Here is a 55,590-nt window from a genome sequence, read left to right as displayed (position 1 = left end):
GGGCAGATCGACCATGTCGGCCTTGTCCACCTCGATCAGGCGCAGGCCCTCGGCGGCATGCGCGTCCAGCCCGGCCTTCACCAGCGATGACTTGCCCGTGCCGCGCGCGCCGGTCAGCAGCACATGGTTGGCAGGCCGGCCAGCCACGAACTGCGCCAGGTTGCGCGAGAAGCGCTCCTTCTGCATGTCGACCTCTTTGAGATCGCTGTAGCTGATGCGCGAGACATGGCGGATCGGATCCAGCACGGCGCCGCCCCAGCCACTGCCGCGCTTGCGGTAGCGCCAGGCAATGGCGGCGGACCAATCCGGCTCCTGCAGCGCGTGCGGCAGCAGCCCTTCGAGGCGCGAGATCAATTGCTCGGCGCGGCCGAGCAGGTTCGTGATGTCAGCGGAAGACATGGCAACAGACTCTTCAATAGCAACAACGCGAAGGGAGGGTCAGGCCAGCAGCAGCCGCATCTCCGCGTCGAAGTGTTCGGTGGGCAGGCGCTTGAAACCCGTGCGCACGAAGCGCTGCAGGCGGCCCAGGATCAGCGCCAGCGCGGTGGAGGCCCCCGCCTGGGCATCGACCGTGGGTGTGGTCGAGCCGCGCGCATCGGCCAGGGCGCGGTAGCTCTGGCGCAGCAGGGATTCGAGGCGGTCCAGGCACTGGTTCATGCGGGTGCCCAGGCGTTCGTGTTCAAAGGCCAGCGCATCGCCTGCGATCACCCGGCTCATGCCCGGGTTCTTCTCGGCGAACTGCAGCACCAGCGCCAGCACGCGCGCGATCTGGCGGGCCGGGTCGGGCTCGCGCTCCAGGATCTGGTTGGCCAGCGTGAACAGGCTCTGCTCGATGAACTCGATCAGCGCCTCGAACATCTGGGCCTTGCTGGCGAAGTGGCGGTACAGGGCTGCCTCGCTCACCTCCAGTCGTGCGGCCAGGGCCGCGGTGGTGATGCGCTCGGCGCCAGGCTGCTCCAGCATGGCGGCCAGGGCCTGCAGGATCTGCACGCGCCGCTCGCCCGGCTTGGGGCGCTTGCGAGAGGGTGACGATGAGGCCGCTGCCGCTGTGCCGCTGCCGTCGACATCGGTGTCGGCGTCCAGGTCGTCAGCAGGCACGGCAGGATCGATCATGGCAGCGGTTGATGGTTGGTCCAGGCGTGCAGCGCCCTGAGGCGTCTGATTCTGGCACACACCCAGGCGGGCCGCCGGTGCAGGCGCCCCTCCATCTGGATGCCATGGGCGCGGCCGGGCACACGGGCCTTGGCGCGGGCGCCCAGGTAGTGCTGCATCCACACCGTGCGCAGGCCCAGGGCATGGGCCGTCTTGAGGTTGGCCAGCGTGTCCTCGACCAGCACGCAGCAGTGCGCGGGCAGCTTGAAGCGCGCCAGCACATGGCGCAGCGAGCGGGCATCGGGCTTGGGGCGCAACTGGCCGAACACGCGCATCTGCTCGATGGAGATCACACCCTCGAAGCAACTGGCCAGGTCCAGCGCCGTGAGCACGCGTTTGGCGTACTCGGCCGGCGCGTTGGTCAGCACGAACTTGCGGCCCGGCAGGCGATTCAGCGCCGCTCGATCAGCCGGTGGGATGTGTAGGTGCGCTTCCATGCCGGGCAGTTCGTGCGTCTGCGCAAGGAAGTGGGCAGCGCGGACACCGTGGTGGCGCTCAAGGCCCAGCAAGGTGGCACCGTAGCGCCGCCAGTACTGCACCCGCAGTTCCTCGGCTTCGGGCCGTGTCACCGCCAGGTGCTGCACGATGTAGTCGGTCATCGACACATTGATGCGACCGAACACGGCGCTGGACGCGTCGTGCAGGGTGTTGTCCAGGTCGAACAACCAGATGAGGCTGGAGCTCAATGCGACCGGATCATCGTGCCGTAGGCCTGCTCGGTCAGGATCTCGAGCAGCATGGCGTGCGGCACGCGGCCATCGACGATGTGCACCGCGTTGACACCGCTCTTGGCCGCATCAAGCGCACCCGCAATCTTGGGCAGCATGCCGCCGCTGATGGTGCCGTCCTCGATCAGCTCATCAATGCGGCGGGCCGTCAGGTCTGTCAGCAGGTTGCCTTCCTTGTCGAGCACGCCCTTGATGTTGGTCAGCAGCATGAGCTTCTCGGCCTTGAGCACCTCGGCCAGCTTGGAAGCAACCAGGTCGGCGTTGATGTTGTAGCTCTCGTTCTCGGTGCCGAAGCCGATGGGGCTGATCACCGGGATGAACTGGTCGTCCTGCAGAGCCTTGACCACACTGGGGTCGATGGCCTCGATCTCGCCGACCTGGCCGATGTCGTGGTGCTTGCTCGGGTCATCGCGGTCTGCGAGCTTGAGCTTGCGCGCACGGATCAGGCCGCCGTCACGGCCCGTCAGGCCCACGGCCTTGCCGCCGGCCACGTTGATCAGGCCCACGATGTCCTGCTGCACCTCGCCGGCCAGCACCCACTCGACCACGTCCATCGTCTCTTTGTCGGTGACGCGCATGCCCTGGATGAACTCGCCTTTCTTGCCGATCTTGCCCAGTGCGGCGTCGATCTGCGGGCCGCCGCCATGCACCACCACCGGGTTGAGCCCCACCAGCTTGAGCAGCACCACGTCTTCCGCGAAGTCGGCCTGCAGCTCCGGGTCCGTCATGGCATTGCCGCCGTACTTGATGACGATGGTCTTGCCGTGGAACTTGCGGATGTAGGGCAGGGCCTGCGCCAGGATCTCGGCCTTGTCGCGCGGGGCGATGTTGGCCAGGGAGTCTGACTGGGCGGCGGGAGGTTCAGCGGTCATGGCAGGGGCATCCAGAAAAAAGAGGTTCTGATGGGAACCCCTTATTTTAGGAGATGGCGCGGCGCCTGCGGGCGTTCAGCACCATCAGCCCGGCAAGGCCCAGGCCCATCGTGGCCCAGGTGGCAGGCTCGGGCACGGCCGAGACACCGATGGCCAACTCGCCAATGGGAAAGACCACGGATCCATCGGTCGGCAGGCTTCCGCCGCCCAGGGCAACGCTGACCAGGTTGCTGGCCTCGATGTTGACCACCAGCGAGGCGCTCAGATTCAGCAGACCAGGGCCGGATGTCGGCGCGCTGAGCTGGTCCAGCGCCACGCCGTCCAGCGTGCCCGTCAGGTTCTCCAGCGAGAACAAGCCAATATGGGAGAAGGTCTGGGGTTCGCTGTCCGGGAAGGCGAAGCTCAGATCGACGTAGATGAGCTTGTCGGCCACGCTCAGGGAAAAATTGGTCGCCGAAAACGCGTCGGTGCCGAAGACACTCAGCGTGACGCTGTTACCCCAGTTAACCGTGAGGCTGCCCGCCTGCGAACCCAGGGTCACGGCAGTCACCGGGGCAATGGCACCACCCTCACCCGAAAAGACGCCCGGGCCATCGAACACAAAATGGCCATCTAGGCTGGTGTGATCGAACAGGGCGACGAGATCGGATTGCAGCGAAATCGCCACGCTGGTGTTTTCCGCGACGGTCACGGTATCGGCCCACGCACCGGCAGACCCGGCCAATGCGCCAGACATGCACGCTGCCATGACAACGCGCTTCGAAAAGCTCGACAACCAGTTCATGCGCCCCTCTGATTGGTTAACAATAAATGCACTTCGTGAAATTGGGTGCGGTTGCATTCAAACACAGTTGGCTGCAAACAAGGCCCCCTCGCCTTGGGGGCGACCATGTGCCGCATGGGGCGCCAACAACACTGGCCTGTCAACCGTGAGTCGAGGGAATGCGTCTATAGGATGTGGGGAACCACGGCATGGCCATCCGGCTCTGACCCGCACCCCACTGAATGGAGCACATTGTGAAAACTCGCAGGTTTGCCGCCCCCTTGACCGCCCTTGTCCTGAGCTTGGGGCTGGGCATGGCCCATGCCCAATCGGTTGATGGCGAGGTCAAGAAGGTCGATGCTGACGCCGGCAAGGTCACGCTCAAGCACGGCGAGATCAAGAACCTGGACATGCCCGCCATGCAGATGGCCTACCGCGTGGCCAATCCGGGCTGGCTCAAGACCCTGCAAGTGGGCGACAAGGTGAAGTTCACTGCCGACAAGGTGGATGGGCAGTTCACCATCACCACGCTCGAAGTGAAGAAATAAACCGCGCGCGCCCTGGCAACAGGGCGCCGGCCAAAAGAAAAAGGGCTCTGGAAACTCCAGAGCCCTTTCAATTTGAATTAGCCCCCCCTGGACTGACTCAAAACGGCCGCGAAGCCGTTTAATTTCAATTCGCCTTTTGTGAAGCAATGTTGCGTTGCTTCGGGGTGGAGTTTAGAGGGGCGGGATTGGGTTGCGCTCAAACCAATGGTACGAAATGGTTACAAGATGAAATCCCATGTTCATGTGATGCACTAAACATGAATTGCCACGCCCGGAAACATGCCCAGCAAGGCGGCCGTCATCACCAGGTAACGACCGAACTTGCCGATGGCCATGTAGATCAGACAAGGCCGCAATGGCATGCCCAGCCAGCCGGCCAGTCCGCACAGCGGATCACCCACCAAAGGCAGCCAGGACAGCAGGCAGGCCTTGGGGCCGAAGCGCTCCAGCCATCCCAGCGCACGGGTTTCGATGTGGTGGTGCGCGATGCGGTCGGCGGCCTGGTGGGCCTTCTTGCCCATCCACCACGTCACGGCGCCGCCCAGGGTGTTGCCCAGCGTGGCCACCCCGATGGCCGGCCAGAACAGTTCGGGCTGCAGCTTGACCAACCCGAACACCGCCGGCTCGGAGCCCAGCGGCAGCAAGGTGGCCGACACGAAAGATACGACGAACACGGCCGGCAGGCCCACCTTGGGCAAGGCAGCCAGCGCCAACACACTTTCCAACCAGACGGGCATCATTGGCGGGTTGTCTCCTCGTCGCCGTTTTTCTTCGAACCTCCACACACTATAGGTTGACCGGCCATGGTCAAGACAACACTGCTCAAACTGTTTCATGGCACCAGGGATTTGCGCCTGGGCCCGGGCCTGATCACCGGCGCGGCGGATGACGACCCCAGCGGCATCGCCACCTATTCCCAGGCGGGCGCACAGTTCGGGCTGGGCATGCTGTGGTCGCTGGTGCTGACCTTCCCGCTGATGGCGGCCATCCAGATGGTGAGCGCGCGCATCGGACACATCACGGGGCGCGGGCTGGCGGCCAACATCCGGCTGAGCTTTCCGCGCTGGGTGACCTTGCTGATCGTGGGCATGCTGCTGGTGGCCAACACGCTGAACGTGGCGGCCGACATCGCGGCCATGGCGGAGGCGCTGCGCCTGCTGGTGGGCGGCTCCGCGCACGTGTACGCCGTCACCTTCGGGCTGCTGTGCCTGGTGCTTCAGGTGTTTTTGCCGTACGAAACCTATGTGCGCTGGCTGAAGTGGCTCACGCTGGCGCTGCTGTCCTATGTAGCGCTGGCCTTCACGGTGCATGTGGACTGGCTGGCCGTAGCGCGCAACATGGTCTGGCCCAGCCTGCCAGGCGGGCACGACACCTTGCTGATGGTGGTGGCCCTGTTCGGCACGACCATCAGCCCCTACCTGTTCTTCTGGCAGGCCGCGCAGGAGATGGAAGACCCGGCCTCGGGCAAGGCGCACCTGCTCACGCAGCAGGAGGTGACGGGCCACCTGCGCCGCATCCGCCTGGACACCATGGTGGGCATGGGCATGTCCAACCTGATCGCCTTCTTCATCGTGCTAAGCACGGCGGCCACGCTGCACGCGGCGGGCATCACCAACATCGAATCGTCGGCGCAGGCGGCCGAGGCGCTGCGGCCGCTGGCAGGCGATTTCGCCTTCCTGCTGTTCAGCCTGGGCATCATCGGCACGGGGCTGCTGGCGGTGCCGGTGTTGGCGGGGTCAGCGGCGTATGCGGTGTCCGAAGCCACCGGGCTGGGCGGTAGCCTGAGCTCGCGCCTGGACCAGGGCGACGGCAAGGCCTTCTACGGCATCGTGGCCATCGCCACGCTGGGCGGCGTGGCGCTGTGCTTCACCCCGACCGACCCGGTGAAGGAGTTGTTCTGGTCGGCCGTGCTCAACGGGGTGATCGCCGTGCCCATCATGGCGGTGATGATGCTGCTGGCCGGCAATCAGAAGGTGATGGGCGGCCATGTGGTGGGCCCGCGCCTGCGCTGGCTGGGCTGGCTGGCCACGGCGGTGATGGCGCTGGTGGTGGTCGCCATGCTGATCACGATTTGACCCAACGCGCCACGGCTGACCGCACCGGACGGGGAACTGATCAGACCGGACAAAGCCCATCGCGTCTTGTCCGGATTTTCGATGTCAAGCCCATGAATGGAGCCCCCCGGCCGGACAGCCCGCGGGCTACAATCTGCCTCCCTTTTAAGCAGCCCCGATCCGCTCACCCGGTCGGGGCTTTGGCGTCTTTCACCCCATGTTCATCGGCCGCATCGAATTGCCCAACCGTCTGTTCGTCGCGCCCATGGCGGGCGTGACCGACCGGCCGTTCCGCCAACTGTGCAAGCGGCTGGGTGCGGGCTACGCCGTGAGCGAGATGGTGACCTCGCGCAAGGATCTGTGGAACAGCCTCAAGACCTCGCGCCGCGCCAATCACGATGGTGAAACCGCGCCGATCTCCGTGCAGATCGCCGGCACCGACGCGGCCATGATGGCCGAGGCCGCCGCCTACAACATCGACCGCGGCGCGCAGATCATCGACATCAACATGGGCTGCCCGGCCAAGAAGGTCTGCAATAAGTGGGCGGGCTCGGCCCTGATGCAGGACGAACCGCTGGCGCTGCAGATCGTGCAGGCCGTGGTGGACGCCTGCGCGCCGCACAACGTGCCCGTGACGCTGAAGATGCGCACCGGCTGGAGCGCCGAGCACAAGAACGCCGAGCGCATCGCGCGCGCCGCCGAGCAGGCCGGCATCGCCATGCTGACCGTACACGGCCGCACGCGCGAGCAGGGCTACAAGGGCCACGCCGAGTACGACACCATCGCCGCCGTAAAGGCCGCGGTGAAGATCCCGGTGGTGGCCAATGGCGACATCACCAGCCCTGAGAAGGCGCGCGACGTGCTGGCCCTCACCGGCGCGGATGCCGTGATGATCGGCCGCGCCGCGCAGGGCCGTCCCTGGATCTTCGGCGACATCGCGCATTTCATGGCGACGGGCGAGCACCGCGCCGCGCCGCTCACCCTGCAAGTCAAGCAGTGGCTGCTGGAACACCTTGAAGACCACTACGGTCTGTATGGCGAATTCGCCGGCGTGCGCACCGCACGCAAGCACATTGGCTGGGCCGTGCGCGCCCTGCCAGGCGGGGAGGATTTCCGCGCACAGATGAACCTGCTGGACACCTGCGCTGATCAAGTGCGGGCCGTCGGCGATTTTTTCGACCAGTTGGCGGCCGATCACGACCGCCTGCCGGCGCCGCGAGACAACGGCGCCTGCCTGGACGACGAAGAAGAGCAGAACGCCCTTGCGGCGAGCTGTCACGAGCACTGATCCCACATGAGCAAGAAGAACATTCAAGACTGCATCAAGGACAACCTGGAGGGCTACTTCCTGGACCTGCGCGGCGCCGAGCCGCATGCCATCTACGACATGGTGCTGGCCGCCGTCGAGCGCCCCATGCTGGAGGTGGTGATGCAGCAGGCCGAAGGCAACCAGTCCAAGGCCGCCGACTGGCTCGGCATCAACCGCAATACGCTCCGGCGCAAGCTGCTGGACCACAAGCTCATCAAGTAATCCCGACGCTTTTCAATCTCCCAAGGAAGCCCTTTCCATGTCTCTGACCGCCCTGCTGTCCGTCTCTGACAAGACCGGCATCGTTGAATTTGCCCAGGCCCTGAACGCGCAAGGCGTGCGCCTGCTCTCCACCGGCGGCACCGCCAAGCTGCTGGCCGACAAGGGCCTGCCCGTGACCGAGGTGGCCGAGATCACCGGCTTCCCCGAGATGCTGGACGGCCGCGTGAAGACGCTGCACCCGCGCGTGCACGGCGGCATCCTGGCCCGCCGCGACCTGCCCGAGCACATGGCCGCACTGAAGGAACACGGCATCGGCACGATCGACCTGCTGGTGGTGAACCTGTACCCCTTTGCGCAGGCCACGGCCAAGGCCGACTGCACGCTGGAAAACGCCATCGAGAACATCGACATCGGCGGCCCCACCATGCTGCGCGCCGCTGCCAAGAACTGGCAGGACGTGGCCGTGATCATCGACCCGACCGACTACGAGCAGGTGCTGTCCGAGCTCAAGGCCGGCCAGATCACCCGCACGACCAAGTTCGGCCTGGCCAAGAAGGTGTTCGCGCACACCGCCGCCTACGACGGCATGATCACCAACTACCTGACGGCGCTGGAAGCCGGCAGCGAGCTCAAGACCGAAGCCGTGCCCGCCAAGGCCGAGTACCCCGCCGTCTACAACCTGCAGCTACACAAGGTGCAGGGCATGCGCTACGGCGAGAACCCGCACCAGAGCGCCGCCTTCTACCGTGAAGCCTCGCCCGTGGTCAGCCTTCTTTCCAACTGGACCCAGATCCAGGGCAAGGAGCTGTCCTTCAACAACATCGCCGATGCCGATGCCGCCTGGGAATGCGTCAAGGCCTTCGAGGTGCCCGCCTGCGTGATCATCAAGCACGCCAACCCCTGCGGCGTGGCCATCGGTGCTGGCCCGCTGGAGGCCTACACCAAGGCCCTCAAGACCGATCCCACCTCGGCCTTCGGCGGCATCATGGCCTTCAACCGCACGGTCGATGCCGACGTGATCGAGGCCATCAACGCCAACAAGCAGTTCGTGGAAGTGGTGATCGCGCCCAAGTTCACGGACGCAGCCCGCGCGGCCTACGCCGCCAAGCAGAACGTGCGCCTGCTGGAAGTGCCGCTGGACGACACGACCCGCACCCTGAGCAACGCGCTGGACTTCAAACGCGTGGGCGGCGGCCTGCTGCTGCAGTCGGCCGACAACATCGACCTGGTCGGTGACATCAAGGTCGTGTCCAAGGTGCAGCCCACCGCGCAGCAGCTCAAGGACCTGCTGTTCGCCTGGACCGTGGCGCGCTTCGTCAAGAGCAATGCCATCGTGTTCTGCAAGGACGGCATGACCATGGGCGTGGGCGCTGGCCAGATGAGCCGCCTCGATTCGGCCCGCATCGCCTCGATCAAGGCTGGCCACGCCAACCTGACGCTGCAGGGCACGGCCGTGGCGTCGGACGCCTTCTTCCCGTTCCGCGACGGTCTGGACGTGGTGGTCGATGCCGGCGCGACCAGCGTGATCCACCCGGGCGGCAGCGTGCGCGATGATGAAGTGATTGCCGCCGCCGACGAGCGTGGCATCGCGATGGTGTTCACCGGCACGCGCCATTTCCGCCACTGAGCCGCAACGCAGGCGATGCCAAGGCCTGCCAAACAGGGGGGATAGGCGCTGCCAGCCCCCCTCAAACGTGGGACAAACCTTGGCAAGCCCTTGCCCTACAAGGGGCTGTTCCACTAATCTGCGGACTGCGTCACGGAATGTTTCCGCGACGTAGGTCGTTCACACGAACACACAAGAAGTCGAACCGACGGATTTCCGTCCAGGGGTCTCTCATGAATCTGATCAAACCGCTCATCCTGTCCGCCGCTCTGACAGCCGCCAGCGTTGCCAACGCCGCCATCCTGGTGACGGAACCCGGCGCCGACGGCTTCAACATCGAAACCTTGATCCTCAACGGTTCGAGCTACGACATCACCAAGATCACCTTCGACTTCTCGGACACGGTGGCCGACGGCAGCTACATCGTCATTGATGGCAGCCCGAGCAGCATCACCGCCCCCGCTGGCGGCACCGCCACCTTCTTCGGCAGCGGCGCGGTGTTCGGCTTCACCTTCACCAGCTTCAACAGCTTCGAAGGCTTCAAGTTCAAGTGGGATCCGGACACGGCTGACAACAGCGGCTTCGGCGCCATCGCCCTGGATTTCATCGGCGCCAAAATCACGGCCGAAACCACCAACGGGATCTACTCCGGCGTGTTCGCCCAAGTGGGCAGCACACCCGACGTAGCCGCCTACCTGGTGCCCTCCCCCGTGCCGGAACCCAGCACCTACGCCATGGTCCTGGGCGGCCTGATGGTCACCGGCGCACTGGCCCGCCGCCGCAAGGCAGGCTGATCCTGCCGCGCTCGCCGCACCCGGTGCCGGGTAGCGGCAAGTGGCCTCCCTCCAACGGGTTGAGACATGCCGTCTCAGCCCGTTTTGTTTTGTGCGCAGGCCAATGCCACGGCACCAAGCCATGCCTAGCGGGTATGCTCAGCCCCACATGAGAATCCTCGGCATCGACCCCGGCCTGCAGACCACCGGTTTTGGCGTGATCGACACGGACGGCCCGCGCCTGCACTACGTGGCCAGCGGCACCATCAAGACACATGAAGCCGCGCTGGGCGACCTACCCGGCCGCCTCAAGCTGATCTTTGAGGGCGTGCGCGAGGTGGTTAGCACCTACGAGCCGCAGCAGGCCTCGGTGGAGATCGTGTTCGTCAACGTGAACCCGCAATCGACCCTGCTGCTGGGCCAGGCCCGCGGCGCAGCCATCGCCGGGCTGCTCAGCACGCCCGCCTCGCCCGCCGTCTCCGAGTACACCGCGCTGCAGATGAAGAAGGCCGTGGTGGGACACGGCCATGCGGCCAAGGCCCAGATCCGCCACATGGTGATGCGCCTGCTGGACCTGCCGCGCGAGCCACACAACGATGCCGCCGATGCCCTGGGCCTGGCCATCTGCCACGCCCACGCCGGCCACGCCATGGCCCAGATGGCCAAGGCCACCTCGCTGACCCGCCGCACCCACGCACAGATCAAGGGCGGGCGCGTGTACTGAGCAGTTTCGGACGCAGCGACAAGCGCATTCCGGACACAGCCCCCCTCGGATCAGGGCGGAACCCCCTACATTTAGGGGGGGCGTCAGGCATTCCTTACAGACACCTGTATTGGCATCACTTAGTCTTGGCCACCCTCATGAATGTCCTGGGGTTTCCCCGTGGAGGAGTAAACACATGAAATACGTCAAGACCTTGTTGGCTGTGGCCGCCCTGGCAGCGTCCGTCGGTGCCCACGCCACTGGTTCGATCCTGGTGTCCGAGCCTGGCGGCGATGGCTTCAACATCGAAACCGGCATCCTGAATGGCTCCAGCTTCACCATCCAGTCCCTGACCTTCGACTTCACGGGCATGCTGGGTGATGACGGCGAACAGTTGCTGATCGACGGCAACCCGCTGAGCATCTCGACGCCAGCCGGCACGACCGCCAGCTTCTTCGGCGCCAACAGCTCGGTGTTCGGCTTCAACTTCACCGGCTTCGACACCTTCAAGGTCGTGACCTTCAAGTGGGATCCCGACACGGTGATCAACAGCAGCTACGGCGCCACCGGCTTCGACTTCATCAACGCCACGGTCACCGCCGTGACCTCGGGCGGCACCTTCACGGGCAAGTTCGCCCAGGTGCTCGGCACGCAGGACGTGGTCGCCTCGCTGTCGCCGGTGCCCGAGCCCTCGACCTGGGCGATGTTCGCCGTCGGCCTGGGCCTGGCTGGTGCTGCCGCGGCACGCCGCCGCGCCTCCTCGCAAGGCTGAGCGGCGGCCCCGCACGAACGGAACGACTGGCTACTGGCCGTCCTTGATGAGGCGGCCAGAGGTGTTCTGCACCGGCCGGGCGTTCATCGGATAGAGCCTGCTGAACACGCCGATCTGCTCTCGGGAGAGAGCGATCGGCTGCTTCATCACCATCCACAGCACACCTTCCGTGCAGGGCGGCGCCGTGAGCGAGCCCATGTAGGTCAGGTACTGCTTCTGCTCAGGCAGCATGCGCGCCATGTCGATGGGCACCGATGAGGCCTGATCGATGTACTTTTCCAGCGGCAGGCTGTTCCACACCAGTTGAACCATGGGGTGGCCCTCACCCTGCTCGCTCTGGTCCATGAGCACGGCCACCACCGCCGTCCGCCCTTCGGCATCGCGGTGCACCAGGTGCGCCGACATCTCGAACTGCCGGCCATTGATGCGCTCTTCGCTGGGGCGATGGAACTCGATGCGCTGCAGATCGTAGCGGCGCCCGTTGATGGTGATGCTGTTGCCGCCCTCCAGCCTGGCCTGCACGGTGCGGCCGGTGTCCAGCACCTTGAAGGGCGTGGTGCGGTAATCGAACTGGATGGGGTCGAGCGTGACCTTGATGCCATCGCGGATGTCGATGGGGCTCTGGCGCTTGCCGGAGCCGCAGGTGGCGTATTCAGGGCGCAACTGGGCCCAGCGGTCCGGCCCCTGGACACCGTTGTAGGTCCAGGGCTGCTCCAGCGGGTCCACCGGCATCACAGGCGCGGCCGCCACAGAGGCAGCCGCAGCCACCACCGGGGCCACCTTCTTCTTGACCACCGCCTTGCGCGCAGCCGGGGTGTTGTTGTTGACGCGGACCACGGGCGCCGTTTCCTGCTTGGCGCGCACTTCGGCGATCTTCTGGTCGATCAGGTCACGCAACTCCGTCATGGACACGCCTGATGCCGCTTCGGCCGGAGCCTCGGGCTGGCGGGCACGCGCCGGTGAACTGGGGGCCAGGCCGCTGCGAGCGGTGTTCGGGCGCGTGGCCGCGGGCGCAGGCGACCCCACGGGCTTGCCATCGGCCCGCTCGACGATCTCCTTGGCCGGCGCAGGCGCCGATGCGCCCGTGTCGGCAGCCTGGGCATGCCAGGCGGCAGCCCCGAGCATCAGCCAGGGCAGAACGCGAAAGGCGGGTCGCAGGGGCAGGTTCATCGTCGTGTCTCGGGTAGCGGCAAGATGCCAGCGGCCCTGGTTTTTTCGACCAGCGGCGCCCGCACTTGAGCACGACGTGAAAAAGTGAAAGTGTGAAGTCGGCCGATAGGCCGGATTCTGTGCGGCTCCGTGTCTCGCGACGCTGAACCGTGACCGCCATTCCTCTGGGCCGCCTGTCACCAGAACGGCTCGATGCCACCTACCCGCACACGGCCCCCGGGCCAGGGGTAGAGCGACATGGCAAGCCATGCCGCTCCGTGTGTGCCTATTTGGTGTTGCTGCGCGTAGAGATTGCCCGTTTCACCCGAACTGAATCGGCTCGTCTCTGTTGCTCTGATCCTCACCTCGCGGTGGAGAGGTGTTACCTCCTACGCCGCCCTGCGCAGTCCGGACCTTCCTCCAGTGCCGCCTTTCAGCGATTGCACCAGCGGCGGTCTGGCCGACTTCACCCCGCCATTATCGCCGCTGCGGGCGCTGCAACACGATCCAGGACAGCAGCCCGATCGACATCAGCAGCAGCGAGGCCAGCGCCAGCAGCGCCGTGTCGTGCATGACCAGGGGTGAAATGATGCCCGCCACCAGCCCGTTGGCGGCGCTGGCCACGAAGGTCTGCAGCGAAGCGGCCATGCCGCGGCGATGGGGGAAGAGCTCCAGCACCATCAGCGTGACGATGGGCGTGACCAGCGCCCAGCCGAAGGCGAACAGCCCGATGGGCGGCAGCGCCCACCACGCCTCGACCGTGAACAGCAGGTTGGCCGTCAGGTTCAGCACCGAGGTCACCACCATCACGGCAAAACCCAGGCGCACCTGGCGTGCCGGCTCGATGCGCCCGGCCAGCCGCCCGCTGCAGAAGGCACCGCCCATGATGCCGGCGATGGTGCACAGGAAGAACCAGAAGAACTGGGTGGGCGCCAGCTGCAGTTGCTCGCCCAGGAAGGCAGGGGCCGACAGCACGTACAGGAACATGCCGTTGAAGGGCACGCCACTGGCCAGGGCGAGCAGCATGAAGCGCGGGTGAAAGCCCAGCTCCATATAGCCCTTGAGCAAATGGCGCGGCGCGAAGGACTGCCGGTGATCCACATGCAGCGTCTCGGGCAGCAACCACCAGTTGGCCAGCCACAGCACCACGCCCACGCCCGTGAGGAACCAGAACACCGCCTGCCAGCCGGCATGCACGAACAGGAAGCCCCCCACGATGGGCGCGATGGCCGGTGCCACGCCGAAGAACAGCGTCACCTGCGCCATCACGCGCTGGGCCTGGTCGGGCGGGAACATGTCGCGGATGACCGCGCGCGAGACCACGATGCCCGCCCCGGTGGACAGGCCCTGCAGCGCACGGAAGAAGACGAGCTGCCCGATGGAGGTGGCCATCGCGCAACCAATGGAGGCCAGCGTGAAGACCACCAGGCCCGTCAACACCACGGGGCGCCGGCCAAAGCTGTCGGACAGCGCGCCGTGGAACAGGCTCATGAAGGCAAAGGCGAACAGGTAGGCCGACAGCGTCTGCTGGATCTCGACCGGCGTGGCGTTCAGCGACTGCGCGATGCCCGCGAAGGCCGGCAGGTAGGTGTCGATGGCGAAGGGGCCGAGCATGCCGAGCGCGGCCAGCAGCACGGACAGCGTCCAGGGGGGAGCCCGCCACAGGCTCCGGGCGTCAGGGTTCATGGGATTCCTCAGCGGAACCTGACACGATAGCTGAAATGGCCTGGGCGTGAGGGGCAGGCTGTCCGATCTCCCAGGCCCGTGCTCAAGGACAGGCGGGCATCACAGGCCGGCCGCCTCCAGGCTGCGCACGAAAGCTTCGGGTTTCTGGACACCGATCACCCGACGGGCGCTCAGCTCGCGTCCGGCGGCGTCGAAAAACACGATGCCGGGCGGCCCGAACAGGCCGAAGCGTTCGAGCAAGGCGCGGTCATCCGGCGTGTTGGCCGTGACATCGGCCTGCAGCAGCACGGCGGCGCCGAGCTTGCCGCGCACGGCCGGGTCGGTGAAGGTGAAGCGCTCCATCTCGATGCAGGCCACGCACCAGTCGGCGTAGAAATCCAGCATCACGGGGCGGCCTTGCCGCGCGGCATCCGCCACGGCCTGCTCCAGCTGCGCCACGCTGCTCACGCGCTGGAAGGGCAGCACGCTCTGGTGGCTGGACACCACCGGCTGTCCGGTAACCGCCGCCACCAGCGCCGGCCAGGCCGGGCGCGCCACCCAGGCGGCCATGGCCAGCATCAGCACGCCGAACAGTACCTTGACGGCGTTCATCCAGCGGCCGGCACGCGGCAGCAGGCGGCCACCGGCCACGCCCACCACCAGCAGCGGCACGCTCATGCCCCAGGCCATGGCGTACAGGGCCGCGCCGCCCAGCCACAAGTCACGCGTCTGGCTGATGTAGAGCAGCGCACCGGCCAGTGGCGCCGACACGCAGGGGCTCACGATCAGCGCCGACACCGCGCCCATCACGAACACGCTGACGAAGCGCCCACCCGGCAGGCCGTGGGTGCGCCGGCCCAGCCAGCTCTGCACCGAGGCAGGCAGGCGCAGCTCGTACAGGCCGAACATGGACAGCGCCAGCACCACCATCAAGGCGGCGAAGGTCAGCACCACATACGGGTGCTGCAGGTAGGCGGCCAGGCCCTGGCCCAGCAGGCCGGCCGCCACACCCAGCAGGGTGTAGACCAAGGCCATGCCCTGCGAATAACTCAGCGCCAGCGCGAAGCCACGCGGCCGATCACCGCCGCCCTGCCCTGCCGCTCCCGCGCCACCGCTACCACCCGACGCGCCGCCATGCTGGCCGACGATGATCGACGAAAGGATGGGCACCATGGGCAGCACGCAAGGCGTGAGCGACAGCAGCACGCCGGCCAGCAGGAAGGCGGGCAGCACCATCAGCCAGCGGCCGCTGGACAAGGCCTGGCCCAGGGGCTCGGCGTTGGCGCCGCCCCCCCATGCCATCGGGCTGCCGCCAGCAGAGGTGCCCGGCGCCGTTGAAGCGCCCAAACCAGCATCACCGCTGCTGCCGAACAAGCCACTGCCCCGACGGGCTGGCGGGGCCTGCGGCGGCACATAGGTCACGGCCGTCACCTGCCCCTGGGCATCGCGGATGAGTTGCCAGTGGCGCGTCTGCGGCGGGTAACACAGCCCGGCATCGGCGCAGCCCTGGTAGACCACCGCGAGGGTCTGCGGCGGGGCGGCATCGGCACCTTGGGCCGGGGGCGGCAGCGCAGGCAGTGCCAGCGTCGCCGCCACATCGTGGTGATAGACCTCCATCACCTTGTCGAAGGTGGGATCGTGCTTGCGCTCACCCTCAGGCGTAGTCAGCGCCAGGGGCTCGGGAGGCGGGCCATCGATGCGCGCCTCAAGGCGCTCGCGGTACAGGTAGGTGCCCTGGGCCACCTTGAAGTCAATGGCCACCTGCCCGGGCTGCGTGACACGCGCCTGCACCTGGAAAGCCTGGTCGACCGGCATGAAGTCCTGCGCACGCGCGGCCCCCGAGGGCAGCAGCCCCATCAGCGCCAGCGGCAGGAAGACGAACAACGACCTCAGGATTGTTGATTTCATACAGCGATTTTGCGCCCGGCGCCCTTATCCTTGCATTGGACCGTGCCCGGCACGATCGTTCCCTTCCCTGCGCACCGCGACCACAGGAGCCCCCGCATGAAAGCACAGAACATCCTGGAGACCATCGGCCAGACGCCGCACATCCGCATCAACCGCCTGCTCCCGGGCGCCGACGTGTGGATCAAGGCCGAACGGGCCAACCCCGGCGGCTCCATCAAGGACCGCATCGCCCTGGCCATGGTGGAAGACGCCGAGCGCCAAGGCCTGCTCAAGGCCGGCGGCACCATTGTCGAGCCCACCTCGGGCAACACGGGCATCGGTTTGGCCATGGTGGCCGCCGTCAAGGGCTACAAGTTGATCCTGGTCATGCCCGAGAGCATGTCGATCGAGCGCCGCCGCCTGATGCTGGCCTATGGCGCCAGCTTCGACCTGACCCCGCGCGAGAAGGGCATGAAGGGCGCCATCGCCCGCGCCCAGGAGATCGTGGCCGAGACCGCCGGCGCCTGGATGCCGCAGCAGTTCGACAACCCGGCCAACATCGACGTGCACGAGCGCACCACCGCCCAGGAGATCCTGAACGATTTCCCCGAAGGGCTCGATGCGCTGATCACCGGCGTGGGCACGGGCGGACACATCACCGGCTGCGCGCGCGTGCTCAAGAAGGCGTGGCCGCAGCTCAAGGTGTTCGCGGTGGAGCCGGCCGCATCGCCTGTGATTTCCGGCGGCTCGCCGGCGCCCCACCCCATCCAGGGCATCGGCGCGGGCTTCGTGCCCGGCAACCTGGACACCGCCCTGCTGGACGGCACCATTCAGGTCGATGCCGAGGCCTCGCGCGAGATGGCGCGCCGCGCCGCGCGTGAAGAGGGCCTGCTGGTGGGGATCTCGTCCGGCGCCACGCTGCAGGCCATCGCCCAGAAACTGCCCGAACTGGGCCCCAAGGCCCGGGTGCTGGGCTTCTGCTACGACACGGGCGAGCGCTACCTGTCGGTCGACGGCTTCCTGCCGGCTTGAAGCCGAAGCGGTCGGCTGGGCCTCAATGCATCAGCCCACGAAGCGCCAGTTCAGGGTCTCGCCGCCACGCAGGGGTTTGATCTCGGTCTCGCCAAAGGGCAGGGCCTCGGGCACCGTCCAGGCTTCGCGGCGCAGCGTGACGCGCTCGGTGTTGCGGGGCAGGCCGTAATAGTCAGGGCCGTAGAAGCTGGCGAAGGCTTCGAGCTTGTCCAGCGCACCCACGGCTTCGAAGGCCTCGGCGTACAGCTCCAGCGCCAAGGGCGCCGTGTAGCAGCCGGCACAGCCGCTGGCGTGCTCCTTCAGGTGCGCCGCGTGCGGCGCACTGTCCGTGCCCAGGAAGAACTTGGCATTGCCGCTGGCGGCGGCCTGCACAAGGGCCACGCGGTGCTCCTCGCGCTTGAGGATGGGCAGGCAGTAGTAGTGCGGGCGCACGCCCCCCATGAAGATGGCGTTGCGGTTGTAGAGCAGGTGCTGCGGCGTGATCGTGGCGCCCACGAAGCGGTCGGCCTCCAGCACGTACTGCGCGGCGTCCTTCGTGGTGATGTGCTCGAACACGATCTTCAGCTCGGGGAAATCGCGGCGCAGCGGGATCAGTTTGTCGTCGATGAAAGCCTTCTCGCGGTCGAACACGTCCACGTCGCCGTCCGTCACCTCGCCGTGCACGCACAGCACCAGGCCTTCTCGCTGCATGGCATCGAGCGTCTTGTAGGTGAGCTTCAGGTCGGTCACGCCGGCATCGCTGTTGGTGGTGGCGCCCGCCGGGTAGAGCTTGAAAGCGACCACGCCGGCCTCGCGGGCGCGCGCCACCTCGTCGGCCGGGGTGTTGTTGGTGAGGTAAAGCACCATCAGGGGCTCGAAGGACACGCCCGCGGGCACGGCGGCCAGGATGCGCTCGCGGTAGGCCACGGCCTGCGCGGCCGTGGTCACGGGCGGGCGCAGGTTGGGCATGATGATGGCGCGCGCGAACTGGCGCGCGGTGGCGGGCACCACCGCATGCATGGCCGCGCCGTCGCGCACATGCAGGTGCCAGTCATCCGGGCGAGTCAGGGTCAGCTCAGTGCCGGCTTGGGGGGCGGTGGTCGCGTTCATGGGGTTCACGGGCGTGAAGAAAAACTCTGGGGGCATGGGGCGCTGCGGCGCCGGGCTCGATTGTCGCCGGAGTTGGCCACCCCACGATGGACAGGCCATCACCTGCTGCCCATAATGGCCCGCTCCAGCGCCTCGTGGCGCAGCTTCAGAGCCTCCCACCATGCATATCTCTTCCCAGGCCGTTCGCGGCGCTCTCGTGTTGTCGGTCGCCAGCCTGCTGGGCGCCTGCTCATACATGCCCCAGCTGTCGCCCAAACTGCAGGCACTGGGCGGTGGCGCACAACCCGAGTTCCAGGAAGTGATGGCACCGATCAAGGCGCGCTCGCACGTGCTGTTCGCCGTCACGCAGGACAACCAGCTGATCAGCTTCAACGCCAGTTCTCCGGGCGAGCTGATCAGCAAGATCCCGCTCAAAGGCCTGGCCAGCGGCGAGCGCCTGCACGGCATCGATTTCCGCGTGTTCCGCGGCGAGCTGTTCGGCCTGAGCACCCAGGGCCGCCTGGTGCGCATCCACCTGGCCAACGGCACGATCACCCCCGTCGGCACGCCCGTGGCCTTGCCCAAGGGCGAGAATTTCGGCATCGACTTCAACCCCACGGTGGACCGCGTGCGCGTGGTCAATGAGCAGGGCGCCAACCTGCGCCTGCACCCCGAGACCGGCGTCGTCATCGATTTCGACCCGTCCACCCCTGGCGTGCAGCACGACAAGGCCCTGGCCTACCAGCCTGGCGACCTGCTGGCCGGCAACACCCCCACCATCGTCGCCGCCGGCTACACCTACGACAAGACCGACGAGAAGATCACCACCGAGTACGCCATCGATGCGCGCCTGAACTACCTGGTGATCCAGGGCTCGACGGGCACGGCCAAGCCCTTCATCTCGCCCAACACGGGCCTGCTGCAGGCCGTGGGGCCGCTGCGCATCGACAGCTTCGACAAGGCCTCCTTCGACATCGCCGACATCGACAACGCCGCCTACCTGGTCACCACCCGCCAGGGCCGACGCGATTCACGCCTGTACGAGGTCAATCTCAACAGCGGCCAGGCCCGCCTGATCGGCGCGGTCGCCTCGGACCAGCCCATCGTCGGCATCGCCATCGAGCCCTGATCCCTAGCGCCCCCCCTAAGCCCCTAACCATAGGGCCCTAGCCTTGGGGAAGGCCTCCCTAGGCCTGGGGCCCACCTTGGGAGGCATGCCGCCTCCAGCCTCCCCAAGCCTAGGGGACAAGGCCTTGAGCGCCTTGTCCTGCATTCATAACCTCCGGTCCGCGTGTGCTTCCGAACGTTCGGCGTCACGCGATCTCACCCACCCGACCGGAGGCTCACATGCAACCCATCCGTCCTCAAGGACAGCCCTTCACGCCGCGTGCCCTGCACGCCGCCTGCATCCTCTCGCTGCTTGCGCTGAGCAGCGCCCACACGGGCGCCCAGGCGCAGACCGCCCCTGCCATCAGCATCGAGACCATCTCGAGCGATGCCGGCCAGACCGTGGTGCGCATCAGCGTGCCCAAGCCCGAGCTGCAAAGCGTCGAGACCCCCCACGGCGTGTTCCAGCGCTTCGTGCAGCGCGGCGGCGCCAACACCGCCATCGCCGACAGCCGCGAAGTAGGCTTTGCCGAACTGCCCATCACCGGCTTCTCGGCCCTGCTGCCGGTCGATGGCGATGGCGCCACGCTCAACATCCAGCCGGAAGGCCGCCCCACCGAAGTCCAGGCCCGCCTCTACCCTATTCAGCCGCCCGATGCCACGCCGCTCAATGCCAAGCTGGACAACACCGAGTTCACCTACGACCCGGACCGCTACGCCAAGGGCGTGAAGGGCCCCGGCCAGAGCCTGGGCGAGTTGCCCGTGTTCCGCGGCGATTCGAACGTGCAGGGCTATCGCCTGGCGCCCTATGGCTATGCGCCCGATCGCCAGATCATCACCTACTACCCCAGCTACCTGGTCACCATCAAGCACGCGGGCCGCTGCTTCGCCTATGACCGCCTGCAGCTCAAGGGCGTGGTGGGCAGCACGCGCAAGGTGGGCTTCGACCCCATTGACCAGCGCATCGAAGCCCTGCCCCTGCCGGCCACGCAGTTCGCCGTCAACAAGGACCTGCTGACCAAGCTGCGCTGCGCCCCCCCGCTGCAGATCGACCCGGCCATCTTCGGCGCGCGCTACCTGATCGTCACGCACCCCAACTTCCTGGCCGCGGCCAACACGCTCAAGGCGCACAAGCAGGCCCTGGGCATCAGCACCCGCGTGGTCACCACGGCGCAGATCACGGGCGGGCCCGCCATCGCCAACAAGACGCAGATCCGTAACTGGATCGCCAACTACTACAACACGCACCTGGTGCGCCCGAAGTGGGTGCTGTTCGTCGGCGATTCGGAGTTCCTGCCCACCAGCTATGACCAGAACAACAGCTGGGACAACGCCCTGAACGCTGGCGACATGTGGTACGGCCAGTTCCTGCCCGGCGCCACGGCCACCACCATCCCGCCCTTCGGCATCGGCCGCTTCCCGGTGGACACGCTGGCCCAGGCCAACACCATCGTCTCCAAGGTGATGGCCTTCGAGAACAGCCCGCCCGCCAACCCGCTGTTCGGCCAGGACTACTACAGCCACCTGACCTTCGCCTCCTACTTCCAGTCGCGCCAGAACGGCGACCACACGCCCACGCGCGACAAGCGCTGGTTCGTGGAGACCTCCGAGATCGTGCGCGACCACGCCGTCTCCAAGGGCTTCAGCGTGGCCCGCCTGTACAACGCCGATGGCGATGCCAACCCGCTGTTCTACAACGGCGGCGCATCCATCCCCGCGGCCCTGAGGAAGCCCACCTTCGCGTGGGATGCCGACAGCGCCGACATCGTGGCCGCCGTCAACCAGGGCACCTCCATCCTCTACCACCGCGACCACGGCTGGTGGACGGGCTGGGGAGATCCCGCCTTCAGCACCGGCAACCTGGGCGCCATCTCGGTCACCAACAACCGCTTCCCGGTGGTGTTCAGCATCAACTGCGCCAGCGGTATCTTCGACAACGAGACCGTCAATGCCGACTACGTCACCCCCGGTGGCGGCCCGCTGATCAACAGCGCCACCACCTACTGGGCCGAAGCCTTCCTGCGCAAGGCCGACGGCGCGCTCGCCGTGATCGGCGATTCGCGCCAGAGCAGCACGGTGGACAACGACCACCTCACCCTGGGCCTGTTCGACGGTGTGTTCCCCGGCCTGATCACCACCTTCGGCACCAACAGCCCCGTGCAGCGCCTGGGCGATCTGCTGAACTACGCCAAGTCCTACATCTCGGAAGTGGCCGCCGGCTCGCAGGCCAACCGCCACCCGCTGTCCAGCAACGGCACGCGCCCCGGCGTGGGCAACCTGCGCCAGGAGCTCAACATCTACAACCTGCTGGGCGATCCGACCGTGAAGCTGCGTGTGCAGGCGCCCTGGAAGATCAGCTTCCCGTGGGTGTCGATCAAGGGCTCGCTGGCCACCATCAAGGTGACCCTGGAACCCACGTGCCGCACCTGCCCGCCGCCTGAGTGGATCAGCGCCGTGGCGCTGGACCCCAAGACCGGCCTGGAGCTGGGCCGCGGCGTGCTGGACAACGAGGGCAACGGCACCATCGACCTGGGTGACTTCAAGGGCGACGACGTGCTGGTGCGCGTGGCCTCGCCGGACGGCACGACCAGCCAGGGCGCCGCCAAGGAAGTCGACACCGACGGTGACGGCGTGCCCGACAGCCGCGACAACTGCGTGGCCGTGCCCAACAAGGATCAGCTCGACACCGATGGCGACGGCTACGGCAACGCCTGCGATGCCGACCTGAACAACGACGGCTTCACCAACGCGCTGGACACCGCCGTCTTCAAGGCTCAGTTGGGCAAGCGCGGCCTGGCCGGCGACCTCAACGGCGACGGCATCGTCAACGCGCTGGACACGGCCCGCTTCAGCAAGCTGCTGGGCAAGGCCCCGGGCCCCTCGGCCTGGCACCTGAGCAACACCGAGCGCTGATCCCTTTCCCAAGCACCATCAACCTGACAAGGCTTCACCATGACACTGCAACAACACTTCATCGCCACCGTGCTGGCCACCACCTCCCTGTGGGCCCAGGCCCAAAGCATCGAGGTTCAATCGCCGCTGGCGCCTGTGGACATCGGCGCCACCTTCACCATCGACATCCTGGGCAAGGGCTTTGCCAACAACATCTACGGCGGCGGCTACGACGTGAGCTTCGATGCCAGCATCCTGCGCCTGGACAAGGTGGTCGTGCCCGCCATCTGGGAGCTGGGCTACGTGGACGACACCCCTGGCCCCATCGACAACGTCACCGGCACCAAGCCCGGCGTGAACTTCAACACCCTGGCCGGCCGCAAGGGTGACTTCACCACCGCCACGCTGACCTTCACGGCCCTGGCCGCGGGCACCTCGCAGATCACGCTGAGCGCCTCGCCGCTGTGGCCCTTTGCCGATGACAACGGCGAGGTAGCGGTGAGCTTCAAGAACGGCACGGTGGCGGCCGTGCCGGAGCCCGCGTCGGTGGCCATGGTGCTGGCCGGACTGGGCCTGGTGGCGATGCGGCTGCGGCGCGCGCGCGGCTGATACCACCAGCCATCAGGGTGCGGCGGCTGCGCATGGCCGCCGCGCTCAGCCAGGCCCCTGTGGTGTGCTGGGCAAGTCCACGCTCACCTGCAGGCCTCGGCCTTCGGGGCCGCTGTCCAGTGCCACCGCAGCGCCGTGGGCCTGGGCGATCTCCCGCACGATGGCCAGCCCAAGGCCACTGCCCTCCGTTCGGGTACGGCCCAGGATGCGGTAGAAGCGGTGGAAAACTTTCGTGCGTTCTTCAGGCGGAATGCCGGGGCCATTGTCGCTCACCGTCAGGCGCACGTGGCCTGGCCGATCAGAGGCCGACACCGCCACCGTGACGCATCCGCCCGCTTGGGTGTAGCACAACGCGTTGTCCACCAGATTCACGATCAACTCACGCAGCAAGGCCTCATGCCCCCAGGCCTGCAACGGCCCCATGGCGGCAAGGCCGGGCTCAAAGCCCAGATCAATCTTGCGCTCGATGGCCAGCAGGGACAGGTCGGCGGAAACATCGCGCGCCAATGCCACCATGTCCACCAGGTCTCTCGACTGTGCCAGGCCGTTGATGGCCTCGGCACTGGAGAGGGACAGCAGTTGATTGGCCAGCCGTTGCATGTGGCGCACGCTGTGTCCGGCCGCCGCCAGGGCTTGCCGGCCTTCGGCGGGATCCTGCTGCCGCAGGCCATAGTCGATCTGCGTGAGCAGCACGGCCAACGGCGTTCGCAACTGGTGCGCGGCATCGGCCACGAAACGCTTGCGGGCCTGCAGCATGGCCCCGATGCGCAGCATGTGGTGGTTCACCGCATCGATCAGCGGCTGCACCTCGGACGGGATGTCGGTGATGCTCAGCGGCGTCAGGTCGTCCTCCTGCCGGTTGTGAAAGGCCTCACCCAGGCGGGTGAGTGGCCGCAACCCGCGGGTGATCGCAACCCACAGCAGCAGCAGACCCACACAGACCAGCAGGGCCTGGCTGCGCAACCCCTCCAGAAACAACTCGTGCGCCATCTCGGAGCGGCCATCGACCGTCTCGGCCACAGCCACCAGCACGTGCCCAGCCCTGGTCTGCAACGGGTCGTAGAGAGGTTTGCGCAGCACCACCAGTCGGACCGCATGGTCACGGTACACCGCATCGCTGACGCGCGAATCGCGGTTGGTGACCAGCACGTGGGGCAGGTCGTCATAACCGGTGATGACCTTTCCATCAGGCCAGAACACGCCATAAAACACGCGCTCGTTGCTCACATCGAGTGCGGCGTAAGGCAGATCGACCACCACTTCGCCGTGCGCCGAGTACGTGCGCTCGGCGATCAGGTGCGCCGACGACATCAGGCCACGGTCATACACCCGATCAAGCGACTGGCGCGCCGCCCGTTGCCCATACCAGGCATTGACCAGCAGCAAACCCACCAGGGCTGGCAGCAGCCAGCGGGCCACGCGCCGGCGCAGGCTGATCATGCAGCCTCGCTCAGCAGGTAGCCCAGGCCACGCAGGGTCGTGATCGTGGCCCCGGAGCCTTCGAGCTTCTTGCGCAGGCGCGACACGTAGCTCTCGATGGCTTCAGGACGCGCATCGGCATCCATGTCGAAGACCTTCTCAAACAGCAGCTCACGCGCCACCGGCCTGCCCAGGCGGGCCACCAAGGCCTCCAGCACGGCCAGCTCGCGCGGCGTCAACGCCAGGGGGCGACCATCGAGCGTCACCAGGCGGCTGCTGGTGTCGATCTCCAGCTGTCCCACACGCACGGTCGGCGCACGGCCGCTGCCGCGCCTAAGCAGGGCCTTCACGCGGGCCTCCAGCTCGCTGAGCTCGAAGGGCTTGGCCAGGTAATCATCGGCCCCCAGGTTCAGGCCGATCACACGCTCCTCGGTGCTGCCCCGTGCCGTGAGCACCAGCACCGGCACGCCATTGCCGCGGCCACGCAAGCGGCGCAGCACCTCCAGGCCATCGAGCCCCGGCAAGGACAGGTCCAGGATGACCAGGTCATAGGGCTGGGTCAGCAGCGCATGGTCGGCGTGATCGCCGCGGCCCATCACGTCGATGGCGTGGCCGCCCTGGCGCAGGGCGCGCGCGAGCCACTCGGACAGCTCTTCCTGGTCTTCGACAAGCAGCAGGCGCATGGCGGATCCTCGTCACGCGGTCAAAAGCGTGTGGAAAGGCCGCGATTTCAGCACGAAGCCAGCACCGCTGTCACTGTGGCTTGCCACACCGTGGATCGCCACCTCGGTGTTTTCCCTTGAAACGCCCCAGCCTGCGCCCATTGCCAGAAAGTTGACAGGCTGCTTGCCGATCATCGCCTCCCATCGGACGCCCCCTCGCCGTCCGGCTCACAAGGACAACACACGATGATCCCGTTCTCCATCTCAGGCCGCGCACGGCCTCTCGTCTGGCTGGCTTGTTCCATGGCGACCATGGCCAGTGCACCGCATGCAAAGGCCCAGAGCAGCCCGGCCAGCCAAGTGGCTGTCTACGGCATCATTGACATGGGCTTGGAATACCGCACCCACAACAACGCGAACGGAAACAGCCAGTGGCGCGTAAACTCCGGCGGCCTCAACACCTCGCGCCTGGGCTTCAAGGGCAGCGAAGACCTGGGGGGTGGCCTGAAGGCTCAGTTCAACCTGGAGAGCGAGGTCGTCGTCGATACAGGTGCCACGGGCTCGTCCTTTTTCGGCCGCCAGGCCTGGGTGGGCGTCGACCACAAGGACTGGGGCGGCGTGTCGCTGGGCCGCATGTCCACCGTGGCCTACGATTTCACGATCAGCCATGATTTCATGGGCTTCGCACCGCAGTATTCCTGGGTCACGGCCACCGCCTCGGTGCCGTCGTCGGCCTTCACCAGCCGCATCAGCAATGCCCTGCGCTACCTGGGAAAGTTTGGCGCCTTCAAGGTCGGCGCCAATGTGAGCCTGGGCGAGGTGCCCGACTCGATCAACGCCAACACCGGGCGCGGACTGTCCGTGGGCTACGACGCTGGTGCGCTGTCGGCCCAATTGAGCTACGACGAAGGCCGCACCGGCGCCACGGCCACAGCCACCGACTCCACAAAAAACCGCAGCATCATCGCCTCGGGCACCTATGCGTTGGGCGGCACCAAGCTGTTCGCCGGCGTGCGCAACACCCACCGCGACCCGGTCGGCACCATCAACGCGGGCAACCCGAAGTTCACCAGCACGCTGTACTGGCTGGGCGCCAGCACCCCGCTGAGCCCCGCCATCACCGCCTTCGGCGGCCTGTACTACGAGAACAAGCACGGCACGGGCTCCGACCCATTGATGCTGGCCGGCAAGCTGCACTACAACTTCTCCAAGCGCACCTGGCTGTATGCCACCGCCGCCATCGCGCGAGCCCCGTCCGACGACAGCACGCAGACGCTGACCGGCGTCTACCGCGACCAGACACCCGTTGCCAGCCACCAGACAGGCCTGGGCATCGGCATCCAGCACCGATTCTGATCCACCCAACGCACACCGGAGACCATGATGACGAGTTCCAACCTCAAGCGCCGCCCCCTGCTCGTGGCCCTCGCCCTGGCCGGGCTGGGCTTTGGCCAGGCCGGCGTGGCACAGACCGCTGCCGACATCAGCAAAGCCAAGGCCGAAGGCACCCTGGTGGTGTACAGCACCACGGATCAGAAGCAGGTCTCCTCGCTGATCAAGGATTTCGAATCCCTCTACCCCGGAATCAAGGTCGAGTACCACGACATGAATTCGACGGAGATCTACAACCGGTTCATCTCCGAAAGCGCGGTCGGCGCCTCGGCCGACGTGGTGTGGTCATCGGCCATGGACCACGCGATCAAGCTGGTCAACGATGGCTATGCCCAGCCGCACAAGCTGAGCGACGCCAGCAAGCTGCCTGATTGGGCGATCTGGAAGAACGAAGCCTTCGGCACCACCTTCGAGCCCATCGCCATCGTCTACAACAAGCGCCTGGTCGATCCCAGCGAGGTGCCCAAGACGCACGCCGAGTTCACCAAGCTGCTGAGCAGCAAGCAGGCCAAGTTCCAGGGCAAGGTCACCACCTACGACCCGGAAAAATCCGGCGTGGGCTTCATGCTGCACAGCCAGGACGCCATGGCCAGCAGCGCCGGTTTCTGGGATCTGGCCAAGGCCATGGGCCAGGCCGGCATGCGCGTGCAGACCTCGGTGGGCACGATGCTCGAGCGCATCGTCTCGGGCGAGAACCTGATCGGCTACAACATGATCGGCTCGTATGCCCTGGTGCGCGCGGCCAAGGACCCAAGCATCGGCGTGGCCTTCACACAGGACTACAACCTGGTGCTCAGCCGCGTGACCTTCATCGCCAAGAAGGCCGCCCACCCTGCGGCTGCACACCTGTGGGTCGAGTACGTACTGTCGCAGCGCGGCCAGACCCTGATCGCCAACCAGGCTGATCTGTTTGCCATTCGCAGCGATGTGCAGGGCGAGACCACCATCAGTGCACTCAAGGCCAGGCTGGGCAATGCCATCAAGCCCATCCCCATCTCGCCCGCACTGCTGACCTACCTGGACCAGTCCAAGCGGCTTGAGTTCCTCAAGCAGTGGAACGCCGTGAAGGCTCCGAAATGAGCACGCCCGCCCCCACCCTCACCTCCCCGGTGCCGCTGGGCGGGCCGGGCAGCGGGCAAGTCCTGCTGCCTCAGGCGCCCCTGGTCCCGCTGGCCCGCCGTGGCTGGAGCCTGCCGCGCCTGGGCGTGGCCGCGGCACTGGCCACGCTGGTGCTCACCCCGCTGCTGCTGATCCTGTACCAGAGCTTCCTCTCGGGCGCCTTCTTCCTGCCTGGTGCACACCCGACGCTGGACGCCTTCCGCTTCATCTTCGCCGACGACGACTTCTACCAGGCCGGCATCAACTCGCTGGCCATCGCCCTGGGCATGGCGGCCATCTCGCTGCCCATGGGCTCAGGCCTGGCCTTCCTGATGGTGCGCACGGACCTGCCGGGCCAGCGCTGGATGGAGCCGCTGCTGCTGGTGCCCGTGTTCGTCTCGCCCGTGGTGCTGGCCTTCGGCTATGTGGTGGCCATGGGCCCTGTGGGCTTCGTCTCGCTCTGGGCGCAGGACATCTTCGGCGTGGTGCCCTGGAACATCTACTCGCTGCTGAGCATCGCCGTGGTGGCCGGCCTGACCCACGTGCCCCACGTTTACCTGTATGCCTCGTCGGCCCTGCGCAACCTGGGCTCCGACGTTGAAGAGGCCGCCCGTGTGTGCGGCGCCAACCCGCTGCGCGTGGCCGTTCAGGTGAGCGTGCCGTTGGTGGCCCCTGCGCTGCTGTACGCCGGCGTGCTGATGTTCTTCCTGGGCTTCGAGATCTTCGGCCTGCCCCTGGTGCTGGGTGATCCTGAAGGCCACCTGGTGCTGACGACCTACCTGTACAAACTGGCCAGCAAGCTGGGCACGCCCAGCTACCAGTTGATGGCCGCCGTGGCCGTGTGCATCGTGGCCGTGACCCTGCCCCTGGTGCTGGTGCAACGCGCGTTGCTCAAGCACGCCAACCGCTACGCCAGCATCAAGGGCAAGGGCGCCCGCCAGCGCCCGCTCACGCTGGGCAAATGGAAGTACCTGGCTCTGGGCGTGGTGGCCGTGTGGCTGCTGTTCACCGTCGGCATCCCGCTGGCCGGGGTCACGCTGCGCTCCTTCGTGTCGAGCTGGGGCCAGGGCGTGAACCTGTTGGAAGTGCTCACACTGGACAACTTCCGCGCCGTGTTCGAGGACAGCACCATGGTGCGCTCCATCGGCAACTCCGTGCTCATCGGCACCCTGGGCGGGGCCCTGGCCATCGGCTGCTACACCGCCGTGGGCCTGGCCGCGCACCGCAAGCACGACGGCCTGGTGCGCGTCATCGACTACCTGGTGATGATGCCACGCGCCATCCCCGGGCTGCTGGCGGGCCTGGCGGTGTTCTGGGTGTTCCTGTTCGTGCCCTTCCTGAACCCGGCACGCAGCACGCTGATCAGCGTGTGGGTGGCCTACACCGTGGTGTGGCTGGCCTATGGCATGCGCCTGGTGCAAAGCGCCCTGCTGCAGGTCAGTCCCGAGCTGGAAGAAGCCGCGCGCCTGACCGGTGCCACGCCGCGCCGTGTCATCACGGACGTGACCCTGCCGCTGATCCGCAACGGCCTGCTGGCCTCATGGCTGCTGATCTTCATGATCTTCGAGCGCGAGTACTCCACCGGCGTGTACCTGCTGACACCGGGCACCGAGGTCATCGGCGCCACGCTGGTGTCGCTGATGGCCGCCGGCTCGGTCGAGATCGTGGCCGCGCTCTCGCTCATCAACATCGTTCTCGTGGGTGTCGGTCTGGCCGTCGCCCTGCGCTTCGGCGTCAAACTCCACAAGTGAGGCTCACCATGACCAACGTACGTGACCACCAGACCCAGCCTTGCGTGCTCGGCGTGCAGGACCTGCACCTGCGCTATGGCGACAACCCCATCCTGCAGGGCGTGTCGCTCGAACTGCACCGCGGCGAAGTGATCTCGCTGCTCGGCCCCTCGGGCAGCGGCAAGACCACCCTGCTGCGTGCCGTGGCCGGGCTGGAGCAGCCGCACAATGGCCGCATCACCATCGCGGGCCAGCCCGTGTTCGACGGCCAGGCCCGCATGGAGGTGCCCGCCGAAGGGCGCAACCTGGGCCTGGTGTTCCAGAGCTACGCGCTGTGGCCGCACAAGACCGTGTTCGACAACGTGGCCTATGGCCTGAAGCTGCGCAAAACCTCGGCCGCCGAGACAGGCGACCGCGTGAGCGATGCGCTCAAGAACCTGGGCCTGGGCCACCTGGCCAGCCGTTTCCCGCACCAGTTGTCGGGTGGCCAGCAACAGCGTGTGGCCATTGCACGCGCGCTGGTCTACAACCCGCCGGTGATCCTGCTTGATGAGCCTCTCTCAAACCTCGATGCCAAACTGCGCGAAGAGGCCCGCGCCTGGCTGCGCGAGCTCATCATCCGCCTTCAGTTGTCAGCCCTGGTCGTCACGCACGACCAGAGCGAGGCCATGGCCATGTCCGACCGCATCCTGCTACTCAACGGGGGCCGCATCGAGCAACAGGGCACGCCCACGGAGATGTACTCCAACCCCAACTCGCTGTTCTCTGCCGGCTTCATGGGCACCAACAACACGCTCAAGGGCCGCGTGGAAAAATGCGACGGACATCAGGTCGGCCTGCGCTTCGGTGAACAGCTGATCTGGGGGCGTTCCTGCGGCACAGCACCCGCGCAGACAGGTCAGGACGTGACCGGTGTAGTGCGCGTCGAGCGCATCCAGCTGGCCGACGGCCCCGGCCCCAACCGCATCCCGATGGAGCTGGTCACCTCAATGTACCTGGGCGACCGCTGGGAGTACGTGCTCGACAACGGCCACTCGCTGGTACGTGCCCATGGCCGCCAGGCACAGCCTGCGGGGCAGCGTTGGGTGGAGGTGCCGGCCGAAGACCTCTGGGTCTTTGCCTGAGGCCTGAACAGCACCAGCAGCGGCGCGCATTTGGGGTCAGCCGGGCTGGTGGTCTCCCGTCTGCTGCAACCGCCACATCTGCGCATAGCGGCCATTGGCGTGCAGCAACTGCACATGAGTACCGCGTTCGATGATGCGCCCCGCATCCATCACCAGGATCTCGTGCGCATTGACCACGGTGGACAGGCGGTGCGCGATCACCAGCACCGTCTTGCCCTGGGCCACCGCGGCCAGCTCCGCCTGGATGGCGCGCTCGTTGGCCGAGTCCAGCGCGGAGGTGGCCTCGTCGAACACCAGGATGGGCGGATCCTTCAGCAACGTGCGCGCGATGGCCACGCGCTGCTTCTCGCCGCCTGAGAGCTTGAGCCCGCGCTCACCCACCGTGGTGCCGTAGCCGCCGGGCGTGTGCACGATGAAGTCATGGATGCGGGCTGCCCGTGCCGCCTGCTCGATCTCGTCCTGCGTGGCGCCCGTGCGGCCATAGCCGATGTTGTAGGCCACCGTGTCGTTGAACAGCACCGTGTCCTGCGGCACGATGCCGATCTGGCGGCGCAGGCTGTCCTGCGTCAGGCCCTTCACATCGTGGCCATTGACGGTGATGCGGCCGTCCTGCACATCGTAGAAGCGGTAGAGCAGGCGCGCCAGCGTCGATTTGCCCGAGCCCGAGGGCCCCACCACCGCCACCGCCTGCCCGGCCGGGATCTCGAAGCTCACGTCGTGCAGGATGGGGCGCGAGGGCTCGTAGGCGAAGTCCACATGGTCGAAGCGCACAGAGGGCGGCCCCTTCACCAACAGCGGCCGCGCATCGGGCGCATCACCCACCTCCTGCTCACGCTCCATCAAGGTGAACATCTTGTCCAGGTCCGTCAACGCCTGCTTGATCTCTCGGTAGATCACGCCCAGGAAGTTCAGCGGGATGTAGAGCTGGATCATGAAGGCATTGACCATCACCAGGTCGCCCACCGTCATTCGGCCGTCGACCACGCCCTGGGTGGCGCGCCACAGCATGGCGATCAGGCCCACGGCGATGATGCTCTGCTGGCCGATGTTCAGCAACGACAGGCTCTGCTGGCTCTTCACGGCCACGCGGCGCAGCTTTTCCAGACTCTCGTCGTAGCGATGCGTCTCGAAGCCCTCGTTGTTGAAGTACTTCACCGTCTCGTAGTTCAGCAGCGAGTCGATGGCGCGTGTGTGCGCCTTGGAATCGAGCTCGTTTTGCTCCTTGCGGAAACGCGTGCGCCAGCTGGTCACCGTCACCGTGAACACGATGTACACGCTCAGGGCCGCCAGCGTGATCCACACGAAGCCCATGTCGAACTTGGCGCCCAGCACGCTCAGCACCAGCACCACCTCGATCAGCGTGGGGATGATGCTGTAGAGCGAGTACGAGATCAGCGAGTGCACGCCGCGGGTGCCACGCTCGATGTCGCGCGTCATGCCGCCCGTCTGGCGCTCCAGGTGAAAGCGCAGGCTCAAGGCATGCAGGTGCGAGAACACCTGCAGCGCGATGGAGCGCGCCGCCCCTTCGGTGGCCTTGGCGAACACCAGTTCGCGCAGTTCGGTGAAGAGCGAGGTGGACAGCCGCAGCAGCCCGTAGGCCAGCAGCAGGCCCACCGGCACGGCCAGCAGCGCCTGGGGCGAGCCGGCCTCCGGCGCCAGGCGATCGACCATGGTCTTGAGCAACACCGGCACGCCCACATTGGCCAGCTTGGCGCCCACCATGAAGGCCAGCGCCAGCAGCACGCGCCCCCGGTAGGCCCACAGGTAGGGCCACAGGCGGGCCAGGGTATGGCGGTCCGAGCGTGCAGTTTGTGGCGAAAGAGGCGTTCCGGGCGATGAGGCGGCAGGGGACTCTGCCGGGGGGGACTGTGCAAAACGACGCATGCGTTCACAATAGCGTGTCACGGAAGACCTCGCATTGTCGGCCGTGAGATGCCTTACGTTCGCCTGCTGTTCCCTATGTCCACGCCCCCCACCCTGCTGACCCCGCCCGAACTCCACCCCGACATGGAGCTCGTCTCCCGGGTAATGCCCCTGCCCAAGGATGCCAACGGCAACGGCGACATCTTCGGCGGCTGGATCATGGCCCAGGTCGACCTGTCTGGTTCGGCCCTGCCGGTGCGCATCTCGCGCGGCCGCGTGGCCACCATCGCCGTCAACGAGTTCGTGTTCCGCTCGGCCGTGTCGGTGGGCGATCTGCTGTCGATCTACGCGCGCATCGTGCGCGTGGGCAATACCTCGATGACGGTGCATGTGGAGGTCTGGGCCGAGCGCAACCCGCTCGACCCGCACCTGGTCAAGGTCACCGAGGCCAACATCACCTACGTGGCCATCGACGACCACGGCAAGCCCCGCCAGGTCCCGCGCGACTGATCCCCCTGGCCCCTCATCCGTGTGTCCACGCACCGGCCTGGCCGTGCGTTAAAAGGCAACCAGGCCCCGGGAGCCCCCCCGCCATGGGCCTATCCTTCCGAAGGAGACACCATGAACAACGCCCGCACAAACGCTCGCACATCCACCTTCGCCCCAGCCCGCCTCGCCCTGCTGGCCGCCACCACCCTGGCGCTGAGCGCCCAGGCCGGCCTGGCACAGGCCGCGTGCAAGACCTGCGGCACCGTGACCGAAGTGCGCGCCGTAACCCAGAAGGGTGACGGCGGCAGCGGCCTGGGCATCGCGGCCGGCGCCGTCGTGGGCGGCCTGCTGGGCAACCAGGTGGGCAAGGGCACCGGCAACACCATCGCCACCGTGGGCGGCGCCGCTGCCGGCGGTTTTGCCGGCAACGAGGTCGAGAAGCACGTCAACAAGAACACCGTGTTCAAGACCGCCATCCGCATGGACGACGGCCGCATCGTGAACTACACCCTGCGCACGCAGTACGCCGTGGGCGCCCAGGTCACCGTGGCCGACGGCAAGGTCCGCGCGCGCAAGCCCTGATCCCTGAACGATGCCCCCACGACGCGCACCCGCACCGCTAGAACGCCCCACGGGCACGCGCCTCAAGCGTGGTGAGGTCGCGCTGGACGAGCCCGTCCACGACGCGCTGTTCGACGCCATCATGTCGCGCCGCCTGGCCCCGGGCACCCGCCTGGGCGAGGCCGCGCTGTGCGAGGTGTTCGATGTGAGCCGCACCGTGGTGCGCAAGGCACTGCAGCGGCTGGCCCTGACGGGCCTGGTGGACATCGTGCCCAACAAGGGTGCCTCGGTGGCCGCACCCAGCCCGCAGGAAACGCACGAGGTCTTCGAGGCGCGCCGCGCGCTGGAGGCCGCCATCGTGCCGCTGGCGATGAAGCGCCTCACGCCCAGCAAGTTGGCCCAGTTTCGCCAGCGCCTGACCGCCGAACATCAAGCCCTGCACGCGCAGGACCACAGCCGCTGGGTGCGCCTGGCGGGCGACTTCCACCTGGCGCTGGCCGAGCTGGCCGGCAACCGCCACCTCACGCGCATGCTGGGCGAGCTGATGTCGCGCTGCTCGCTGATCGTGGCCCTGTACGAGGCCCCGGGCGATGCCGCCTGCGAGCACGACGAGCATGCCGAGCTGATCGAACTGCTCTCACTGGGCAATGCGCCCGCCGCCATCGCGCTGATGGACAAGCACCTCACGGCGCTGGAAACGCGCCTGCGCATCGAGGTGCCCTCGGTGGACAACGATCTGGCAGCGGCGCTGTTTCCTGGCTGCCCCCCCCCAGGCATGGCTACGGCCTTACGCCGGCCAGCCGACGGCGCGCCGCCCCCAGAAGCGCCTTCGAGTACAGGTGATGAAAGCCCTTGAGCGCATGAAAGGCCATGCCGAACGAGGCCTTCCCATGCGCCGATGTCGATGCGGGCACCACGGCCGATCCGAAGTAGAGGCGGGTGCCACCACCCTGCCCGCCGCCTGACGGGTCGACCATGAGCCAGGACCGCGTCCGGCCCAGGAAATCGCGGAGCAGCAACTGATCACTGGCACGCGCCTCCACATCCCACGCAGCAAACGTTGATGCTTGAGCAAGCGCCAGCGCCCTCGCCCCCTCATCCGATGAGCGCCTGCCCGCGAGCAACGCCAGGATCACGCGCTCGACCTTGAAGAGCGGGGTGGTGTAGAACGCGGCCACATAGTCGGCCATGGTCACCGCATGGGGCACGTCCACGCAATAGCAGTCGGTGTAGGCGCCCTGGCGCTTGTAGCGTTGCAGCAAGGCGGCGTCCGGCAAGTCGCCGCTCATGACTGCACGATGCTCTGACATGGCATCTGGCACCGGCAACCCCTCAGCGCCGCGACACGGCCACGGTGCGATTATCCGTCTGGATGCGCAGGCCATACCGACGCGCCAGATCCGCCAGGATGGCGCTGGCAGGCATGTTTTTGTACTGAAAGCTGCCTTCATCGACGATGGCCGGATCCACGACCAGGGCATAGCCCGCGAAGTCGGCGATGACCTGCAATGCCGCGCGCAGGCGGATGTTCGGCAAATTCAACGACAGGTGGTTTTCCAGCGGGAACTGCCGGGATCTTTCCTGGGCCTTCTGGCTGTCCAGCACATCCTGCGCGGTGGGCACAGCTTCAGCATGCGGCGCCTGTGGCCTTGGCGCTGGCGATGCGGCCACTTTGAGCACCGCCGATTTGCCAGACAGGCAAGGCGCCGACTGGTATTGCGCCTTCTGCCCGTCGACCTGGCACTTGTAGACATCTGCCCAGGTGGCGTGCTCAGGCCACAGCAGAAGCATCGATGCACTCGCGAACAACCTCATGCCCATGTGCACGCTCCTGAATTTTGCTGATCGTTGTGGCAGCACTATAGCCGCCCCCCGGGCGCTTGAATGAGGCACAAAGGCACGCCAGGCGGCAGAACGATCTCATGTGGTGCATGGCGCACCAAAATGCAAATGTGCACAAAAATATTAACAGCAATTAAATTCATATAAATCAACAACTTGTAATTAATTATTTGTTGGCATGATTATTGTTTGTATACAATTACACTCAATCCACCGGACACCGCCATGCGCCGTCGCTCGCTCCTCCTCGGCTCGCTTGCCGCCCCCTTCACCGCCTCGCCCTTCTGGCCCGCAGCCCACGCCGCCAGCGGCCCGCTCCAGATCGGCTTCATCTACCCCGGCCCCATCGCCAACGTCGGCTGGACCTACCAGCACGAGCTCGGCCGCAAGCTGATCGAGAAGGAATTCGGCGCACGCATCCAGACCGTCTACGTCGAGAACGTGCCCGAATCCACCGACGCCGAACGCGTGATCCGCCAGTTGGTGGCCGATGGCTGCAAGATGGTCTTCACCACCTCCTTCGGCTTCATGGAATCGACCCTCAAGGTCGCCAAGGACCACCCCGAGGTGATCTTCGAGCACGCCACCGGCTACAAGATGGCCAAGAACCTGGGGATCTACCAGACCAAGTTCTACGAAGGCGCCTACCTGCTGGGCATGCTGGCCGGCAAGATGACGAAGAAGAACACGCTGGGCTTCGTCGCCTCCTACCCCATCCCCGAAGTGCTGCGCAACATCAACGCCTTCACGCACGGTGCGCGCAGCGTGAACCCGGCCGCCAAGACCAAGGTGATCTGGATCAACAGCTGGTACGACCCCACGCGCGAGCGCCAAGCCGCCGACGCACTGATCGGCCAGGGCGCCGACGTGCTCTACCAGAACACCGATTCGCCCGCCGTGGTGCAACTGGCGCAGACCAAGGGCCTGTACGCCTTCGGCCAGGATTCGGACATGACGCGCTTCGGCCCCAAGGCCCACCTCACGGCCAACACCGTGAACTGGGGCGTGTACTACCGCATGAAGGTCAAGCAGGCGCTGGAAGGCAAGTGGAAGGCCGAGGACACCAAGTGGGGCATGAAGGAAGGCATGATCGAGCTGGCCGCCCTGAACCCCGCCATTCCGGCCGACGTGCTCAAGCTCTTCAACGAGAAGAAGGCCGCCATCCTGGCCGGCAGCTTCCACCCCTTCCAGGGCGTGGTCAAAGACCAGGCCGGCAAGGTCAAGGTGGCCGCAGGCCAGGTCATCACCGATGCCGAGCTGTGGGGCATGAAGTGGTACATCGAAGGCGTGGAAGGCGCCCTGCCATGAACGAATCCCCGCCCACTCCCCAAGCCAGCCAGGCCATCGACTTCGAGCAGCTCACCAGCTACCAGCGCTACAAGCTGATGGCCAGCCTGATCGTGCCCCGCCCCATCGCGCTGATCACCACGCTCAGCCCGGGCGGGGTGGTCAACGCCGCGCCCTTCAGCATGTTCAACATGCTGGGCGAGGATCCACCCATCGTGATGGTCAGCATCAACCGCCAGCACGACGGGCACCTCAAGGACACGGCCGCCAACATCCTGCGCGAGAAGGAGTTCGTGGTGCACATGGCCGACGAGGCCATCGCCACGCAGATGCACCGCTGCGGCGAAAGCCTGCCGCCCGAGCACAGCGAGATCGACCACGTGGGCTTCACCACCCTGCCCTCGCTGGCCGTGAAGCCGCCGCGCATCGCCGAGGCACCCGTTTCCTTCGAATGCGTGCTGCACGAAACGCTGGAGACGCCCAGCCGCTACGTGTTCATCGGCCGCCTGCTGTGGATGCACGCGCGCGAAGGCCTGATCGATACCGAGCGCTGGCGCGTGCACCTGCAGCACTACTTCCCGGTGGCGCGCTTCGGGGCCAGCTTCTACATCAACAGCCGCGAGCGCTTCGCTATTCCCCAGCCGAACGAGCCCGATCAGGCCGGCCAGCCGGGCGATTCGAGCCGCAGCACCTCCATCGACGAGATCTGAGCCCCACGATGCCCATGACCACAGACACCTTAACCGACGACGACAGCGCCCACATGCAGGCCGCCATCCAGGCCTCGCGCCAGGCCGTGGCCCTGGGCAACATGCCCTTCGGCGCCACGGTGGTGAAGGATGGCCGGCGCCTGCAGGTCTCGCGCAACGAGCAGGTCACGTCGGGTGATTGCATGGCCCACGCCGAGGTGGTGGCCGTGCGCGATGCGGTGCGCGTGCATGGACGCGAGGCCTTGCGTGGCGCCACGGTGTACGCCAGTGGCGAGCCCTGCGCCATGTGCTGCGGCGCCATGTTCTGGGCGGGCATCACGCGCGTGGTCTATGCGGCCACGCTGGACGACATCATCGAGTCGCTGGGTGACCCGACGCTGACCATGACATCGAAGCAGTTGCTGGCCACGGCATCACCCACCGTGCGGGTACAAGGCCCGTTGCTGCGCGAACCGGCTGCGCGCGTGCTGCAGGATTTCGCACAAGACCGGTGCGGCACGGGATCTGCTTAAGCCCCATCAGGAGTAGAAGCGTTCAGCAGCCCCGGCTGCCCGGAAATTGCTCCATGCGCGCTCACGCAGGCAGGTGCTTCAGCCATGTCTGCGCGGGTTCCCATGGCCAACAATCCCCGCTCGCACCATGCTCGACCGTCGCTCCCTGCTGGCCGCCACCGGCGCCCTCCTGCTCGCCCCCACGCCCTTCGTCCGCGCCCAGGGCTCCCTGCACAAGTTCAAGTTCAACCTGGGCTGGAAGGTCGAGGCCACCGCCGCCGGCTTCCTGCTGGCCCAGCAGCGCGGCTACTACAAGGCCGCCGGCCTGGACGTGACCATCGACACCGGCAACGGCTCGGCCGCCGCCATCAGCCTGGTGGGCAGCGGCGCCTATGACTGCGCCTCGGCAGACCTGGCCACCATGGTCGAGTTCAACGTCAACAACCCCAGCGCCGGCCTGCGCGCCGTGGCCATCCAGTACGACCTCAACCCCAACGCCATCCTCGTGCGCAAGGACGGCCCCATCAAGAAGCCCGCTGACCTGGCCGGCAAGACCTTGCTGGGCCAGCCCTTCAACGCCACGCGCAAGCTCTTCCCCGTGTTCGCCAAGGCCCAGGGCATCGATGCCAGCAGCGTGCGCTGGGAGAACGTCGTGCCCGACATCGGCGACACCCGTTTCGTCAAGGGCGATTTCGACGGCGCCGGCTACTTCTACTTCACCGGCCTGCTCAACCTGAAGGCCCGCGGCATGGGCCCCGAGCAGATCACCATGTTCCGCTACTGCGACTTCGGCATGAAGTCCTACGGCAACGGCCTGGTCGCCAATGGCAAAAGCATGGAGCAGGCCGAGGCCATGAAGGCCTTCGTCAAGGCCACCACGCGCGGCTGGATCGAGGTGATGGCCGACCCGAAGGCCGGCGCCGCCGCGATCAAGGCGCGCGAGCCGCTGGCCAACGAAGAGATCGAGTTCGAGCGCCTCAAGCTCATCATCGACGGCAGCATGAACACCGCCGGCACGCGCAGCCATGGCTGGGGCGCCGCCACGCCAGAGCGTCTGCAAGCCACCATCGACGAGACCGTGGCGGCCTTCAACCTCAAGAGCTCACTGGCCGTCGCCGACATCTGGACGGACCGCTTCCTGCCCTCTGCGGCCGACCGCAAGCTCAAGGCCTGATCCCAGGAGGCCACGATGATCCCGATCATTGATCTGCAGGATGCCTTGACCCTGGGCGCCCCGCGCAGTGCCGAGGTCGCACAGCAGATGCGTGAGGCCGCCATGGCCTCCGGCTTCTTCTACGTGCGCCACCATGGCGTGGATGCCGATCAGGTGGCCGCGCAGTTCGCGTTGGCCAAACAACTCATGGACCTGCCCCTGGCCACGCGCGAACGCCTGGCCATGCAGAACTCGCCCTCCATGCGCGGCTTCGAGCTGATGGGCGCGCAGACCCTGGACCAGGACGCACGCCCCGACCTGAAGGAGAGCTTCTACTGCGGCATGGCCTATACGGATGACCACCCCTACGTGCAGGCCGGCTACCAGACCTACGGCCACAACCAGTGGCCCACCGAGGTGCCCAGCGCACCCGATCAATGCGAGGCCTACATCCAGGCCATGCTGGGCCTGTCGCGGCGCCTGATGCAGTTGATGGCCCTGTCTCTGAACCTGCCCGAAACCTGGTTCGACGAGACCAGCGACAGCCCCATGGTCACGCTGCGCATGATCCGCTACCCCGCGCACCCAGAGGGTGCCGACGAGCGCACCTTCGGTGCCGGCGCCCACACCGACTGGGGCGCCATCACCATCCTCGCGCAGGATGGCCACGGCGGCCTGGAAGTGCAGACACCCGAGGGCGACTGGGTGCCCGCCACGCCCATTCCCGGCTGCTTCGTCGTCAACCTGGGCGACATGATCCCGCGCTGGACCAACGGCCTGTACCACTCCAACCCGCACCGCGTGCGCAACGTGCATTCGGGCGGCGCGCCGCGCTACTCCATCCCCTTCTTCTACGAGCCCGACTACCTGGCCAGCATCGAGGCCGTGCCCGGCACCGTGCCTGAAGGCGAAACCCCGCGCTACGCCCCCTGCACCGCCGGCGAGCACCTGGTCGAGATGTACCGCCGCAGCTACGCACTGAAAACCCGTGGCGAGGAGGCCACTGCATGAAACTCTGGTTCAACCTGATGAGCCGCGACATCGAAGCGCAGTTCCGCTTCTACCGCACCGTGTTCGGCCTGCCCGAGGCCGAGGCCGCGCACTCGCCCATCTACCGCGCGCTGGAGACCAAAGATTTCCAGCTCGGATTCAACGATGGCCGTGCCGCTTACGGCCTGCTCGGGCTCGATGGCCGCCAGGCGCCCGACACCACAGGCCCTCGCCCCACCGTGGCCTACGCCACCTTCATGCTGGCATCGCCCATGGCGGTCGATGAGGCCGTGCAGGCTGTCCAAGCGCACGGCGGCCAGGTGGTCAAAGGCCCCTTCGCCACCTACTACGGCCAATGGCAGGCCGTGCTGGCCGACCCGGAGGACAACGTGTTCCGCATCGCCACCGACAGCCTGCCTGAAGGCGTGACCGCGCCCAGGCTCACCACCTGATCTGGCGCAAGGCCCCGGCCCGATCCCGGGGCCCGCTTCATGAGACGATCACGCCCATGCAGATCGTCAACGCCACCGCTCCCGCCGACCTTCCGGCCCGCCTCGATGCCCAGGGCTGGGCCCTGATGACGCCCATCCAGTTGGCGCACTGGATCGGCACGACGATGCCCGAGTTGGACGACCTGCACGCCAGTTGGGCCGATCTGCCGCCCGACACCCACCTCAAGGATGGCGGGCGCTACCGCTTCCGCCGCCACGGCTGCTATGTGCTCGACAACGCCAGCGGCGAGCTGACGCAGACACCCCACCGCGCCCACTGGCAGCCCGTGGAGTACAACGCCCTGCACGGCGGCATCGAGCGCTGGTTCGAGCCCATCGCGCCCGCCGTGGCCCAGGCCCCGGCCTGGCGCAGCCTGCTCGCGCACCTGGGCCAGGTGCTGGCGCGTGATGGCGCCGTGCCCACCTGGTACATCGAGGCGCACCAGTTCCGCGTCGACACGCAAGGCGGCATCGGCCGTCCCACCCCCGAAGGCGCCCACCGCGATGGCGTCGATTACGTGGCCGTGATTCTGCTCGAACGCCACGACATCAAGGGCGGCGAGACCCGCGTCTTCGAAGCTCAAGGGCCCCATGGCGTGCGCTTCACCCTGAGCGATCCCTGGTCGCTGCTGTTGCTGGACGACACCCGCGTCATCCACGAGAGCACCCCCATCCAGCCCCTGGGCGAGCACGGCTGGCGCGACACCCTGGTGCTGACCTTCCGCCGCAAGGGCTTCCAGGGCCCTGCGCAAAACTGAGATTCAGCTTTTTTCAGCGGAAGCGATTAAAACCTTGGGTATTCGGTCAACCCCGCATTTCGTTCGTGCATAGTTGACGAATCGCGACCAAGGGGCCTGAAACGCACTTTTCAGGCCTCATTCCTGCCGCAAACTTGACGAGATCCATTTCTCGTTACCCAACACGTCATCACCGTGAACGAAGTACCTGCCAGTGAGGTGAACCCTCACTATCTGGACCATGTGATGACCGTGGCCGACAGCCACGGGGTCGAGGCCAGTGAAGACATCATCGCGCGCAACGGCATGAAGCTGTTGGCCAAGGGCGCCCGCATCGATGCGAGCGTGCGTGACCGCTTGCTCGAGCACAAGCTCAACAAGCCGCTGGAAGAATGCATGCAGGTGGCGGCAGGCGTCACCGGTGCGCAGCTCCAGGAAGTCGCCACCCAGCTGCTGGATGACTGCGCCCTGCTGCGCGAGCTCTACAAGCCCAAGGGCCTGCGCGCTGAAGCGCTGCAATTGCTCAAGCAGATGCCCATGGGTGCGCCCATGCAATCGCTGGTCACAGTGTTCCATGGCTCCGGCCCGGACAAGCTGCCCCACGCCATGGCCGTGGCCCTGATGGCCATGGGCCTGTCGCTGCGCCTCAAATCGCCCCGCACGCGCACCACCGCCACGCAGTTCCTGCAGGCCGGCCTGTGCCATGACGTGGGTGAGCTCTACATCGAGCCCAGCTACCTGCAACGTGAGCAGGGCGTGCAGCTCAAGCCCGAGCAATGGAAGCACGTAGCCGCCCACCCCGTGGTCGGCTGGCGCGTGCTGAAAGACATGCCCGGCATGGGCAAGGTGGTAGCAGACCTGGTGCTGACCCACCATGAGCGGCTCGATGGCTTTGGCTACCCGCGCGGCCTGATCGGCGATGCCCTGTCGCTGGACCACCAGATGCTGGCCCTGAGCGAACTGCTGGGCAGCATCAAGAGCACCCGCATGGCCCCGCTGCTGCGCGCCGACGTGGCCGTCAAGCTGATCCCTGGCGAGTACGAGCGAGAGCTGATCGACGTGGTCGACCAGACCTTGCGCCAGTGCGGGGTGGGCGAGCTGGTGCAGACCCTGGTGCCCCTGCCCAGCGTGGACGACACCCTGCGCAAGGCCGAAGCCACAGCCAGCTATGTGCAGCGCCTGGCCGAGGCGCGCGAGCTGCTGATGGTGGAGGTGCAGACCTCCAGCGACACCTTCAAGCAGCTCATGCAGCAGGCCTTCGGCCGCTTCGACAGCATCCAGAAGGCCCTGGCCAGCACCGGCGTGGACACCCGCGCCCCGCAAGACCTGCGCGAGCACCTGGACAACCAGGGCCTGCACCTGGAGCTGACCCTGGTGCTGCGCGAGATCAACTGGCGCCTGCGCGAACTGGAGCGCGAGATGACGGTGCGTGTGGAGCGTGCCGCGCCCACTGAGCTGGAGCGCCTGGCGCGCGCGGTGGCGCACATCCGCGGAGGGCAAGACGGCACAGCCGATCAGGCCGCGTCGGCACAGCCGGCCACCGTCCTGGGTTGAACGGGCGGCGCCTCCCGGCACCACCGCATCCGTACTGAGTCAACGCCGCATCAACGCCTGGTCAATGCGGCCTCCGCACAAGATCAGAACTTCGAGAAGTCCGGCTTGCGACGCTCCATGAAAGCGGTGATCGCCTCCTTGGCGGCCGGGCCGCGCAGCAACTGGCCGAACTGCACCAGCTCGTCGTCCATGATGGCCTTGAGCGACGCGTCGTTGCCCTTCTTCATCAGCTGCTTGGTGACACGCAGCGAAGCCGATGGCTTGTCGGCCAGCTTGCGGGCCTGCGATTGCGCAAAGCCGTTCACCTCATGCGGAGGCAGGATGCGGCTGATCAGCCCCATGTCCAGAGCCTCTTCGGCGTAGAAGGCCTCGCCCAGCATCAGCTTTTCGGCGGCGCGGGCGTAGCCCACCAGGCGCGGCAGCAATTCGCTGGAGCCGGCCTCGGGGCACAGGCCCAGGTTCACGAAAGGCAGGCTGAAGGCCGCGTTGTCACCGGCATAGACCAGATCGCAATGCAGCAGCAAGGTCGTGCCGATGCCCACGGCCGGGCCGGCCACGGCCGCCACGATGGGCTTGGGGAAGGTGCGCATGGCTTCCAGGTAGCGAAACACCGGGGCCGGGCCCGCATCGGTGTTGACGGGCGGGCGCTCCTTGAAGTCCTGCAGGTCGTTGCCGGCGGTGAAGATCTGCTCGTGGCCCTGGATGACCACGGCACGCACGGCGTCGTCATCGACCGCAGCCACCAGCGCATCGGCCAGCGCCGTGTACATGGCCGCCGTGATGGCGTTCTTCTTGTCGAGGCGGTTGAAGGTCAGCGTCAGCACCGCGCCTTCGCGATGGACCAGAATGTCGTCGGACATGGATGTACTCCTCGGGGAAAATTCAGTGGGGATGGTGGGCCTTGCCGCGCACCACTCAGGCCTCAAGCCAGTGCAGCACGCGCGGCCACAGCACCGTCTTCGCGTGCGACTGGAACACGCCGAAATGGCCGATGCGCTTGAGGCCCAGGGCCTTCGGCGTCAATGATTCGAACTGTACAGGGGCCTGGCTGTAGAGCTTGTACAGGCGGCGGATGCCCTCGGGCGAGACCAGCTCGTCGTCTTCCAGGATCACGGCACGGATGGGCGTGCGCACCTGCGCATAGCGTTCACGCATGTGCGCGCCTTCGGAGCCCAGGTATTCAGGGTGCAGGCACCAGCGTCGCCACTGCCACATCGCGCCTGCCGGCATGTCGCCCACGGCGCCCAGACGCTTGCCCGGGAAGTAGCCGGCCACCGCGATGCCCAGCGGCGCCAGCACCCACCACAGCAGTGGCGCGGTGCGGCGCACCTTGGGCGCGTTCAGCGCCACGTGCCCATTGCCACTGGCCACCGTCAGCATTCGGTCGAAATGCGTGTGCCCATCGAGCATGCCGAAGATCTGCCCGCCCAGGCTGTGGCCCAGGTAGCTGTAAGGCACGCCGGGCCAGCGGCGCACCAGCTCACGCACCACGGCCGGCTGATCCTGCGTGGCCCAGGTGGTGATGCTGGCCTTGAAGCCGCGCAGGCGCGCCGGAGCCGAATCGCCCATGCCGCGGAAGTCGAAGGTCAGCACCGCCACGCCCTGCCCCGCCAGCCAGGTGGCGAAAGCCTCGTAGAAGCGCTGGCCCACGCCCATCGCGGGCGAGATCAGCACGGCGCGCCGTGGCGGGCCTTCGGGCTCGTAGGCCCGTGCCGCCAGGGACACGCCGTCGCCGGTGGTGATCGTCAGTGCCTGAAAGCCCATACGTGCTCCGTGCAATGGCTGAAGTCACAAGGCATGGCCCAGAAAAAAGCCCGCACGGTGGCGGGCTTTGATTCAAGGCTCATGCGCCATGAGTGTTGAACATCACAGACGTTCGATGATGCCAGCAGCACCTTGGCCGGTGCCGATGCACATCGTCACCATGCCGTACTTGCCGCCGGTGCGCTGCAGACCGTGCACCACAGTGGCGGCACGGATGGCGCCGGTGGCGCCCAGCGGGTGGCCCAGGGCGATCGCGCCGCCCATCGGGTTCACCTTGGCGCGGTCGAGCACGTAGCCCTTGGCGTCCAGGTCTTTCAGCACGGCCAGGGATTGGGCGGCGAACGCTTCGTTCAGCTCTATCCAGTCCAGGTCCGAGGCCTTCAGGCCAGCGTACTTCAGGGCCAGGGGGATGGCCTCGATCGGGCCGATGCCCATGATTTCAGGAGGCACGCCCTTGACAGCGAAGCTCACGAAACGGGCCAGGGGCTTCAGACCGTACTTCTCGCAGGCTTCCTTGGAGGCCAGGATCAGGCAGCCAGCGCCGTCAGACGTTTGCGAGCTGTTGCCGGCCGTGACGCTGCCCTTGGCGGCGAACACGGGGCGCAGCTTGGCCAGGCCTTCAGGGCTGGTGTCAGGGCGGGCACCTTCGTCTTGCGAGATGGTCTTCTTGGTGACCGTCACTTCACCCGTTTCCAGGTTGGGCGTGCGCACCTCGATCTCGATCGGGGTGGTCTCGGCCTTGAAGAAGCCAGCCTCTTGCGCTGCGATGGCACGGCGGTGGGATTCGACCGCGAAGGCGTCCTGCTCTTCACGGGTCACCTTCCACCGCTCGGCCACCTTCTCGGCGGTCATGCCCATGCCGTAGGCGATGCCCACGTTCTCGTCGTTATTGACGATGTCGGGGTTGAAGGACGGCTTGTTGCCGCCCATCGGCACCATGGACATCGACTCGACACCACCGGCGATCATGACCTCGGCCTCACCCACGCGGATGCGGTCGGCGGCCATGGACACGGCGGTGATGCCGGCGGCGCAGAAGCGGTTCACGGTGGCACCGGCCACGGTCTTGGGCAGGCCCGACAGCAGCGTGGCGATCTTGGCCACGTTCATGCCTTGCTCGGCCTCGGGCATCGCGCAGCCGATGATGGCGTCTTCGATGGCAGCGGGGTCCAGCGAGGGCACTTGCGACAGCGCGCTCTTGATCACGGCCACCAGCAGGTCGTCCGGGCGGGTGTTCTTGAACACGCCACGACCAGACTTGCCGATCGGGGTGCGGGTGGCGGCGACGATGTAGGCGTCACGAAGTTGAGTCATTTGAATGCTCCGATCGATCAGTTGCGGACGGGCTTGCCGGTGGACAGCATGCCCATGATGCGTTCTTGCGTCTTGGGGTTGTCCAGCAGTGTGCAGAAGTGCTTGCGCTCCAGGGCGTGCAGGTATTCCTCGGTCACTTGCGTGCCGTAGTCCACGTCGCCGCCGGTCAGCACATCGGCAATCGCCGAGCTGATGTAGTAGTCGTGCTGCGAGATGAAGCCGCCGTCACGCATGTTGATCAGCGACGATTGCAGCGTGGCCTTCACGTTGCGGCCGGCCACCGCGAAGGTGCGCTTGGCCGGGGCACGGTAGCCCGAATCGAACATGGCCTTGACCTGGGCGATCGCCACGTACAGCAGCTCGTCCTTGTTGGGCACGATCACGTCGCTGTCCAGCAGGTAGCCGAACTTGCGGGCTTCGATGGCCGAGGTGGCCACCTTGGCCATGGCTGCAGCCTGGAAGCCTTCCTTGACGTAGCCGATCAGGTCGCCGCCGACCTGGCCCGACACGCCCTTGGAGCCTTCGAGCTGTTCAGCAGCACGGCGGGCCAGGTAGGCCAAGCCGCCGCCGCCGGGGATCAGGCCCACGCCGACTTCGACCAGACCGACATAGCTTTCCATGGCGGCCACACGCTTGGAAGCGTGCACAGCCAGCTCGCAACCGCCACCCAGGGCCAGGCCGTGAACGGCGGCCACGGACGGCACATTGCTGTAGCGCAGGCTCAGCATGAAGTCCTGCAGCTGCTTCTCGAACGGGGCAATGGCCTTGCCGCCGCCGGACATGAAGGCAGGCATCATCGATTGCAGGTCGGCACCGGCGGAGAACGGGCCGTCTTGCGACCAGATCACCAGGCCCTTGTAGCTTTGCTCGGCCAGCTCCAGGCCCTTGGCCAGACCGGCGGTGACTTCGCCCGAGATGGTGTGCATCTTGGACTTGATCGAGGCGATGACGACTTCGTCGTCCAGCGTCCACAGGCGGATGGCGGCATCTTCATGCAGCGTCTTGCCGGCGGTGTCAGCCGAAGCGGCGTTCGAGCCCACCACGTCCTCGCGGAAGAACTGGCGCTTGTACACGGGCAGTTCGCGCTGGGGCACGTAGGTCTCCTTGGCCGGGCTCCACGAACCTTGGGGCGTGTGCACGCCGTCACGGCCGTCGAACACCCAGGCGGGCAGCGGCGTGTTGGTGATGGCCTTGCCGGCGTCGATGTCGGCCTTGACCCACTCGGCCACTTGCTTCCAGCCGGCTTCTTGCCAGATCTCGAAGGGGCCTTGCTTCATGCCGTAGCCCCAGCGCAAGGCCAGGTCCAGGTCACGGCAGGTGTCGGCGATGCTCTCGACCGTCACGGCAGCATAGTGGAAGCTGTTGCGCAGCATCGCCCAGATGAACTGGGCTTGCGGGTTGCTCGACTCGCGCAGGGCCTTCAGGCGCTCGGCGGCGGGCTTCTTCAGGATGTCGGTGACGTCCTTGTCGGCCTTGTTGCCGGCGGGCACGTAGTTGCCGGTCTTCTCGTCGAACTGAGTGATGACCTTGCCGTCCTTCTTGAAGAAGCCGGCCTTGGTCTTCTGACCGAAGTTGCCCTTGTCCAGCAGAGCCTGCACGTCAGACGGCGTGGCGAAGGCAGCGGCGAAGGGGTCGCTGGCGCAGCCCACTTGCAGGGTCTTGATCACGTGGGCCATCGTGTCGATGCCGACCACGTCGCAGGTGCGGTAGGTGCCGGAGGAGGCACGGCCCATGCGCTTGCCGGTCAGGTCGTCGACCACGTCGTAGCCCAGGCCGAAGTTCTTCACTTCGATCATGGTGAACAGCAGACCGGCCACGCCCACGCGGTTGGCGATGAAGTTGGGGCTGTCTTCGCAGCGCACGACGCCCTTGCCCACGGCGGTGGTCACGAAGGCTTCGAGCTGGTCGACCACCACGGCATCGGTGTACTGGGTCGGGATCAGCTCGACCAGGTACATGTAGCGCGGAGGGTTGAAGAAGTGGATGCCCAGGAAGCGCGAGCGCAACTGCTCGGGCAGCACGTTGGCCATGGCCGTGATGGACAGGCCCGACGTGTTGGTGGCCAGGATGGCCTTGTCATTCACGAAAGGAGCGATCTTCTTGTACAGATCTTCCTTCCAGTCCAGACGCTCGGCGATTGCTTCGATGATCAGGTCGCAACCACGCAGCTCTTCGAGATGCTCTTCGTAGTTGGCCTGCTGGATCAGCACGGCGTCGTCGGTCACGCCCAGCGGCGAGGGCTTGAGCTTCTTGAGGTTCTCGACAGCCTTGGTGACGATCCCGTTCTTGGGACCTTCCTTGGCGGGCAGGTCGAACAGCACGACCGGCACCTTGCAGTTGACCAGATGGGCAGCGATCTGCGCGCCCATCACGCCGGCGCCGAGCACGGCGACCTTGCGGACATTGAATCGACTCATGTTCTCTCCTAGCGGAACTCTAAGGGTGTGAGATGGCGCGAAGGGCCGGCGCTGCCGCGCCCTTCACGGCCTGTCGGGATCAGAACAGGGCTTCGTCCAGTTCGGACAGCGGCTTCAGGCCGGCCTTGGCGGTGATCATGGCGGTCTCGACTTCGGGCAGCAGCTTGGCGAAGTAGAAGCGTGCCACAGACAGCTTGGCCTTGTAGAAAGGATCGCTGTCGCCTTGCTTTTCCAGGGCGATCTTGGCCGACTGGGCGAACATGTAGGCGAACACCAGGTGGCCGACCACGCGCAGGTAATCCACGGCAGCGGCGCCGACTTCGTCGGGGTTCTGCATGCCCTTCATGCCGATTTCCATCGTGAAGGCCTGCACCTTCTGGCCCAGGTCGGCCAGGGGCTTGGTGAACTCTTGCAGGGCTTCGTTGTCGGCGTTGGCCTTGACGAAACGGCCGACGATCTTGCCGAAGGCGGTCAGCTTGGCGCCGCCGTCACCCAGCACCTTGCGGCCCAGCAGGTCCAGAGACTGCACGGTGTTCGTGCCTTCGTAGATCATGTTGATGCGCGAATCGCGCACGAACTGCTCCATGCCCCACTCGTGGATGTAGCCGTGGCCGCCGAACACTTGCTGGCAGTGCGTCGTGGCGATGTAGGCGTTGTCGGTGATGAAGGCCTTGACGATCGGGGTCAGCAGGGCGACCAGGTCGTCGGATGCCTTGCGCACGGCCTCATCGGGGTGGTTGTGGGCCTTGTCCAGTTCCACGGCGACGAAGTAGATCAGCGCGCGGGCGCCTTCGGCGTAGGCACGGGCGGTCAGCAGCATCTTGCGCACGTCGGGGTGCACGATGATGGGGTCAGCGGCCAGGTCAGGGCGCTTCGGGCCCGACAGGGCACGCATCTGCACGCGGTCCTTGGCGTAGTTGACGGCGTTTTCGTAGGCGACTTGCGTCAGGCCCAGCGATTGGTTGCCCACGCCCAGGCGGGCGCCGTTCATCATCACGAACATGGCGGGCAGGCCGCGGTGGGGCTTGCCCACCAGGGTGCCGACGGCGTCTTCCAGCACCATCTGGCACGTGGCGTTGCCGTGGATGCCCATCTTGTGCTCCAGGCCGCCGCAGTAGATGCCATTGCGCGAACCGAGCGAGCCATCTGCGTTCACGTTGAACTTCGGCACGGCGAACAGCGAGATGCCCTTCGAGCCTTCAGGGGCGTCGGGCAGGCGGGCCAGCACCAGGTGGACGATGTTGTCCGCCATGTCGTGCTCACCGGCAGAGATGAAGATCTTGGCGCCGGTGATCTTGTAGGTGCCGTCGGCCTGGGGGACAGCCTTGGTGCGCAGCAGGCCCAGGTCGGTGCCGCAGTGCGGTTCGGTCAGGCACATGGTGCCGGTCCACTCGCCGCTGGTCAGCTTGGGCAGGTACAGCTTCTTCTGTTCGTCAGTGCCATGGGCTTCCAGGGCAGCGTGGGCGCCGTGGCTCAGGCCGGGGTACATGGTCCAGGCCTGGTTGGCCGAGTTCAGCATTTCATACACGGCCTGGTTGACCAGCATGGGCATGCCCTGGCCGCCCCATTCCGGATCAGCGGCCAGTGCGGACCAGCCGTTCTCGACGTACTGCTTGTAGGCGTCCTTGAAGCCATCGGGCGTCTTGACTTCGTGCGTGGTCTTGTCCAGCACGCAACCCTGGGCATCGCCGGTCAGGTTCAGAGGAGCCAGCACCTTGGAAGCGAACTTGCCGCCTTCTTCCAGCACCGCATTGACGGTGTCGGCATCCAGATCCGCGTAGGCGGGGATCTGCTTGAGTTCGTCAACAGCGCCCAGCAGTTCGTGGATCACGAAGTGCATGTCGCGCAGAGGGGGATTGTAGGAAGGCATTGTGAGGCTCCTCGGTGAAAAATCCGCGATGCCGCCTTGGTGGCTCGCGGGCAAAGATCAGGGGTCGGTGAAATGGGAAGGGGAACAGCTCAAGAGGTTTGCAAGACCCCTGACGCGGTGGCGTTCGGCGCCACCTCTCCAGGCGAGGGTCTCGCGCTGTCCAGCGTGTAGTACTGGATCACGCGCTCGAACCCCGTGCGGGCCCTGTCCATCGACCCCGGCGTGCGCAGGAAGCGCGCGTCGTGGTGCAGGGACAGGATCAGCCCATGGATTTCAAACAGCATCTGCATGGCATCGGTGTCGGAGCGCAACTGATGCAAAGCCACCGCCTGCTGGATGGCACGCCCCAGGGCGCCGTGCCACATCAGCACCATGCCGGCCAGCGCATCGCGCACGGGGCCGGGCCGATCATCGAATTCAACCGCACCGCTGATGTAGATGCAACCGGAATCGATTTCGGTGGCGACCTTGTCCACCCAGCGGTCGAACAGGGCACGCAGACGTGGCATGCCGCGGGCCTCGCGGATGGCGGGGCGGAAGACTTCTTCTTCGAAACGCTCGTGGTACTCGCGGATCACGGAGATCTGCAGTTCCTCACGCGAGCCGAAGTGGGCGAACACGCCCGACTTGCTCATGCCGGTGACTTCGGCCAGTGCGCCCAGCGACAAGCCCTCGATGCCCATCTGGGAGGCAAGGCTCAGGGCGGCGTCCAGGATGGTGGCACGGGTCTGCTGGCCCTTGTGCGCCGCGGAGCGACCACGCTCACGCACCCCCTCGGTGGCGGGCTTGGCGTCGTGGGGCTGGGGGCTGGTCACGCGGGCAGATCCTTGCAGAACGGCTGTCGAATAAAACGAACGGTCGTGCTATTTTGCAGAAAGTGTGGCCGCTGTGCATGCCTTTGCACAACTTTTTTTGCGTGAATCAGCCGCCGACAGCCTGCTTCGAGGGCCCTGTAAAAACTGCACAACTGTGCACAGCAAGGGTTTACCCCATGCCGCGGTGCAGCAGCCTTTCGGATCAACGGCAACGCGGCGGTCACCTCCCAGCCGGCCTGTTGTTGCGGCAAGACACCGGGAATGGGCGCCGTGCCACAGCCTGAGGTTGAGAAATTCACACGGGCGGGCTATCTTGTGGTCAGGCGAGCCTGTAGGGCGCCACGTTTCGTGTGTTCCCAGTGTCTGGAGGGCGTGATGGACGTGCTGCAACTTGACGTGTCGGGCCGTCCGCAGGCTTGGCTGTCGGTCAAGGATGCGGCGGTGCTCTATGCCAACGAGGGCGTGGCCTGGACCATGGGCGAGCCTTTCATGGTGCTGCGCGGCGGCATCCAGCGGCTCACCGGCCTGCAGTCCCGCCTGGAGCTGCACCCCATCATCGCGGCGCGCGGCTCCATCCCCAGCCGGGCCTGGCGCCAGGTACCGGCGCTGTCCAACCCCAAGCTGTTCGCCCGCGACCGCGGCATCTGCGCCTACTGCGGCGACCGCTTCCACCTGGACGACCTCACGCGGGAGCACATGCTGCCCACCTCGCGCGGCGGCGAAGACACGTGGAAGAACTGCATCACCGCATGCCGCGCATGCAACAGCCGCAAGGGCAACCGTACGCCGCAGGAGTTGGGCTGGTCATTGCACTACCTGCCCTACACGCCCAGCCTGCACGAGGACATGATCCTGCGCGGGCGGCGCATCCTGGCGGATCAGATGGAGTTTCTGCTGGCCAGTGTGCCGGCGCACAGCCGGCTGCGCGGGCTGGACTGATCCGCTGATCCGCTCAATCGCGAAGCCGAAACCGCTCAATCAAGCCATCGATGCTTGCGAAGATCCATTTGAAGAACACCCAACATAGGCACAAGGACAGCACAAAGCCGGCCAGAAAGCCCGCCACATAAATGATGCCGAACCGGATTTTCGGCTCGGCATCGATCGACAAGCTGCCATCCCCGTACTTGACGCCAACCATCTCGCCCACGCCGCTGAATATGCTGGCTTCCTTGTACTTCCGATAATAAAAACCCTCGATCCCCTTGCCAATTTCGCGCCGCATGCCTCTGGGATCATCACAGGGCAACACCATCGAATCACGATTGCAGGCCAACTCCAGTCCCTGGCGAGGAAACTTGATGCGAGGGAACCCGCCTCGATATCCAGGCACATAGACAAAGGAATCAGATATCCAGTGCAAGGTGGGCTCAAGGTTGGACTCAAGCTTGATTTTTGAGTTGAGCCAAAGCCCCCCCAGATGCGCCAGCACCACGGACAGCGTCACGCACAGCAATGCGCGAATCAGCATGCGCCACATGGCCCGTCTCCCTTGGGTTGCAAACCTGACTTGCAAATATGGCAGATGAGCATCAAGGATAAAGCGGCAAGACCACGTCGCGCCCAAGAGCCCACGGCTCGTCAAAGCTCAAAAACTGCTGCACCTGCAAAGAACCTTCGTCGAAATTGAAGATGAGTTTTCGCAGATGGAACCGCCTGTCCATGCGGGCTTTGATGGTGACTGTTTCCTTGTGGATGACGCCATCAGCGGTTCGCCAGGAAACATCGACACTGTCTGGCACCTCCATGTAGGAGGAGTCGGAACTGCCGCATGCGCGCTTGTGCCCGATCAATTCTTTTGAAGCCGACAGCAGCATGCGACCTTCGATCCGAACGTCATAGATGCGTCCCGCTCCAGCGTTGCACCGCTCAATGGCCAAGAGCTTCTGAGCTGTGGGTGCCGTCGAACACCCGCCAACAGTCAGCGCAAGGCCCAGCAGGGCAAGCACCGGCAAGAATGTTCTGAACATATCGCCCCCATTTCTGCTTCTATCGTGATGTCGAGCCGGTGCCGAACTGCCCCACCGCCTTCTCAGTTCAGGCTGGCTGCGGCCCCGCCACACCCCGCTCGACCACATAGCTGGCCTGCGTGTGAAAGCGCGAATCCGCGCGCACCGGGTGGGCTGTGCCCCTGAAATCGCAGCGCATCTGCTCCGGCGTCACATCGATCAGCGCATAACCCCGCTCATCCCCGCGCAGGTACAGCAGATCCGGGTTGCTGGCTTTCATCCAGCCATGCAGGAACTCGCTGAGTGCACTGCTGCTGATGGACGAGGTCACAAATTCGCTGGCGATGATGGCGCTTTGCGGATCGCTGGGATTGAGCCGCAGATTGCCCGCCACATGGCGATGCACATCACCGCTGAGCACGACCACATCGGGCACGCGCGGCTGGGCGATGGCGGCCATCAGGCGCTGACGCGCGGCCGGGAACGCATCCCAGCCATCGCTGTAGAGCATGGCTTCGGCACCCGGCGGCTTGAAGGTGCCCGGTGTCATCTGCGTGCTCTGCGCGATGATGCGCCAGGCGCCACGGCTGGTGGCCAGCGAGCGCGCCAGCCACTGCTCCTGCTCATGGCCCAGCATCGTCCGCTCGGGCGCGGCCGTGGCGTCGCAATGCCACAGCATCTTGTCGCGCCAGAACGATTTGGGAAAGCTGGTGCAGGCCTGCTCGCTGCGGTACTGCCGCGTATCGAGCAGCCAGAGGTCGGCCAGCCGGCCCCAGCTGTAGCGGGTGTGCATCTGCGCGTTGGCGCCCACAGGCGCGCGCATGGGCGAGATGGGCAGGTGCTCGAAGTAGGCGCGGTAGCCGTCGGTGCGCACTTTGAGCAGCTCCTCCGTGCTCATGCCGAAGTTGTCGTGGTCGCCGTCGTAGTCGTTGCGCACCTCGTGGTCGTCCCAGGTCAAGAGCCAGGGATGGGTCTCGTGACAGGCACGCAAGTCCGCATCGAGCTTGTAGCTGGCGTGGTGCACCCGGAAACGGTCCAGGCTGAGGTCGTCCATCAGGCCGGACACATGGCGCCGCAAGCGGGCCCGCGCGATGGTGTCCGTCTCGTAGATGTAGTCGCCCACAAACACCACGGCATCCACATCGCTGCGCGCGATGTCGCGGTGAGCCGTGAAGTAGCCCTGCTCGTAATGCTGGCAGGAGCCCAGCGCCAGGCGCAGGCGTTGCACGCGGGCATCCGGATCGGGCGCGGTGCGCGTGCGCCCCACCGAGCTGGCCTGCCCCGCCGCGATGAAGCGGTAGTGGTAGATGCGGTCGCTCTCCAGGCCCTGCACCTCGACGTGCACGCTGTGCGCCCGCCCCGGCAGGGCCAGGGCCTCGCCCTGGCGCACGATCTGGGCGAAACGTGGGTCGTTCGCCACCTCCCAGCGCACGGGCACGGGCTGGGGCGGCATGCCTCCATCGGGCTGCAGGGGCTTGGGCGCCAGGCGTGTCCAGATCACCACGCTGGTGGGCAGGGGCTCGCCGCTGGCCACCCCCAGGGTGAACACATCGGCGGACTCGGTCCAGCCCTCCAGCACAGGCTGGGTCGGGGTGGTGATGGCGAACAGCTGGCGCCAGGCCAGCGCAGCGGCCACGGGCCCGCTGAGTCGTAGAAAGTCGCGGCGTTGCATGGTCAAGCACTCGATTATGCGGGCCATCGACGGGCCATCCGCCGCGGGCGACATGCGCCGGCATCTCCCAGCATCTCGCGGCACAATGGATCGAGCCCTTCACGGGCCGCCTGACGCATTGGCGGCCCGTTCACCCAGGCATCGCCACAGGAGTCCACCATGCCCACGCGCCCCTCCAGCCCCGATCCTTCCGGCCAGGCCTCGGACAACAACCCCTTCGCCGGGCTGAGCGCCGCCGGCCTGGGCTTCTTCCAGGATTGGATGAAGGCGGCCTCCAGCGCCCTGCCCAACCTGGGCGGCAGCGCAGCCGGCACGGGTGCGGCCTGGACCATGCCCACGCTGGATCCGGAAGAGCTGGACAAGCGCATCCAGGATCTCAAGACCGTGCAGTTCTGGCTGGAGCAGAACGCCCGCATGATGGGCATGACCATCCAGACGCTGGAAGTGCAGCGCATGACCTTGCAGACGCTGCAGGGCATGAAGGTGCCGCTCGATGCCTTGCGGGAGTCGCTGCAGGCACAAGCCACGCCGCCCGCATCGCCCACGCCATCTGCTGCGCCCGCAGCCCAAGCTGCCCCAGCAGGGGCTGGCGAAGATGCCGCCGCCGGTGCCGACGACGGTTCGGACGACACACCCTCTGCGGACGCGCCCACGCCGCCCCCGAGCGTGAACCCGATGCAGTGGTGGAGCACCCTGACCGAGCAGTTCTCCAACCTGGCCTCCCAGGCGGTACAGGCCGGCCAGGAGGCGATGTCGGCCACGGCGCGCCCTGCGCCCACCGAGGCGCCTGCACCCGCCTCCGCCAAACCTGCCAGCCGGCGCCCCAACCCCAGCGGCAAGGCCCGGGCAGCGAAGCCCGCCACCGCACGCAAGGCACCACCGAAGCCCTGAGGTTTCACGAACCGCCAAGGCGATACCCCCTTTTGGGTGCCCCTCGATGGGGATGGGCAAACACTGTGCAGTTGTCCACACTGCGCAACCGTTGTGCTTGTCCTTCGAGGTTGCGCCATGATTGCTCGCTCATCTTCCCGCTGCCGGCCCATTCCCTTCATGGATCCGCTGCACGAATCGCGCCCCGGCCTGTCCAGGGCGGTGCGCTGGACGCCACCGCCGCCCTTTCCGGGTGGCCTCGTGACGCCCCGGCCCGCAGCCACGAGCTGGATGTCGCGCCCCCTCGCAGGCCTGCACAGCGCCAATGACCCCGGCGCCCACCAGCCCGCCGCGCCAACGCCGCTCTCGGCAGCGGCGGCCTCGCCCACCCGCACCGCATCCGCAGGGCGCACGC

Annotated in this window: 55 protein-coding genes and 1 other RNA gene (1 of these 56 only partly in view); 30 read left to right on the top strand and 26 right to left on the bottom strand. The window is 66.4% G+C overall.

Annotated features, from left to right (window positions below):
* The 5 genes in view from WAQ08_RS18915 to WAQ08_RS18895 are tightly spaced (at most 46 nt apart) and all read right to left on the bottom strand, a layout consistent with a single transcriptional unit that may run on beyond the window.
* Window positions 1-399: the start of an ATP-binding protein gene (locus tag WAQ08_RS18915; RefSeq protein ID WP_422193779.1), read on the bottom strand. The gene continues 489 nt to the left of window position 1, outside the view; only the first 399 of its 888 coding nucleotides appear in the window; its start codon is at window positions 397-399; its stop codon lies off the left edge, out of view.
* Window positions 400-438: 39 nt separating this feature from the next.
* Window positions 439-1,113 carry a nucleoid occlusion factor SlmA gene (gene slmA / locus WAQ08_RS18910; protein WP_422193778.1) on the bottom strand — a complete coding sequence of 225 codons (675 nt, stop codon included), beginning with the start codon at window positions 1,111-1,113 and terminating at the stop codon, window positions 439-441.
* A complete protein-coding gene (locus WAQ08_RS18905) occupies window positions 1,110-1,838 on the bottom strand; it encodes a pyrimidine 5'-nucleotidase (protein WP_422193776.1) in 729 nt (242 codons plus the stop codon). Before WAQ08_RS18905 ends, slmA begins: the two co-directional genes overlap by 4 nt.
* Complete coding sequence (gene argB, locus WAQ08_RS18900; RefSeq protein WP_422193774.1) at window positions 1,835-2,752, bottom strand: acetylglutamate kinase; 918 nt, start codon at window positions 2,750-2,752, stop codon at window positions 1,835-1,837. The genes WAQ08_RS18905 and argB overlap by 4 nt, the downstream gene beginning before the upstream one ends.
* Window positions 2,753-2,798: 46 nt before the next feature.
* Entirely contained in the window at window positions 2,799-3,536 is a 738-nt protein-coding gene (locus WAQ08_RS18895) for a PEP-CTERM sorting domain-containing protein (RefSeq protein WP_422193772.1), read from the bottom strand.
* A 260-nt stretch (window positions 3,537-3,796) separates the two neighbouring features.
* Between WAQ08_RS18895 and WAQ08_RS18890 the strand changes: the two genes are divergently transcribed.
* The gene (locus tag WAQ08_RS18890; RefSeq protein WP_422193771.1) at window positions 3,797-4,063 is read left to right on the top strand and encodes a copper-binding protein; all 267 of its coding nucleotides are present in this window, start codon (window positions 3,797-3,799) and stop codon (window positions 4,061-4,063) included.
* A gap of 251 nt (window positions 4,064-4,314) precedes the next feature.
* Here WAQ08_RS18890 and WAQ08_RS18885 read toward each other — a convergent pair whose 3' ends face one another.
* Window positions 4,315-4,800 (bottom strand): YqaA family protein, encoded by a 486-nt coding sequence (locus WAQ08_RS18885; RefSeq protein WP_422193833.1) that lies wholly within the window; start codon window positions 4,798-4,800, stop codon window positions 4,315-4,317.
* Between the two features lie 66 nt (window positions 4,801-4,866).
* Between WAQ08_RS18885 and WAQ08_RS18880 the strand changes: the two genes are divergently transcribed.
* From WAQ08_RS18880 to WAQ08_RS18850, 7 genes are all read left to right on the top strand, one after another.
* The gene (locus WAQ08_RS18880; RefSeq protein ID WP_422193770.1) at window positions 4,867-6,138 is read left to right on the top strand and encodes an Nramp family divalent metal transporter; all 1,272 of its coding nucleotides are present in this window, start codon (window positions 4,867-4,869) and stop codon (window positions 6,136-6,138) included.
* 196 nt (window positions 6,139-6,334) lie between these two features.
* Entirely contained in the window at window positions 6,335-7,405 is a 1,071-nt protein-coding gene (gene dusB / locus WAQ08_RS18875; protein ID WP_422193768.1) for a tRNA dihydrouridine synthase DusB, read from the top strand.
* A gap of 6 nt (window positions 7,406-7,411) precedes the next feature.
* A complete protein-coding gene (locus WAQ08_RS18870; RefSeq protein WP_422193766.1) occupies window positions 7,412-7,648 on the top strand; it encodes a Fis family transcriptional regulator in 237 nt (78 codons plus the stop codon).
* A 37-nt stretch (window positions 7,649-7,685) separates the two neighbouring features.
* Window positions 7,686-9,275 (top strand): bifunctional phosphoribosylaminoimidazolecarboxamide formyltransferase/IMP cyclohydrolase, encoded by a 1,590-nt coding sequence (gene purH, locus WAQ08_RS18865; protein ID WP_422193764.1) that lies wholly within the window; start codon window positions 7,686-7,688, stop codon window positions 9,273-9,275.
* Between the two features lie 212 nt (window positions 9,276-9,487).
* On the top strand, window positions 9,488-10,048 hold the full coding sequence (locus tag WAQ08_RS18860) for a PEP-CTERM sorting domain-containing protein (RefSeq protein ID WP_422193762.1): 561 nt from the start codon (window positions 9,488-9,490) through the stop codon (window positions 10,046-10,048).
* Window positions 10,049-10,196: 148 nt separating this feature from the next.
* Window positions 10,197-10,751: a crossover junction endodeoxyribonuclease RuvC gene (gene ruvC, locus WAQ08_RS18855; RefSeq protein ID WP_422193760.1), complete on the top strand. Its 555-nt coding sequence runs from the start codon at window positions 10,197-10,199 to the stop codon at window positions 10,749-10,751.
* A 175-nt stretch (window positions 10,752-10,926) separates the two neighbouring features.
* Window positions 10,927-11,502: a PEP-CTERM sorting domain-containing protein gene (locus WAQ08_RS18850; protein ID WP_422193758.1), complete on the top strand. Its 576-nt coding sequence runs from the start codon at window positions 10,927-10,929 to the stop codon at window positions 11,500-11,502.
* Window positions 11,503-11,532: 30 nt separating this feature from the next.
* On the opposite strand, the gene WAQ08_RS18845 is transcribed toward WAQ08_RS18850, so the two are convergent.
* From WAQ08_RS18845 to dsbD, 4 genes are all read right to left on the bottom strand, one after another.
* Window positions 11,533-12,672 carry a carbonic anhydrase gene (locus tag WAQ08_RS18845; protein ID WP_422193756.1) on the bottom strand — a complete coding sequence of 380 codons (1,140 nt, stop codon included), beginning with the start codon at window positions 12,670-12,672 and terminating at the stop codon, window positions 11,533-11,535.
* Window positions 12,673-12,762: 90 nt separating this feature from the next.
* An RNA gene (rnpB, locus tag WAQ08_RS18840) (RNase P RNA component class A) lies at window positions 12,763-13,119 on the bottom strand.
* 9 nt (window positions 13,120-13,128) lie between these two features.
* Complete coding sequence (locus tag WAQ08_RS18835) at window positions 13,129-14,337, bottom strand: multidrug effflux MFS transporter (RefSeq protein ID WP_422193754.1); 1,209 nt, start codon at window positions 14,335-14,337, stop codon at window positions 13,129-13,131.
* A gap of 99 nt (window positions 14,338-14,436) precedes the next feature.
* A complete protein-coding gene (dsbD, locus tag WAQ08_RS18830) occupies window positions 14,437-16,224 on the bottom strand; it encodes a protein-disulfide reductase DsbD (protein ID WP_422193753.1) in 1,788 nt (595 codons plus the stop codon).
* Window positions 16,225-16,320: 96 nt separating this feature from the next.
* Between dsbD and cysK the strand changes: the two genes are divergently transcribed.
* Window positions 16,321-17,235, top strand: coding sequence for a cysteine synthase A (cysK, locus tag WAQ08_RS18825; RefSeq protein WP_422193751.1), 915 nt, complete (start codon window positions 16,321-16,323; stop codon window positions 17,233-17,235).
* 30 nt (window positions 17,236-17,265) lie between these two features.
* Here cysK and pyrC read toward each other — a convergent pair whose 3' ends face one another.
* The gene (pyrC, locus tag WAQ08_RS18820) at window positions 17,266-18,324 is read right to left on the bottom strand and encodes a dihydroorotase (protein ID WP_422193831.1); all 1,059 of its coding nucleotides are present in this window, start codon (window positions 18,322-18,324) and stop codon (window positions 17,266-17,268) included.
* A 160-nt stretch (window positions 18,325-18,484) separates the two neighbouring features.
* Between pyrC and WAQ08_RS18815 the strand changes: the two genes are divergently transcribed.
* From WAQ08_RS18815 to WAQ08_RS18805, 3 genes are all read left to right on the top strand, one after another.
* Window positions 18,485-19,432 carry a DUF4394 domain-containing protein gene (locus tag WAQ08_RS18815; protein WP_422193749.1) on the top strand — a complete coding sequence of 316 codons (948 nt, stop codon included), beginning with the start codon at window positions 18,485-18,487 and terminating at the stop codon, window positions 19,430-19,432.
* Window positions 19,433-19,650: 218 nt separating this feature from the next.
* Entirely contained in the window at window positions 19,651-22,323 is a 2,673-nt protein-coding gene (locus WAQ08_RS18810) for a C25 family cysteine peptidase (protein ID WP_422193747.1), read from the top strand.
* Between the two features lie 39 nt (window positions 22,324-22,362).
* Window positions 22,363-22,911 carry a PEP-CTERM sorting domain-containing protein gene (locus WAQ08_RS18805; protein ID WP_422193745.1) on the top strand — a complete coding sequence of 183 codons (549 nt, stop codon included), beginning with the start codon at window positions 22,363-22,365 and terminating at the stop codon, window positions 22,909-22,911.
* 45 nt (window positions 22,912-22,956) lie between these two features.
* Here the strand turns inward: WAQ08_RS18805 and WAQ08_RS18800 are convergent, their stop codons facing one another.
* From WAQ08_RS18800 to WAQ08_RS18790, 3 genes are read right to left on the bottom strand one after another with little or no spacing between them, the layout of a single operon-like run.
* Complete coding sequence (locus WAQ08_RS18800; protein WP_422193743.1) at window positions 22,957-24,351, bottom strand: sensor histidine kinase; 1,395 nt, start codon at window positions 24,349-24,351, stop codon at window positions 22,957-22,959.
* Complete coding sequence (locus WAQ08_RS18795) at window positions 24,348-25,013, bottom strand: response regulator (protein ID WP_422193742.1); 666 nt, start codon at window positions 25,011-25,013, stop codon at window positions 24,348-24,350. Before WAQ08_RS18795 ends, WAQ08_RS18800 begins: the two co-directional genes overlap by 4 nt.
* A 12-nt stretch (window positions 25,014-25,025) precedes the next feature.
* On the bottom strand, window positions 25,026-25,187 hold the full coding sequence (locus WAQ08_RS18790; RefSeq protein ID WP_422193741.1) for a hypothetical protein: 162 nt from the start codon (window positions 25,185-25,187) through the stop codon (window positions 25,026-25,028).
* A 51-nt stretch (window positions 25,188-25,238) separates the two neighbouring features.
* Here WAQ08_RS18790 and WAQ08_RS18785 point away from each other — a divergent pair, with 51 nt between their 5' ends.
* The 4 genes from WAQ08_RS18785 to WAQ08_RS18770 are packed head-to-tail and all read left to right on the top strand — an operon-like array spanning window position 25,239 to window position 30,336.
* Window positions 25,239-26,348 (top strand): porin, encoded by a 1,110-nt coding sequence (locus tag WAQ08_RS18785; protein ID WP_422193739.1) that lies wholly within the window; start codon window positions 25,239-25,241, stop codon window positions 26,346-26,348.
* A gap of 27 nt (window positions 26,349-26,375) precedes the next feature.
* Entirely contained in the window at window positions 26,376-27,464 is a 1,089-nt protein-coding gene (locus WAQ08_RS18780; RefSeq protein ID WP_422193830.1) for an ABC transporter substrate-binding protein, read from the top strand.
* Window positions 27,461-29,233: an ABC transporter permease gene (locus WAQ08_RS18775; RefSeq protein WP_422193737.1), complete on the top strand. Its 1,773-nt coding sequence runs from the start codon at window positions 27,461-27,463 to the stop codon at window positions 29,231-29,233. The genes WAQ08_RS18780 and WAQ08_RS18775 overlap by 4 nt, the downstream gene beginning before the upstream one ends.
* Before the next feature lie 8 nt (window positions 29,234-29,241).
* Window positions 29,242-30,336 (top strand): ABC transporter ATP-binding protein, encoded by a 1,095-nt coding sequence (locus tag WAQ08_RS18770; protein WP_422193735.1) that lies wholly within the window; start codon window positions 29,242-29,244, stop codon window positions 30,334-30,336.
* 36 nt (window positions 30,337-30,372) lie between these two features.
* On the opposite strand, the gene WAQ08_RS18765 is transcribed toward WAQ08_RS18770, so the two are convergent.
* Window positions 30,373-32,220: an ABCB family ABC transporter ATP-binding protein/permease gene (locus tag WAQ08_RS18765; RefSeq protein ID WP_422193734.1), complete on the bottom strand. Its 1,848-nt coding sequence runs from the start codon at window positions 32,218-32,220 to the stop codon at window positions 30,373-30,375.
* 75 nt (window positions 32,221-32,295) lie between these two features.
* Between WAQ08_RS18765 and WAQ08_RS18760 the strand changes: the two genes are divergently transcribed.
* The 3 genes from WAQ08_RS18760 to WAQ08_RS18750 all read left to right on the top strand — a co-directional run bounded on the left by WAQ08_RS18760 (window position 32,296) and on the right by WAQ08_RS18750 (window position 34,105).
* Entirely contained in the window at window positions 32,296-32,709 is a 414-nt protein-coding gene (locus tag WAQ08_RS18760; protein WP_422193732.1) for an acyl-CoA thioesterase, read from the top strand.
* Window positions 32,710-32,820: 111 nt separating this feature from the next.
* A complete protein-coding gene (locus WAQ08_RS18755; protein ID WP_422193731.1) occupies window positions 32,821-33,270 on the top strand; it encodes a glycine zipper 2TM domain-containing protein in 450 nt (149 codons plus the stop codon).
* A gap of 10 nt (window positions 33,271-33,280) precedes the next feature.
* Entirely contained in the window at window positions 33,281-34,105 is an 825-nt protein-coding gene (locus WAQ08_RS18750) for a GntR family transcriptional regulator (protein ID WP_422193729.1), read from the top strand.
* Here WAQ08_RS18750 and WAQ08_RS18745 read toward each other — a convergent pair.
* Both WAQ08_RS18745 and WAQ08_RS18740 read right to left on the bottom strand, forming a co-directional pair.
* Window positions 34,029-34,538 carry a hypothetical protein gene (locus WAQ08_RS18745; protein ID WP_422193727.1) on the bottom strand — a complete coding sequence of 170 codons (510 nt, stop codon included), beginning with the start codon at window positions 34,536-34,538 and terminating at the stop codon, window positions 34,029-34,031. The genes WAQ08_RS18750 and WAQ08_RS18745 overlap by 77 nt on opposite strands.
* A 43-nt stretch (window positions 34,539-34,581) precedes the next feature.
* The gene (locus tag WAQ08_RS18740) at window positions 34,582-35,040 is read right to left on the bottom strand and encodes a hypothetical protein (protein WP_422193726.1); all 459 of its coding nucleotides are present in this window, start codon (window positions 35,038-35,040) and stop codon (window positions 34,582-34,584) included.
* A 276-nt stretch (window positions 35,041-35,316) separates the two neighbouring features.
* On the opposite strand from WAQ08_RS18740, the gene WAQ08_RS18735 reads away from it, so the two are divergent.
* From WAQ08_RS18735 to WAQ08_RS18700, 8 genes are all read left to right on the top strand, one after another.
* Window positions 35,317-36,399 (top strand): BMP family ABC transporter substrate-binding protein, encoded by a 1,083-nt coding sequence (locus tag WAQ08_RS18735; protein ID WP_422193725.1) that lies wholly within the window; start codon window positions 35,317-35,319, stop codon window positions 36,397-36,399.
* Window positions 36,396-37,088, top strand: coding sequence for a flavin reductase family protein (locus tag WAQ08_RS18730; protein WP_422193724.1), 693 nt, complete (start codon window positions 36,396-36,398; stop codon window positions 37,086-37,088). Before WAQ08_RS18735 ends, WAQ08_RS18730 begins: the two co-directional genes overlap by 4 nt.
* A gap of 14 nt (window positions 37,089-37,102) precedes the next feature.
* Complete coding sequence (locus WAQ08_RS18725) at window positions 37,103-37,600, top strand: nucleoside deaminase (protein WP_422193723.1); 498 nt, start codon at window positions 37,103-37,105, stop codon at window positions 37,598-37,600.
* A 127-nt stretch (window positions 37,601-37,727) separates the two neighbouring features.
* The gene (locus WAQ08_RS18720; protein WP_422193722.1) at window positions 37,728-38,753 is read left to right on the top strand and encodes an ABC transporter substrate-binding protein; all 1,026 of its coding nucleotides are present in this window, start codon (window positions 37,728-37,730) and stop codon (window positions 38,751-38,753) included.
* Between the two features lie 15 nt (window positions 38,754-38,768).
* Window positions 38,769-39,743, top strand: a complete 975-nt coding sequence (locus tag WAQ08_RS18715) for an isopenicillin N synthase family dioxygenase (protein WP_422193721.1) — start codon at window positions 38,769-38,771, stop codon at window positions 39,741-39,743.
* Complete coding sequence (locus tag WAQ08_RS18710; RefSeq protein WP_422193719.1) at window positions 39,740-40,174, top strand: VOC family protein; 435 nt, start codon at window positions 39,740-39,742, stop codon at window positions 40,172-40,174. Before WAQ08_RS18715 ends, WAQ08_RS18710 begins: the two co-directional genes overlap by 4 nt.
* 56 nt (window positions 40,175-40,230) lie before the next feature.
* Window positions 40,231-40,971 (top strand): 2OG-Fe dioxygenase family protein, encoded by a 741-nt coding sequence (locus WAQ08_RS18705; RefSeq protein ID WP_422193718.1) that lies wholly within the window; start codon window positions 40,231-40,233, stop codon window positions 40,969-40,971.
* Window positions 40,972-41,145: 174 nt separating this feature from the next.
* Complete coding sequence (locus WAQ08_RS18700; RefSeq protein ID WP_422193717.1) at window positions 41,146-42,504, top strand: HD-GYP domain-containing protein; 1,359 nt, start codon at window positions 41,146-41,148, stop codon at window positions 42,502-42,504.
* Between the two features lie 83 nt (window positions 42,505-42,587).
* Here WAQ08_RS18700 and WAQ08_RS18695 read toward each other — a convergent pair whose 3' ends face one another.
* The 6 genes from WAQ08_RS18695 to WAQ08_RS18670 all read right to left on the bottom strand — a co-directional run bounded on the left by WAQ08_RS18695 (window position 42,588) and on the right by WAQ08_RS18670 (window position 50,684).
* Complete coding sequence (locus tag WAQ08_RS18695) at window positions 42,588-43,364, bottom strand: enoyl-CoA hydratase (protein ID WP_422193716.1); 777 nt, start codon at window positions 43,362-43,364, stop codon at window positions 42,588-42,590.
* 55 nt (window positions 43,365-43,419) lie between these two features.
* Window positions 43,420-44,268 (bottom strand): alpha/beta fold hydrolase, encoded by an 849-nt coding sequence (locus tag WAQ08_RS18690; protein ID WP_422193715.1) that lies wholly within the window; start codon window positions 44,266-44,268, stop codon window positions 43,420-43,422.
* A gap of 102 nt (window positions 44,269-44,370) precedes the next feature.
* Window positions 44,371-45,582 carry an acetyl-CoA C-acyltransferase gene (locus WAQ08_RS18685; RefSeq protein ID WP_422193713.1) on the bottom strand — a complete coding sequence of 404 codons (1,212 nt, stop codon included), beginning with the start codon at window positions 45,580-45,582 and terminating at the stop codon, window positions 44,371-44,373.
* A gap of 17 nt (window positions 45,583-45,599) precedes the next feature.
* A complete protein-coding gene (locus tag WAQ08_RS18680; RefSeq protein WP_422193712.1) occupies window positions 45,600-47,999 on the bottom strand; it encodes a 3-hydroxyacyl-CoA dehydrogenase/enoyl-CoA hydratase family protein in 2,400 nt (799 codons plus the stop codon).
* 79 nt (window positions 48,000-48,078) lie between these two features.
* Window positions 48,079-49,869: an acyl-CoA dehydrogenase C-terminal domain-containing protein gene (locus WAQ08_RS18675; protein WP_422193710.1), complete on the bottom strand. Its 1,791-nt coding sequence runs from the start codon at window positions 49,867-49,869 to the stop codon at window positions 48,079-48,081.
* An 89-nt stretch (window positions 49,870-49,958) separates the two neighbouring features.
* A complete protein-coding gene (locus tag WAQ08_RS18670; RefSeq protein WP_422193709.1) occupies window positions 49,959-50,684 on the bottom strand; it encodes a TetR/AcrR family transcriptional regulator in 726 nt (241 codons plus the stop codon).
* 375 nt (window positions 50,685-51,059) lie between these two features.
* Here WAQ08_RS18670 and WAQ08_RS18665 point away from each other — a divergent pair, with 375 nt between their 5' ends.
* Window positions 51,060-51,623: an HNH endonuclease gene (locus tag WAQ08_RS18665; protein ID WP_422193707.1), complete on the top strand. Its 564-nt coding sequence runs from the start codon at window positions 51,060-51,062 to the stop codon at window positions 51,621-51,623.
* A 13-nt stretch (window positions 51,624-51,636) separates the two neighbouring features.
* Here the strand turns inward: WAQ08_RS18665 and WAQ08_RS18660 are convergent, their stop codons facing one another.
* From WAQ08_RS18660 to WAQ08_RS18650, 3 genes are all read right to left on the bottom strand, one after another.
* On the bottom strand, window positions 51,637-52,164 hold the full coding sequence (locus tag WAQ08_RS18660) for a hypothetical protein (protein ID WP_422193706.1): 528 nt from the start codon (window positions 52,162-52,164) through the stop codon (window positions 51,637-51,639).
* Between the two features lie 52 nt (window positions 52,165-52,216).
* On the bottom strand, window positions 52,217-52,654 hold the full coding sequence (locus WAQ08_RS18655) for a hypothetical protein (RefSeq protein WP_422193705.1): 438 nt from the start codon (window positions 52,652-52,654) through the stop codon (window positions 52,217-52,219).
* A 67-nt stretch (window positions 52,655-52,721) separates the two neighbouring features.
* Window positions 52,722-54,305, bottom strand: coding sequence for an alkaline phosphatase D family protein (locus tag WAQ08_RS18650; protein WP_422193703.1), 1,584 nt, complete (start codon window positions 54,303-54,305; stop codon window positions 52,722-52,724).
* 159 nt (window positions 54,306-54,464) lie between these two features.
* Here WAQ08_RS18650 and WAQ08_RS18645 point away from each other — a divergent pair, with 159 nt between their 5' ends.
* Both WAQ08_RS18645 and WAQ08_RS18640 read left to right on the top strand, forming a co-directional pair.
* Window positions 54,465-55,196, top strand: a complete 732-nt coding sequence (locus WAQ08_RS18645; protein ID WP_422193701.1) for a PhaM family polyhydroxyalkanoate granule multifunctional regulatory protein — start codon at window positions 54,465-54,467, stop codon at window positions 55,194-55,196.
* 159 nt (window positions 55,197-55,355) lie between these two features.
* Window positions 55,356-55,590 (top strand): hypothetical protein (locus tag WAQ08_RS18640; RefSeq protein ID WP_422193699.1); only part of this gene is annotated, 235 nt, incomplete at its 3' end.

It is taken from the genome of Aquabacterium sp. (genome assembly GCF_049274795.1).
Lineage (GTDB): Bacteria > Pseudomonadota > Gammaproteobacteria > Burkholderiales > Burkholderiaceae_C > Aquabacterium.
Note: the sequence above shows the minus strand (reverse complement) of the source record. Positions and strands in the feature narration are given on the sequence as shown.

Coding starts and splice junctions, on each gene's coding strand:
- WAQ08_RS18760 (WP_422193732.1), top strand. CDS start 32,296: ATGTCCACGCCCCCCACCCTGCTGACCCCGCCCGAACTCCACCCCGAC.
- WAQ08_RS18845 (WP_422193756.1), bottom strand. CDS start 12,672: ATGAACCTGCCCCTGCGACCCGCCTTTCGCGTTCTGCCCTGGCTGATG.
- WAQ08_RS18850 (WP_422193758.1), top strand. CDS start 10,927: ATGAAATACGTCAAGACCTTGTTGGCTGTGGCCGCCCTGGCAGCGTCC.
- purH (WP_422193764.1), top strand. CDS start 7,686: ATGTCTCTGACCGCCCTGCTGTCCGTCTCTGACAAGACCGGCATCGTT.
- WAQ08_RS18680 (WP_422193712.1), bottom strand. CDS start 47,999: ATGAGTCGATTCAATGTCCGCAAGGTCGCCGTGCTCGGCGCCGGCGTG.
- dsbD (WP_422193753.1), bottom strand. CDS start 16,224: ATGAAATCAACAATCCTGAGGTCGTTGTTCGTCTTCCTGCCGCTGGCG.
- WAQ08_RS18860 (WP_422193762.1), top strand. CDS start 9,488: ATGAATCTGATCAAACCGCTCATCCTGTCCGCCGCTCTGACAGCCGCC.
- WAQ08_RS18685 (WP_422193713.1), bottom strand. CDS start 45,582: ATGACTCAACTTCGTGACGCCTACATCGTCGCCGCCACCCGCACCCCG.
- WAQ08_RS18705 (WP_422193718.1), top strand. CDS start 40,231: ATGCAGATCGTCAACGCCACCGCTCCCGCCGACCTTCCGGCCCGCCTC.
- WAQ08_RS18745 (WP_422193727.1), bottom strand. CDS start 34,538: ATGAGCGGCGACTTGCCGGACGCCGCCTTGCTGCAACGCTACAAGCGC.
- WAQ08_RS18765 (WP_422193734.1), bottom strand. CDS start 32,220: ATGCGTCGTTTTGCACAGTCCCCCCCGGCAGAGTCCCCTGCCGCCTCA.
- WAQ08_RS18715 (WP_422193721.1), top strand. CDS start 38,769: ATGATCCCGATCATTGATCTGCAGGATGCCTTGACCCTGGGCGCCCCG.
- WAQ08_RS18735 (WP_422193725.1), top strand. CDS start 35,317: ATGCGCCGTCGCTCGCTCCTCCTCGGCTCGCTTGCCGCCCCCTTCACC.
- WAQ08_RS18655 (WP_422193705.1), bottom strand. CDS start 52,654: ATGTTCAGAACATTCTTGCCGGTGCTTGCCCTGCTGGGCCTTGCGCTG.
- pyrC (WP_422193831.1), bottom strand. CDS start 18,324: ATGAACGCGACCACCGCCCCCCAAGCCGGCACTGAGCTGACCCTGACT.
- argB (WP_422193774.1), bottom strand. CDS start 2,752: ATGACCGCTGAACCTCCCGCCGCCCAGTCAGACTCCCTGGCCAACATC.
- WAQ08_RS18755 (WP_422193731.1), top strand. CDS start 32,821: ATGAACAACGCCCGCACAAACGCTCGCACATCCACCTTCGCCCCAGCC.
- WAQ08_RS18895 (WP_422193772.1), bottom strand. CDS start 3,536: ATGAACTGGTTGTCGAGCTTTTCGAAGCGCGTTGTCATGGCAGCGTGC.
- WAQ08_RS18805 (WP_422193745.1), top strand. CDS start 22,363: ATGACACTGCAACAACACTTCATCGCCACCGTGCTGGCCACCACCTCC.
- WAQ08_RS18870 (WP_422193766.1), top strand. CDS start 7,412: ATGAGCAAGAAGAACATTCAAGACTGCATCAAGGACAACCTGGAGGGC.
- WAQ08_RS18835 (WP_422193754.1), bottom strand. CDS start 14,337: ATGAACCCTGACGCCCGGAGCCTGTGGCGGGCTCCCCCCTGGACGCTG.
- WAQ08_RS18775 (WP_422193737.1), top strand. CDS start 27,461: ATGAGCACGCCCGCCCCCACCCTCACCTCCCCGGTGCCGCTGGGCGGG.
- WAQ08_RS18650 (WP_422193703.1), bottom strand. CDS start 54,305: ATGCAACGCCGCGACTTTCTACGACTCAGCGGGCCCGTGGCCGCTGCG.
- WAQ08_RS18815 (WP_422193749.1), top strand. CDS start 18,485: ATGCATATCTCTTCCCAGGCCGTTCGCGGCGCTCTCGTGTTGTCGGTC.
- WAQ08_RS18695 (WP_422193716.1), bottom strand. CDS start 43,364: ATGTCCGACGACATTCTGGTCCATCGCGAAGGCGCGGTGCTGACGCTG.
- WAQ08_RS18730 (WP_422193724.1), top strand. CDS start 36,396: ATGAACGAATCCCCGCCCACTCCCCAAGCCAGCCAGGCCATCGACTTC.
- WAQ08_RS18740 (WP_422193726.1), bottom strand. CDS start 35,040: ATGCTTCTGCTGTGGCCTGAGCACGCCACCTGGGCAGATGTCTACAAG.
- dusB (WP_422193768.1), top strand. CDS start 6,335: ATGTTCATCGGCCGCATCGAATTGCCCAACCGTCTGTTCGTCGCGCCC.
- WAQ08_RS18780 (WP_422193830.1), top strand. CDS start 26,376: ATGACGAGTTCCAACCTCAAGCGCCGCCCCCTGCTCGTGGCCCTCGCC.
- WAQ08_RS18645 (WP_422193701.1), top strand. CDS start 54,465: ATGCCCACGCGCCCCTCCAGCCCCGATCCTTCCGGCCAGGCCTCGGAC.
- WAQ08_RS18690 (WP_422193715.1), bottom strand. CDS start 44,268: ATGGGCTTTCAGGCACTGACGATCACCACCGGCGACGGCGTGTCCCTG.
- WAQ08_RS18800 (WP_422193743.1), bottom strand. CDS start 24,351: ATGATCAGCCTGCGCCGGCGCGTGGCCCGCTGGCTGCTGCCAGCCCTG.
- WAQ08_RS18725 (WP_422193723.1), top strand. CDS start 37,103: ATGACCACAGACACCTTAACCGACGACGACAGCGCCCACATGCAGGCC.
- WAQ08_RS18795 (WP_422193742.1), bottom strand. CDS start 25,013: ATGCGCCTGCTGCTTGTCGAAGACCAGGAAGAGCTGTCCGAGTGGCTC.
- WAQ08_RS18710 (WP_422193719.1), top strand. CDS start 39,740: ATGAAACTCTGGTTCAACCTGATGAGCCGCGACATCGAAGCGCAGTTC.
- WAQ08_RS18785 (WP_422193739.1), top strand. CDS start 25,239: ATGATCCCGTTCTCCATCTCAGGCCGCGCACGGCCTCTCGTCTGGCTG.
- WAQ08_RS18660 (WP_422193706.1), bottom strand. CDS start 52,164: ATGTGGCGCATGCTGATTCGCGCATTGCTGTGCGTGACGCTGTCCGTG.
- WAQ08_RS18770 (WP_422193735.1), top strand. CDS start 29,242: ATGACCAACGTACGTGACCACCAGACCCAGCCTTGCGTGCTCGGCGTG.
- WAQ08_RS18720 (WP_422193722.1), top strand. CDS start 37,728: ATGCTCGACCGTCGCTCCCTGCTGGCCGCCACCGGCGCCCTCCTGCTC.
- WAQ08_RS18810 (WP_422193747.1), top strand. CDS start 19,651: ATGCAACCCATCCGTCCTCAAGGACAGCCCTTCACGCCGCGTGCCCTG.
- WAQ08_RS18790 (WP_422193741.1), bottom strand. CDS start 25,187: ATGATCGGCAAGCAGCCTGTCAACTTTCTGGCAATGGGCGCAGGCTGG.
- WAQ08_RS18885 (WP_422193833.1), bottom strand. CDS start 4,800: ATGCCCGTCTGGTTGGAAAGTGTGTTGGCGCTGGCTGCCTTGCCCAAG.
- WAQ08_RS18880 (WP_422193770.1), top strand. CDS start 4,867: ATGGTCAAGACAACACTGCTCAAACTGTTTCATGGCACCAGGGATTTG.
- cysK (WP_422193751.1), top strand. CDS start 16,321: ATGAAAGCACAGAACATCCTGGAGACCATCGGCCAGACGCCGCACATC.
- WAQ08_RS18675 (WP_422193710.1), bottom strand. CDS start 49,869: ATGCCTTCCTACAATCCCCCTCTGCGCGACATGCACTTCGTGATCCAC.
- WAQ08_RS18750 (WP_422193729.1), top strand. CDS start 33,281: ATGCCCCCACGACGCGCACCCGCACCGCTAGAACGCCCCACGGGCACG.
- WAQ08_RS18665 (WP_422193707.1), top strand. CDS start 51,060: ATGGACGTGCTGCAACTTGACGTGTCGGGCCGTCCGCAGGCTTGGCTG.
- slmA (WP_422193778.1), bottom strand. CDS start 1,113: ATGATCGATCCTGCCGTGCCTGCTGACGACCTGGACGCCGACACCGAT.
- ruvC (WP_422193760.1), top strand. CDS start 10,197: ATGAGAATCCTCGGCATCGACCCCGGCCTGCAGACCACCGGTTTTGGC.